At 71.3% G+C, this 55,524-nt stretch carries 56 protein-coding genes, 1 tRNA gene and 1 pseudogene (1 of these 58 only partly in view); 20 read left to right on the top strand and 38 right to left on the bottom strand.

Going from position 1 to position 55,524, the window contains the following annotated elements:
• Positions 1 to 50, bottom strand: partial view of a cation efflux transmembrane domain-containing protein gene (locus ABD161_RS08580; RefSeq protein ID WP_344001546.1) — the beginning only. 607 nt of this gene lie to the left of the window's left edge; only the first 50 of its 657 coding nucleotides appear in the window; its start codon is at positions 48 to 50; its stop codon lies off the left edge, out of view.
• Positions 47 to 409 (bottom strand): Cd(II)/Pb(II)-sensing metalloregulatory transcriptional regulator CmtR, encoded by a 363-nt coding sequence (gene cmtR / locus ABD161_RS08575; protein WP_344001544.1) that lies wholly within the window; start codon positions 407 to 409, stop codon positions 47 to 49. Before cmtR ends, ABD161_RS08580 begins: the two co-directional genes overlap by 4 nt.
• Positions 410 to 588: 179 nt before the next feature.
• Here cmtR and ABD161_RS08570 point away from each other — a divergent pair, with 179 nt between their 5' ends.
• The 13 genes from ABD161_RS08570 (at position 589) to ABD161_RS08510 (ending at position 11,787) form a co-directional block, all read left to right on the top strand.
• Positions 589 to 831: a flagellar FlbD family protein gene (locus ABD161_RS08570; protein ID WP_344001542.1), complete on the top strand. Its 243-nt coding sequence runs from the start codon at positions 589 to 591 to the stop codon at positions 829 to 831.
• Positions 831 to 1,637, top strand: a complete 807-nt coding sequence (locus ABD161_RS08565; RefSeq protein ID WP_344001541.1) for a motility protein A — start codon at positions 831 to 833, stop codon at positions 1,635 to 1,637. Before ABD161_RS08570 ends, ABD161_RS08565 begins: the two co-directional genes overlap by 1 nt.
• Entirely contained in the window at positions 1,634 to 2,452 is an 819-nt protein-coding gene (locus ABD161_RS08560) for an OmpA/MotB family protein (protein WP_344001539.1), read from the top strand. Before ABD161_RS08565 ends, ABD161_RS08560 begins: the two co-directional genes overlap by 4 nt.
• A 92-nt stretch (positions 2,453 to 2,544) precedes the next feature.
• Positions 2,545 to 3,528, top strand: a complete 984-nt coding sequence (locus ABD161_RS08555; RefSeq protein WP_344001538.1) for a flagellar motor switch protein FliM — start codon at positions 2,545 to 2,547, stop codon at positions 3,526 to 3,528.
• Positions 3,525 to 4,184: a flagellar motor switch protein FliN gene (gene fliN / locus ABD161_RS08550; RefSeq protein WP_344001537.1), complete on the top strand. Its 660-nt coding sequence runs from the start codon at positions 3,525 to 3,527 to the stop codon at positions 4,182 to 4,184. Before ABD161_RS08555 ends, fliN begins: the two co-directional genes overlap by 4 nt.
• Before the next feature lie 49 nt (positions 4,185 to 4,233).
• Positions 4,234 to 4,695: a FliO/MopB family protein gene (locus ABD161_RS08545; protein WP_344001535.1), complete on the top strand. Its 462-nt coding sequence runs from the start codon at positions 4,234 to 4,236 to the stop codon at positions 4,693 to 4,695.
• A 13-nt stretch (positions 4,696 to 4,708) separates the two neighbouring features.
• On the top strand, positions 4,709 to 5,554 hold the full coding sequence (fliP, locus tag ABD161_RS08540; RefSeq protein ID WP_344001533.1) for a flagellar type III secretion system pore protein FliP: 846 nt from the start codon (positions 4,709 to 4,711) through the stop codon (positions 5,552 to 5,554).
• Positions 5,551 to 5,826, top strand: a complete 276-nt coding sequence (fliQ, locus tag ABD161_RS08535) for a flagellar biosynthesis protein FliQ (protein WP_344001531.1) — start codon at positions 5,551 to 5,553, stop codon at positions 5,824 to 5,826. Before fliP ends, fliQ begins: the two co-directional genes overlap by 4 nt.
• Position 5,827: 1 nt before the next feature.
• Positions 5,828 to 6,586 carry a flagellar biosynthetic protein FliR gene (locus ABD161_RS08530; RefSeq protein WP_344001529.1) on the top strand — a complete coding sequence of 253 codons (759 nt, stop codon included), beginning with the start codon at positions 5,828 to 5,830 and terminating at the stop codon, positions 6,584 to 6,586.
• A gap of 1 nt (position 6,587) precedes the next feature.
• Entirely contained in the window at positions 6,588 to 7,685 is a 1,098-nt protein-coding gene (locus tag ABD161_RS08525; protein ID WP_344001527.1) for an EscU/YscU/HrcU family type III secretion system export apparatus switch protein, read from the top strand.
• Entirely contained in the window at positions 7,682 to 9,730 is a 2,049-nt protein-coding gene (locus ABD161_RS08520; RefSeq protein WP_344001526.1) for a flagellar biosynthesis protein FlhA, read from the top strand. Before ABD161_RS08525 ends, ABD161_RS08520 begins: the two co-directional genes overlap by 4 nt.
• A gap of 9 nt (positions 9,731 to 9,739) precedes the next feature.
• Positions 9,740 to 9,985 carry a carbon storage regulator CsrA gene (gene csrA, locus ABD161_RS08515; RefSeq protein ID WP_344001525.1) on the top strand — a complete coding sequence of 82 codons (246 nt, stop codon included), beginning with the start codon at positions 9,740 to 9,742 and terminating at the stop codon, positions 9,983 to 9,985.
• A 137-nt stretch (positions 9,986 to 10,122) separates the two neighbouring features.
• The gene (locus ABD161_RS08510; RefSeq protein WP_344001523.1) at positions 10,123 to 11,787 is read left to right on the top strand and encodes a catalase; all 1,665 of its coding nucleotides are present in this window, start codon (positions 10,123 to 10,125) and stop codon (positions 11,785 to 11,787) included.
• A 62-nt stretch (positions 11,788 to 11,849) separates the two neighbouring features.
• On the opposite strand, the gene ABD161_RS08505 is transcribed toward ABD161_RS08510, so the two are convergent.
• The gene (locus tag ABD161_RS08505) at positions 11,850 to 12,944 is read right to left on the bottom strand and encodes a hypothetical protein (protein ID WP_344001521.1); all 1,095 of its coding nucleotides are present in this window, start codon (positions 12,942 to 12,944) and stop codon (positions 11,850 to 11,852) included.
• 95 nt (positions 12,945 to 13,039) lie between these two features.
• Positions 13,040 to 15,379, bottom strand: coding sequence for a HelD family protein (locus tag ABD161_RS08500; protein WP_344001519.1), 2,340 nt, complete (start codon positions 15,377 to 15,379; stop codon positions 13,040 to 13,042).
• A gap of 187 nt (positions 15,380 to 15,566) precedes the next feature.
• Between ABD161_RS08500 and ABD161_RS08495 the strand changes: the two genes are divergently transcribed.
• Complete coding sequence (locus ABD161_RS08495; RefSeq protein WP_344001518.1) at positions 15,567 to 15,971, top strand: VOC family protein; 405 nt, start codon at positions 15,567 to 15,569, stop codon at positions 15,969 to 15,971.
• Positions 15,972 to 16,065: 94 nt separating this feature from the next.
• On the opposite strand, the gene ABD161_RS08490 is transcribed toward ABD161_RS08495, so the two are convergent.
• From ABD161_RS08490 to idi, 10 genes are all read right to left on the bottom strand, one after another.
• A complete protein-coding gene (locus ABD161_RS08490) occupies positions 16,066 to 16,701 on the bottom strand; it encodes a UdgX family uracil-DNA binding protein (protein WP_344001517.1) in 636 nt (211 codons plus the stop codon).
• A 59-nt stretch (positions 16,702 to 16,760) separates the two neighbouring features.
• Positions 16,761 to 18,236, bottom strand: a complete 1,476-nt coding sequence (locus ABD161_RS08485) for a threonine/serine exporter family protein (protein ID WP_344001516.1) — start codon at positions 18,234 to 18,236, stop codon at positions 16,761 to 16,763.
• An 85-nt stretch (positions 18,237 to 18,321) separates the two neighbouring features.
• On the bottom strand, positions 18,322 to 19,833 hold the full coding sequence (locus ABD161_RS08480; RefSeq protein ID WP_344001514.1) for an SDR family oxidoreductase: 1,512 nt from the start codon (positions 19,831 to 19,833) through the stop codon (positions 18,322 to 18,324).
• A 211-nt stretch (positions 19,834 to 20,044) separates the two neighbouring features.
• Positions 20,045 to 20,905 carry a prenyltransferase gene (locus tag ABD161_RS08475; protein ID WP_344001512.1) on the bottom strand — a complete coding sequence of 287 codons (861 nt, stop codon included), beginning with the start codon at positions 20,903 to 20,905 and terminating at the stop codon, positions 20,045 to 20,047.
• Positions 20,895 to 21,296 (bottom strand): lycopene cyclase domain-containing protein, encoded by a 402-nt coding sequence (locus ABD161_RS08470; RefSeq protein ID WP_135115321.1) that lies wholly within the window; start codon positions 21,294 to 21,296, stop codon positions 20,895 to 20,897. The genes ABD161_RS08475 and ABD161_RS08470 overlap by 11 nt, the downstream gene beginning before the upstream one ends.
• Positions 21,293 to 21,622, bottom strand: coding sequence for a lycopene cyclase domain-containing protein (locus ABD161_RS08465; protein WP_135115322.1), 330 nt, complete (start codon positions 21,620 to 21,622; stop codon positions 21,293 to 21,295). Before ABD161_RS08465 ends, ABD161_RS08470 begins: the two co-directional genes overlap by 4 nt.
• Positions 21,619 to 23,163 carry a phytoene desaturase family protein gene (crtI, locus tag ABD161_RS08460; RefSeq protein ID WP_344001508.1) on the bottom strand — a complete coding sequence of 515 codons (1,545 nt, stop codon included), beginning with the start codon at positions 23,161 to 23,163 and terminating at the stop codon, positions 21,619 to 21,621. The genes ABD161_RS08465 and crtI overlap by 4 nt, the downstream gene beginning before the upstream one ends.
• Positions 23,160 to 24,032, bottom strand: coding sequence for a phytoene/squalene synthase family protein (locus tag ABD161_RS08455; RefSeq protein ID WP_167760797.1), 873 nt, complete (start codon positions 24,030 to 24,032; stop codon positions 23,160 to 23,162). The genes crtI and ABD161_RS08455 overlap by 4 nt, the downstream gene beginning before the upstream one ends.
• On the bottom strand, positions 24,029 to 25,162 hold the full coding sequence (locus ABD161_RS08450; protein WP_344001505.1) for a polyprenyl synthetase family protein: 1,134 nt from the start codon (positions 25,160 to 25,162) through the stop codon (positions 24,029 to 24,031). The genes ABD161_RS08455 and ABD161_RS08450 overlap by 4 nt, the downstream gene beginning before the upstream one ends.
• The gene (gene idi / locus ABD161_RS08445; protein WP_167760800.1) at positions 25,159 to 25,722 is read right to left on the bottom strand and encodes an isopentenyl-diphosphate Delta-isomerase; all 564 of its coding nucleotides are present in this window, start codon (positions 25,720 to 25,722) and stop codon (positions 25,159 to 25,161) included. Before idi ends, ABD161_RS08450 begins: the two co-directional genes overlap by 4 nt.
• 80 nt (positions 25,723 to 25,802) lie before the next feature.
• On the opposite strand from idi, the gene ABD161_RS08440 reads away from it, so the two are divergent.
• Positions 25,803 to 26,375 (top strand): MarR family winged helix-turn-helix transcriptional regulator, encoded by a 573-nt coding sequence (locus tag ABD161_RS08440; protein ID WP_344001502.1) that lies wholly within the window; start codon positions 25,803 to 25,805, stop codon positions 26,373 to 26,375.
• A gap of 13 nt (positions 26,376 to 26,388) precedes the next feature.
• Here the strand turns inward: ABD161_RS08440 and ABD161_RS08435 are convergent, their stop codons facing one another.
• On the bottom strand, positions 26,389 to 27,180 hold the full coding sequence (locus ABD161_RS08435; protein ID WP_344001500.1) for an SDR family NAD(P)-dependent oxidoreductase: 792 nt from the start codon (positions 27,178 to 27,180) through the stop codon (positions 26,389 to 26,391).
• 88 nt (positions 27,181 to 27,268) lie between these two features.
• Here ABD161_RS08435 and ABD161_RS08430 point away from each other — a divergent pair, with 88 nt between their 5' ends.
• A complete protein-coding gene (locus ABD161_RS08430) occupies positions 27,269 to 27,763 on the top strand; it encodes a MarR family winged helix-turn-helix transcriptional regulator (protein ID WP_344001499.1) in 495 nt (164 codons plus the stop codon).
• 51 nt (positions 27,764 to 27,814) lie between these two features.
• Here the strand turns inward: ABD161_RS08430 and ABD161_RS08425 are convergent, their stop codons facing one another.
• Positions 27,815 to 29,572: a bifunctional metallophosphatase/5'-nucleotidase gene (locus ABD161_RS08425; protein WP_344001497.1), complete on the bottom strand. Its 1,758-nt coding sequence runs from the start codon at positions 29,570 to 29,572 to the stop codon at positions 27,815 to 27,817.
• Positions 29,573 to 29,823: 251 nt separating this feature from the next.
• Here ABD161_RS08425 and ABD161_RS15980 point away from each other — a divergent pair.
• A pseudogene (locus ABD161_RS15980) lies at positions 29,824 to 30,916 on the top strand (fatty acid desaturase family protein).
• A 202-nt stretch (positions 30,917 to 31,118) separates the two neighbouring features.
• On the opposite strand, the gene ABD161_RS08410 reads toward ABD161_RS15980, so the two are convergent.
• The 3 genes from ABD161_RS08410 to ABD161_RS08400 form a co-directional block, all read right to left on the bottom strand.
• Entirely contained in the window at positions 31,119 to 32,216 is a 1,098-nt protein-coding gene (locus ABD161_RS08410; protein ID WP_344001895.1) for a DNA alkylation repair protein, read from the bottom strand.
• Between the two features lie 13 nt (positions 32,217 to 32,229).
• Positions 32,230 to 32,619, bottom strand: a complete 390-nt coding sequence (locus ABD161_RS08405; RefSeq protein WP_135115330.1) for a PDDEXK-like family protein — start codon at positions 32,617 to 32,619, stop codon at positions 32,230 to 32,232.
• A 310-nt stretch (positions 32,620 to 32,929) separates the two neighbouring features.
• Positions 32,930 to 33,003, bottom strand: a tRNA-Pro gene (locus tag ABD161_RS08400).
• A 105-nt stretch (positions 33,004 to 33,108) separates the two neighbouring features.
• On the opposite strand from ABD161_RS08400, the gene ABD161_RS08395 reads away from it, so the two are divergent.
• Positions 33,109 to 33,687 carry a GNAT family N-acetyltransferase gene (locus ABD161_RS08395; RefSeq protein WP_135115272.1) on the top strand — a complete coding sequence of 193 codons (579 nt, stop codon included), beginning with the start codon at positions 33,109 to 33,111 and terminating at the stop codon, positions 33,685 to 33,687.
• Between the two features lie 6 nt (positions 33,688 to 33,693).
• Here ABD161_RS08395 and ABD161_RS08390 read toward each other — a convergent pair whose 3' ends face one another.
• Positions 33,694 to 34,095 carry a PPOX class F420-dependent oxidoreductase gene (locus ABD161_RS08390; RefSeq protein ID WP_135115273.1) on the bottom strand — a complete coding sequence of 134 codons (402 nt, stop codon included), beginning with the start codon at positions 34,093 to 34,095 and terminating at the stop codon, positions 33,694 to 33,696.
• A 52-nt stretch (positions 34,096 to 34,147) separates the two neighbouring features.
• On the opposite strand from ABD161_RS08390, the gene ABD161_RS08385 reads away from it, so the two are divergent.
• Positions 34,148 to 34,522: an RNA-binding S4 domain-containing protein gene (locus ABD161_RS08385; protein WP_344001493.1), complete on the top strand. Its 375-nt coding sequence runs from the start codon at positions 34,148 to 34,150 to the stop codon at positions 34,520 to 34,522.
• Between the two features lie 34 nt (positions 34,523 to 34,556).
• On the opposite strand, the gene ABD161_RS08380 is transcribed toward ABD161_RS08385, so the two are convergent.
• From ABD161_RS08380 to ABD161_RS08295, 18 genes are all read right to left on the bottom strand, one after another.
• Positions 34,557 to 35,456, bottom strand: coding sequence for an NUDIX domain-containing protein (locus tag ABD161_RS08380; protein WP_344001492.1), 900 nt, complete (start codon positions 35,454 to 35,456; stop codon positions 34,557 to 34,559).
• A gap of 259 nt (positions 35,457 to 35,715) precedes the next feature.
• Positions 35,716 to 37,239: a ribosome biogenesis GTPase Der gene (gene der, locus ABD161_RS08375; RefSeq protein ID WP_344001491.1), complete on the bottom strand. Its 1,524-nt coding sequence runs from the start codon at positions 37,237 to 37,239 to the stop codon at positions 35,716 to 35,718.
• Positions 37,229 to 37,951 (bottom strand): (d)CMP kinase, encoded by a 723-nt coding sequence (gene cmk / locus ABD161_RS08370; RefSeq protein WP_344001489.1) that lies wholly within the window; start codon positions 37,949 to 37,951, stop codon positions 37,229 to 37,231. The genes der and cmk overlap by 11 nt, the downstream gene beginning before the upstream one ends.
• On the bottom strand, positions 37,944 to 39,080 hold the full coding sequence (locus ABD161_RS08365; RefSeq protein WP_344001487.1) for a prephenate dehydrogenase: 1,137 nt from the start codon (positions 39,078 to 39,080) through the stop codon (positions 37,944 to 37,946). The genes cmk and ABD161_RS08365 overlap by 8 nt, the downstream gene beginning before the upstream one ends.
• The gene (locus tag ABD161_RS08360; protein ID WP_135115278.1) at positions 39,077 to 39,886 is read right to left on the bottom strand and encodes a pseudouridine synthase; all 810 of its coding nucleotides are present in this window, start codon (positions 39,884 to 39,886) and stop codon (positions 39,077 to 39,079) included. The genes ABD161_RS08365 and ABD161_RS08360 overlap by 4 nt, the downstream gene beginning before the upstream one ends.
• On the bottom strand, positions 39,883 to 40,527 hold the full coding sequence (gene scpB, locus ABD161_RS08355) for an SMC-Scp complex subunit ScpB (protein WP_135115279.1): 645 nt from the start codon (positions 40,525 to 40,527) through the stop codon (positions 39,883 to 39,885). Before scpB ends, ABD161_RS08360 begins: the two co-directional genes overlap by 4 nt.
• Positions 40,517 to 41,362: a segregation and condensation protein A gene (locus ABD161_RS08350; protein WP_344001483.1), complete on the bottom strand. Its 846-nt coding sequence runs from the start codon at positions 41,360 to 41,362 to the stop codon at positions 40,517 to 40,519. Before ABD161_RS08350 ends, scpB begins: the two co-directional genes overlap by 11 nt.
• Complete coding sequence (locus tag ABD161_RS08345) at positions 41,346 to 42,245, bottom strand: ParA family protein (RefSeq protein WP_167760795.1); 900 nt, start codon at positions 42,243 to 42,245, stop codon at positions 41,346 to 41,348. Before ABD161_RS08345 ends, ABD161_RS08350 begins: the two co-directional genes overlap by 17 nt.
• A gap of 83 nt (positions 42,246 to 42,328) precedes the next feature.
• Positions 42,329 to 43,231 (bottom strand): site-specific tyrosine recombinase XerD, encoded by a 903-nt coding sequence (gene xerD / locus ABD161_RS08340; protein ID WP_344001481.1) that lies wholly within the window; start codon positions 43,229 to 43,231, stop codon positions 42,329 to 42,331.
• Between the two features lie 24 nt (positions 43,232 to 43,255).
• Positions 43,256 to 43,861 carry an NUDIX domain-containing protein gene (locus ABD161_RS08335; protein WP_344001479.1) on the bottom strand — a complete coding sequence of 202 codons (606 nt, stop codon included), beginning with the start codon at positions 43,859 to 43,861 and terminating at the stop codon, positions 43,256 to 43,258.
• Between the two features lies 1 nt (position 43,862).
• Positions 43,863 to 45,551 (bottom strand): CTP synthase, encoded by a 1,689-nt coding sequence (gene pyrG, locus ABD161_RS08330; RefSeq protein WP_344001892.1) that lies wholly within the window; start codon positions 45,549 to 45,551, stop codon positions 43,863 to 43,865.
• A gap of 79 nt (positions 45,552 to 45,630) precedes the next feature.
• Entirely contained in the window at positions 45,631 to 48,534 is a 2,904-nt protein-coding gene (locus tag ABD161_RS08325) for a DUF2207 domain-containing protein (RefSeq protein WP_344001477.1), read from the bottom strand.
• Positions 48,531 to 50,222 (bottom strand): DNA repair protein RecN, encoded by a 1,692-nt coding sequence (recN, locus tag ABD161_RS08320; RefSeq protein ID WP_344001475.1) that lies wholly within the window; start codon positions 50,220 to 50,222, stop codon positions 48,531 to 48,533. The genes ABD161_RS08325 and recN overlap by 4 nt, the downstream gene beginning before the upstream one ends.
• 4 nt (positions 50,223 to 50,226) lie before the next feature.
• On the bottom strand, positions 50,227 to 51,204 hold the full coding sequence (locus ABD161_RS08315) for an NAD kinase (protein ID WP_344001473.1): 978 nt from the start codon (positions 51,202 to 51,204) through the stop codon (positions 50,227 to 50,229).
• Between the two features lie 31 nt (positions 51,205 to 51,235).
• On the bottom strand, positions 51,236 to 52,033 hold the full coding sequence (locus ABD161_RS08310) for a TlyA family RNA methyltransferase (protein WP_344001471.1): 798 nt from the start codon (positions 52,031 to 52,033) through the stop codon (positions 51,236 to 51,238).
• Complete coding sequence (locus ABD161_RS08305) at positions 52,030 to 52,188, bottom strand: hypothetical protein (protein ID WP_344001469.1); 159 nt, start codon at positions 52,186 to 52,188, stop codon at positions 52,030 to 52,032. The genes ABD161_RS08310 and ABD161_RS08305 overlap by 4 nt, the downstream gene beginning before the upstream one ends.
• Positions 52,189 to 52,217: 29 nt before the next feature.
• Complete coding sequence (locus ABD161_RS08300; RefSeq protein ID WP_344001890.1) at positions 52,218 to 53,261, bottom strand: HAD-IIA family hydrolase; 1,044 nt, start codon at positions 53,259 to 53,261, stop codon at positions 52,218 to 52,220.
• Entirely contained in the window at positions 53,245 to 54,300 is a 1,056-nt protein-coding gene (locus ABD161_RS08295) for a hypothetical protein (RefSeq protein WP_344001467.1), read from the bottom strand. The genes ABD161_RS08300 and ABD161_RS08295 overlap by 17 nt, the downstream gene beginning before the upstream one ends.
• Between ABD161_RS08295 and ABD161_RS08290 the strand changes: the two genes are divergently transcribed.
• Positions 54,301 to 55,524 (top strand): hypothetical protein (locus ABD161_RS08290; RefSeq protein WP_344001465.1); only part of this gene is annotated, 1,224 nt, incomplete at its 3' end.

Genomic DNA, 55,524 nt, shown 5'->3' with positions numbered 1-55,524 from the left:
ACCCTCCGGTGCAGCGCGGCGCGCCGCTGGTCGGTGAGCGCGGCGGTCATGCGGCGCTTCCCGCCGCGCCGCAGCAGCCGGGCACGGCGCACGCCGGATCCGCGCACGCGACGTCGTCGCGCACCGCGAGCGTCACGTCGATGACGGCCGTCAGCGCCGCCTTCAGGTGCGGGTCGGCGATCTCGTACCGGGTCCGCCGTCCCTCCGGCTCGGCGGCGATGATCCCGCAGCCGCGCAGACAGGACAGGTGGTTCGACACGTTCGTGCGCGACAGGTCGAGGTCGGCCGCGAGCTGCGCGGGGTATCCCGGCGCATCGAGCAGCGCGAGCAGGATGCGGGCACGGGTGGGGTCGGCCATCGCCCGTCCCAGCCGGTGCATGACGTCGACGCATGAGGCAATGGTCAGCATGCGCTGACTATACATCAAACGCTGACCAGACCACGACTCCGCGGTTCGCGCACGGCGCGAGCGCCGGGCCACGTCTAACGCGCTCCGCCGACCGGCCGACAGTGACCTCTGACGGACCAGGACGGGCCGTCCGCACCGCACCCCAGGACGGGGTGCGCGCACTCTCCAGGATGGAGCTCATGATCGTCGTCACGCGCCTGAACCGCACTCGGTTCGCAGTGAACCCTGACCTCATCGAGCGCATCCATGCGTCGCCCGACACGACGCTCGTCCTCGTCGACGGCGCGACGTTCATCGTCCTGGAGTCGATGGACGAGGTGATCGACCGCATCGGCGCCTACCGCGCGCGCATCCTCGCGACGGCGGCGGATGTCCGCGCGGCCGGCACCGCCGCGGCAGGACTCTCGGAGGTGAGCGGCTGATGGATCCCGCATTCCTGATCGGCATCGTCCTCGCGTTCGGCTCGCTGTACGCGATGATCACGCTCGAGCACGCGAGCCTCGGCGCGCTCTTCCTTCCCGCACCGATGATCCTCGTGTTCGGCGGCACCATCGCGGTGGGCATCGCGAGCGCCACGATGCGCGACGCCCTGAGCGCCGTGAAGGCGCTTCCCCGCGCGCTGCGCGGCGACCGCCGCACGGCCTCCGCCGTGATCGAGCAGATCGTCGGCTACGCCGAGAAGGCCCGCGCCGAGGGCCTGCTGTCGCTCGAGCAGCTCGCACCCGACGCCGACGACCCGTTCGTGCGCCAGGCGCTGCAGAGCATCGCGGACGGCACCGACGCCGAGGAGCTGCGGATGGTCCTGGAGGACGAGATCTCCTCCGCCGCCGCGCGCAACCGGACCGCCTCGAAGTTCTTCGCGACGCTGGGCGGCTACGCCCCCACGGTCGGCATCATCGGCACCGTCGTCTCGCTCACGCACGTGCTCGAGCAGCTCGACACCCCCGACACGCTCGGCCCGATGATCGCCAGTGCGTTCGTCGCCACCCTGTGGGGCCTGCTGTCGGCGAACTTCATGTGGCTGCCGATCGGCAACCGGCTGCAGCGCCTTGCCGAGCTCGAGCTCGAGCGGATGACGCTGGTCATGGAGGGGATGCTGGCGGTGCAGGCCGGAAGCCCGCCGCACCATGTGGGCGAGCGCCTGCAGGCCCTGGTCTCCGATCGGTCGGCCGGCAAGGGCGCCGCCAAGCGCGAGAGCGCCCCCGCCCCGGAGACGGTGGACGCATGAGCGTCCGCCGCGGCGGACGGCGTCACGCGGCGGAGCACTCCTCGGGTGGTCACGACGGGCCCGACGAGCGCTGGATGGCGTCGTACCTCGACATGGTGACGGTGCTGATGTGCCTGTTCATCGTGCTGTTCGCCATGTCGAGCGTCGACCAGCAGAAGTTCGACGCGCTGCGCGACTCGCTCGCGACGGGCTTCGGGCAGGAGCCGAGCGACGACGTCGACCTGTCGGGCCTCGTGCTGCCGCCCGAGCTGCGTGCGGAGGACGCCGGGCACGCCGCCGACGTGAATCTGACCGCGGCGCGCGCGGAACTCGACGACCTCGAGGCGCTGCGGGATCGCCTGAAGGCGGCACTCGAGGAGGGCGGCCTCGCCGGCACCGCCGAGTTCACGATCGACGACCGCGGCCTCACCATCGGCCTGATCGGCGCCGAGACGTTCTTCGCCACCAACAGCGTCGAGCTGAGCGGCAAGGCGGTCGCCGTGCTCGACGCGCTCACCCCGACCCTCGCCGATGCCCCGAACGAGATCTCGGTGGAGGGCCACGCCGATCGCCGCGACCCCGGGGCTCCGTTCCCCACCAACTGGGAGCTGTCCTCCGGGCGCGCCACCCAGGTGCTGCGTCACCTCGTCGAGGCCGGCGGCCTCGCGGGCGATCACGTGCAGGCCGTCGGCTTCGGCTCCATGCGGCCGATCGCCGAGGGCGACGACCCGGACGCCCTCGCCCGCAACCGGCGCGTCGACATCGTGGTCCTCTCCGACGCGGATGAGGAGGTGCGCGCCCTGCTCCCCGAGCTCGTCGCCGACGAGCACTCCTGACCGGTTCGTCACCCCCTCCCGCGCGAGCGCGCGCGAACCGGATCTGCCACGGCCGCCTTACGCGTGCCCTCCGTCGCCCGATAGTCGGGTTCGTGACGATCGAGGAGCACGCGATGGCCGCCGTGGCGACGAGTGGCTCCGCCGTGCCCTCGCGCGCGATCGACGCGTCCGAGGTCGAGGTCTACGACTTCGGCCGGCCCGCGACCCTCGCTCGCGAGCACGCGCGCTCGCTCGAGGTCGCGTTCGAGGCGTTCGCACGGCAGTGGGCGACGCAGCTGACGGACAAGATCCGGATCCGCGCGCAGGTCGGTCTCGAGAGCGTGAGCATGCACACGTACGGCGAGTACGCGGGCTCCCTGCCGTCGATGACGGCCATCGTGGTGTGTGCCGTGCCCGCCACGGAGCAGCGCGCGATCGTGCAGTTCCCGCTGTCCGCCGCCCTGTCGTGGATCATCCAGCTCGTCGGCGGACGTCCGGTCGATGCGACGGACGAGCGACCGCTCACGCCGATCGAGCAGGCGCTCATCCGGCACGTCATGTCGGACGTGCTCGACAACCTCTCGCACGCGCTCGGCGGCATGTTCCCGCGCGGGCTGACCGTTGCCGGCATCCAGTACAGCCCCCAGTTCGCCCAGCTCGCCTCCGCCGGCGACCTCGTGATCGCCGCCCGCTTCTCGCTGCGCACCGGAGACCGCGTGTCCGCCGCGAGCGTTATGCTTCCCGCCGGCCCCGTGCTCGAGCGCCTCGAGAGCACCCGCCCCGTCGAATCCGCGGACACCGCGCCGGCGCGCATCCGCCGCCAGGTCGAGGACACCCCGATCGAGCTCGCCCTGCGCCTCGTGGCCCGGCCCGTCCACCCCGCCGAGGTGCTGGGGCTCGCCGTCGGCGACCTCATCAGGCTGCCGCACGCCCACGACCGGCCCCTCGAGCTCGTGGCGGGCAACGTGCCCGTCGCCGCGGCGGCCGTCGGCACCAGCGGCGCGCGCCTCGCGTGCGTCATCACCTCCCTCCCCGCGCCTGCCGAGCCGTCGATGCGGCCCGGCGCAGCCCACCCCGTCTCAGAGGAGCCCCGGTGACCATCACCGCCCACGAGTCCGCCGTCGCCGCGGCCTTCGCGTCCCGGATGCCGACGACCGCCGAGATCAGCGCCCGCGCGTCGCACGCCTCGGGTGACACCGGCGACGCCGTCATCGCCCGCTACGTGGGCGAGACGAGCGCCGAGCTGGCGGCGCTCATCCTCGATCCCGGCGCTCTGTCGGACGGCGTCCCCACCGCGTCGCTGAGCGACCGCCTGCACGACGCGATCGACGCCGCGGCGGCGACGCTCGGGCCCGGCGTGCTCAGCGAGGCGACCGTCGGCGACGCGTCGGCGCTGTTCTCGCACCCGCAGGCGCAGATCTTCGACCTGCAGGATGAGACGGGGCGCGCGATCGGGCGCCTCGCGGTGCGCGTCACGCGCAGCGCCCCCGACACGGGCTCGCTATCGTCGCGCCGTCTGCAGCGGATCGCCGGCATCGAGATGGACCTCACCGTCGAGATCGGACGCACGCGGATGGCCGTTCGCGACGTGCTCGACCTCACGCCGGGCCGGGTCGTCGAGCTCGACCGCTCGGCCGGTGCGCCGGCGGACATCAAGCTCAACGGCCGCCTCATCGCGCACGGTGAGATCGTCGTCGTCGACCAGGACTACGCGGTGCGCATCACGCGGATCCTCGAGAACACCGGGGTCTGAGCTGGACGATCTGCTGCTTGCCCTGCGCGTCGCGGTCTCGCTCGCGGCGGTGCTCGGCGCGCTCTGGTTCCTGCAGCGCCGCCTCACGCGCGGCGGGATCGGCAGGCCGCGCCGCGACAAGGCCATCACTGTGCTCTCGCGCCAGGGGCTCGGCGGCAAGGCGCAGCTCGTTGTGGTCGAGGTCGAGCAGACCCGCTACGTGCTCGGAGTGACCGAGCAGGGCGTCTCTGTCATCGACCGAACCCGCTCCCCGGAGCCCCTCGCCGATCCCTCACCGGAGGAGGCGACGGACGTCGTCAGCGAGTTCGAGCGCCTGCTCGCCGAGACCGCCTCCCGCGCGCCGGAGGCCGAGCGCGTGCCGCAGCCCGAGCGGGCCGCGGATCCCGAGACCGCACCGCTGCGCCGCGACCGGCGTCCCCGCGCGGAGGCCGCGGCAGACCCGCTGCAGGGCTCCATCCTGTCTCCCGCGACGTGGCGTCAGACGGCGCAGGCACTGCGCCGCGGCCGATGAGAGATCCCGCAGGATGACCGGGCGCACCCGCCTCGCGCACTGGTTCGCGCGCGTCGCCGCCGTCCTCGCCGTCGCCGCGCTGGTGGGCGTGACCCTGATGATCCTGTCGCCGGCGATCGCCCATGCGGCGCCCGTGCCGCCCGTGGAACCGACGCCGCCCGTCCCGCCGGCCGAGGCGCCCGCCGAGGGCGTCACGGTCGAGATCAACGGCGTCAACGGCACGCCCTCGGCCTCGATCCTCACTCTGCTCGGCATCACCCTGCTGTCGGTCGCCCCGGCGCTGCTGCTGATGATGTCGTCGTTCACGAAGATCTTCGTGGTGCTGGCGATGGCGAGGAACGCCCTGTCACTGCCGTCGATCCCGCCGAACCAGGTGCTCGCCGGCCTCGCGCTGTTCCTGTCGCTGTTCATCATGTGGCCCGTGCTGACCGACGTGAATCAGGTCGCCGTACAGCCCTACGTCGAGGGCGCGATCACCTTCCAGCAGGCGTTCGACCTCGCCCAGACACCCCTGCGCGAGTGGATGCTCACCTACACGCGCGAGGAGGACCTCGCGCTGATGACAAGGGCGTCGTCCCAGCCGAACCCCGAGGACGCGGCGAGCGCGCCGATGTACACGGTGATCCCGGCGTTCATGATCTCGGAGCTGCGCGCAGCGTTCATCATCGGCTTCGTCATCTTCGTCCCGTTCCTGATCATCGACCTCGTCGTCGCCTCCGCGCTGATGGCGATGGGAATGATGATGCTGCCGCCGGTGATGATCTCGCTCCCCTTCAAGATCCTGCTGTTCATCCTGGTCGACGGGTGGGGACTGATCATCCGCTCGCTGCTGGAGTCGTACGCGGGAGGCGGCGGATGACGCCCGAGGCGGTGCTCGACATCGGCATGCAGGGCCTGATCGTCGCCGCCAAGCTCGCCGCACCGCTGCTGATCACGGCGCTCGTCGTCGGATTCGCGATCTCGCTCCTGCAGTCGATCACGCAGGTGCAGGAGGTCACCCTCTCGTTCGTCCCCAAGGCCGTCGCGGTCGGCATCGCGCTGCTCGTGTGCGGCAACTGGATGATCGCCGAGATCATCGCCTTCACGAACGACATGTTCGCCCGCATCCCGTCGCTGCTGTCGGGAGGATGATGTGCACCTCGCCATCGACTTCGCGTGGCTGGAGGCGACCATGATGGCCGCCGTGCGGATCACCGCGTTCCTGATGATCGCGCCGCCGTTCTCACACGGCGCGATCCCCGCCCGGGTGAAGGCGATGCTCGGCATCGGCCTGTCCCTCGCGATCGGCACCGCGGTCGCCCCCGGCTACGAGAGCCTCGACACGGCGCCGTTCCTCGGTGCTCTCGTGCTGCAGGTGATCACGGGCGCACTGCTCGGCTTCCTCGTGCTCGCCGTCTTCTCGGCGGTGCAGGCGGCGGGCAACCTGATCGACGTGTTCGGCGGCTTCCAGCTCGCGCAGGCCTTCGATCCGCAGTCCATGGTCAACGGCGCGCAGTTCACGCGACTGTTCCAGCTGACCGCCATCGTGCTGCTGTTCGCCTCCGACGGCTACCAGCTGATCATCGCGGGGCTCGCGCGCAGCTTCACGGCCGTGCCGGTCGACGGCGTGCTCGACATCGCCGGCCCCGCCGAGCTGCTGACCGATGTGGTCGGCCAGCTGCTGCTGGCGTCTGTGCAGATCGCCGGTCCGCTCGTGATCGTGCTGTTCCTCGCCGACGTGGGGCTCGGTCTCGTCACCCGCGTCGCCCCCGCGCTGAACGCGTTCGCGCTGGGCTTCCCGCTCAAGATCGCGCTGACGCTCGTCCTCGCGGGAGTTGTGTTCGTCACCCTGCCGGGCATCGTCGCCGCCCTCTCCGGCGAGGCGCTCGGCCTCATGCGGGGGGTGAGGTGACGTGGCGGAGACCGACAGCGGCGAGCGCACAGAGAAGGCCACCGACCGGAAGCTCCGCGAGGCGCGCCGCAAGGGGCGCCTCTCCCGCAGCCAGGACCTCACCGCGTGGGTGGGGATCGCCGCGGCCGGCGCCATGGCGACGAGCGCCGTCTCGGCCGGAGCTTCCGCCGGCACCGCCCAGATGATCGCCGTCACGGCCATCGCGAACGACCCCGACCCGACGCGGGCCGTCGCCATCCTGGCCGACGGGCTGGGGTCGATGGGAACCACGCTCGGCCCGCTCCTCGCCGCGGTCGCGCTCGCGACGCTGCTCGCCGCCGCGGCGCAGGGCGGCATCCACCTTCGCCCGCTCACCGCCCGCGTCGAGCAGCTCGACATCGTCGCCGGTCTGCGCCGCGTCTTCGGGATGCAGTCGCTCTGGGAGGGCGCGAAGGCGCTGCTGAAGACCCTCGCGATCGGAGGGGCGCTGTGGGTCGTGATCGCGAGCCTTCTTCCCGCCCTCGCCGCGAGCGGCGGACAGTCGGTCGCCCACCTGATCTCGGAGGCGGCGGGCGCGACGGCGGCCGTGCTGCAGGTCGCGGTCGCCGTCGGCGTCGCCCTCGCGATCGCGGACGTGTTCGTGGTGATGCGCCGCAACTCCAAGCACACCCGCATGACGAAGCGCGAGGTGAAGGACGAGAGCAAGAGCAGCGAGGGCGACCCGCTCATCCGCTCGCAGCGCCGCGCCCGGCAGCTCGCGATGAGCCGCAACCGCATGATCGCCGCCGTGGCGAGCGCCGACGTCGTCATGGTCAACCCGACGCACGTCGCCGTCGCCCTGTCATACGAACCCGGCCGCTCGGCGCCGCGCGTCGTCGCCAAGGGCGCGGGGATCATCGCCGACCGGATCCGTGAGAAGGCCACCGAGGCCGGCGTCCCCATGGTGAGGGACATCCCCCTCGCCCGCGCCCTGCACGCCGCCTGCGAGCTGGGCCAGGAGATCCCCGCCGAGCTCTACACCGCCGTCGCGCGCGTGCTCGTGTTCGTCGGCGCCCTCAAGCGCCGCGGATCGGCACGCGGCGTGCACACCGTTCCGCCCCCGACCCAGAGGCCCGCATGAAAACGCTCCTGAAGAACCTCGCCGTCCCGGTCGGCGTCGTCGGCATCATCCTGCTTCTCGTGGTGCCCGTCCCGCCCGCGCTGCTCGACGTGCTGATCATCCTGAACATCATGTTCGCGCTTGTCATCCTGCTGACGACGATGTTCGCCAAGAGGCCGCTCGACTTCTCGGTGTTCCCGTCGCTGCTGCTGGTGGCGACGCTGTTCCGGCTCGGCCTCAACGTCGCCTCGACGCGTCTCATCCTGGGCGAGGCGCACGCAGGTCAGGTCATCGAGGCGTTCGGCACGATCGCCGTGGGCGGATCGATCATCATCGGCGCGGTGGTGTTCCTGATCCTCGTCGTGATCCAGTTCGTGGTGGTCACGAAGGGTGCGGAGCGCGTGGCCGAGGTCGGGGCGCGCTTCACGCTCGACGCGATGCCGGGCAAGCAGATGGCGATCGACGCCGACCTCAACGCGGGGCTGATCACCGATGCGGAGGCCCGCACCCGCCGCGCCGAGGTGGCGGCGGAGGCCGACTTCTACGGCGCCATGGACGGCGCCTCGAAGTTCGTCAAGGGTGACGCGATCGCGGGCCTCGTGATCATCATCATCAACATCGTCGGCGGCATCTGCATCGGCATGATCACCCACGGCATGCCGATCGAGGAGGCGCTGAACACCTACGCCATCCTCACGATGGGCGACGGCCTTGTGACGCAGATCCCCGCGCTGCTCATGGCCGTGTCGACCGGCATGATCGTGACCCGCTCGGCCGCCGAGCACGACATGGGCACGGCCGCGTCGTCGCAGCTCATGCAGTCGCGCGGCGCGCTCACGATCGCCGGATGCGCGGCGATCGCGATGGCGCTGATCCCCGGAATGCCGATGCTCCCGTTCATCGCGATCGGCGCGGCCCTCCTTCTCGCGGCCCAGCGCCTCCGGGCGGCCGAACAGCGCCGCGACGTCGAGCAGCGCCAGGCGCCCCTGGCACCGGCATCCGACCAGCCCGAGGACCTGATGGAGCGGATGCGGGTGCACGCCCTCGAGATCCTGCTCGCGCCGAACCTCGTCGATCTCGTCACCGGCGGCCCCGACGACCTGCTCGCGCGGGTCAAGGCCCTGCGCCGGAAGATCGCGCTCGACCTCGGGTTCCTGGTGCCGCCCGTCCGCACCCGCGACAACATCGAGCTGCCGCCCTCCACGTACGCCATCCGGATCGCCGGGGTCGAGGCCGGACGCGGCATGGCGCCTCCCGGCACCGTCCTGGCACTCGGCGGCGGGCTCGACTCGCTGCCCGGCCCGTCCGTCCTCGACCCGGTGTTCGGGCTGGAGGGCAAGTGGATCGCCCACGAGCTGCGGCACAGCGCCGAGCTCGCCGGCGCCACGGTCATCGACCGCGCGAGCGTCATCGTCACGCACCTGTCCAACGTGGTCCAGACGGGGGCGTCGCGGCTGCTCAGCCGCGAGGACGTCCGCCAGCTCACCGACGGGCTCAAGCAGGTCAGCCCCGCCGCGGTCGAGGAGCTCACCCCCGCGCTGCTGTCGCTCGCCGAGATCCAGCGCGTGCTCACCGGCCTCCTCGCCGAGCGCATCCCGATCAACGACCTCGCCCGCATCTACGAGGCGCTGGCGTTGCGGGCCAAGGTCTCCGCCGAGCCCGAGGGCCTGATCGAGGCGGCTCGCGCCGCGCTCGGCCCGGCCATCGCCGCGCGCTTCGCCCACCAGGGCACGCTGCGGGTGATCATGATCAACCCGCTGCTCGAGCAGGCGATGCTCGAGGGTCAGCGACACGGCGAGGACGGCACCCACATCGTGCTGGATCCCGCCCGTCTCGACGCGGTGATCCGCTCCCTGAAGCAGACGGTCGAGGAGCTCGACCCCGGGCTCGGGGAGGCGGTGCTGGTGTGCGCGCCGACGCTGCGTCCCGCGGTGCGCCGGCTGGTCTCCGCGCAGACCGACGGCATCCCGGTCCTGTCGTACAACGAGGCGACCGCCGGCGGCTTCGCCATCGAGACGGTCGGCGTGGTGCGCGACAGCGAAGCGGCCGGTTCCCTTGCCGGATAGGCTTGCCTGATGCTGGTGTTGACGAGGCGGATCGGCGAGACCGTGCTGATCGGCGACGACATCGAGGTGACCGTCCTCGACGTCAAGGGCGACAGCATCCGCATCGGCATCCAGGCGCCGCGCACCACGCGCATCCAGCGCGCCGAGATCGTCGAGGTCGTCGGCGCCGAGAACGCGCAGGCCGCCCGTGCCGGCGCCGATGCCGAGGCGGCGCTGAGAGCCGCGCTCGCCCCGCGCGCCACACCCGACGCCTGACACGCTCGCGCACCCGCGTCCCCCGGAGGGGCGCAATCTATCGGCGCGCCCCGGGTTCCGCCAACCCGCTCGACGGCGGCACATCGGGCGCCTAGTGTCGCCAGCGACAGCGAACCCACGTCACGAAGGGACGTTCGATGACCGATGTCGCATCCACGGGACCCGAGCCGAGCGAAGAGGGTCGTCCGATCCTCACCGACCGGCAGGGCCATCCCATCTCCGACAACCAGAACCAGCGCACCGTCGGGGCCCGCGGCCCCGCCACGCTGGAGAACTACCACTTCCTCGAGAAGATCAGCCACTTCGATCGCGAACGCATCCCCGAGCGCGTGGTGCACGCCCGCGGAGCCGTCGCGTTCGGACACTTCGAGGCCACCGGGAAGTGGGGCGACGAGCCCATCGAGAAGTACACGCGCGCGAAGGTGTTCGCCGAGGCCGGGAAGAAGATCGACCTCGCGATCCGCTTCTCGACCGTGATCGGCGGCCGGGACTCGTCCGAGGCGGCGCGCGACCCGCGCGGCTTCGCGGTGAAGTTCTACACGGAGGACGGCAACTGGGACCTGGTCGGCAACAACCTCGCGGTGTTCTTCATCCGCGACGCGATCAAGTTCCCCGACGTGATCCACTCGCTCAAGCCCGACCCCGTCACGTTCCGCCAGGAGCCCGCGCGCATCTTCGACTTCATGTCGCAGACGCCCGAGTCGATGCACATGCTCGTGAACCTGTTCAGCCCGCGGGGCATCCCCGCGAACTACCGCCGCATGCAGGGCTTCGGCGTGAACACGTACAAGTGGGTCAACGCGCAGGGTGAGACGCACCTCGTGAAGTACCACTGGATCCCCCGCGCGGGCGTGGCGAGCCTCACCGAGGCCGACGCCGCGAACATCCAGGCGGGCGACCTCGGGCACGCGTCGAAGGACCTGTACGAGCACATCGAGCGCGGCGAGTACCCGCAGTGGGACCTGTACGTGCAGCTGATGAGCGACGACGAGCACCCCGAGCTCGACTGGGATCCGCTCGATGACACCAAGGTGTGGCCCGAGAACGACTTCGAGCCGAAGCTCGTGGGCACGATGACGCTCACGAGCAACGTCTCGGATCACCACAACGAGAACGAGCAGATCGCGTTCGGCACGGGCGTGCTCGTCGACGGCCTCGATTTCTCGGACGACAAGATGCTCGTCGGCCGGACGTTCTCGTACTCCGACACGCAGCGCTACCGCGTGGGCCCGAACTACCTGCAGCTGCCGGTGAACGCGCCCAAGCACGCCCGCGCCGCGACCAACCAGCGCGGCGGGCAGATGTCGTACGGCGTGGACCTCGGCGAGGGGCAGAACCCCCACGTGAACTACGAGCCGTCGATCACGGGCGGCCTGCGCGAGGCGCAGCACCCGACCCACGACGAGCAGGGGCCGGAGATCACGGGGCGGCTCACCCGCAAGCGGATCCCGCGCACGAACGACTACCTGCAGGCGGGCCAGCGCTACCAGCTGATGGAGCAGTGGGAGAAGGACGACCTCGTCGCCAACTTCGTCGAGCTCATCGGCCAGGCCGCACGCCCCGTGCAGGAGCGTATGGTGTGGCACTTCCTGCTGTGCGACGACGAGCTCGGACTGCGCGTCGGCGAGGGCCTGGGCATCGGGGTGGACGACGTCAAGGACCTGCCGCCGCTGCAGAGCCAGACGCTCAGCGAGGCCGAGCTCGAGCGCCTGCGGAACCTGGGTGCGAACGGCCCGCGCGACGTGACGGGGCTGAAGATGACGCACGTGGTGCCGAACGAGCACGTGGTCGTCGAACGCTGACCCGGCGCATGGATCGGCCCCCTCCCTCGACCGAGGGAGGGGGCCGATCGGTGTCCTGCGGCTCAGCGACCGAAGCCGGCCCGGTCGACCTTGCGGTGGTAGCGCATGCCGGCGACCCCGCCGAGGACCGCGCCGAGGAGGCTGACGAGCAGCGCGCCCACGGCGGTGATGATGCCCGCCGTCGTCAGCTCGCCCTCGCTGAACGGAAGTCGCGGGAACGTGTTGACGTTCGCCAGGATGTTCCACTGCGCTCCGGCGATGGCGGTGATGATCGCGACGATGATCGCGACGATGATCGCCCACAGCCACACCGCGATCCCCTGCTTGGCGCCGCTGAAGCGCGCCATCCGGCCCGCGACGTACCCGCCGCAGTAGTAGGCGACGAGGAGGATCACGAGGACGGCGATCGCTCCCGCGATGCCGATGGTGCCCGCGTTCTCCTGCGCGGCCTGCTCCGGATCGACCTGGCCGCCGAGGCCCAGTGCCGCACCCGCGCCCGCGACGAGCGCGGTCAGCAGCACGGTCATTCCCATCGCGCACAGCCAGCCGAAGAAGGCCGAGCCGAACTTCATGCCGCCGAACTCCTCCTTCTCGCGGGCGACGACCTCGTGGCGCGCGGCACGGGCCGCCTCGGGCGACGTAGCCCCCGCGACCGGCGCGGCGACGGTGGCGTCGCGGTCCGCGTCGCGGTCCCGATCGCGGCGGAGCTCGCCGTCGCGATCCCGGTCGGCGGCGTCCGCGTCGCCGTCCCGGTCCCGGTCGCGTCCGAAGAGGCCGCCGCGGTCAGCGTCGCGGTCGCGATCCCGCTCATCCCGGTCATCGCGTCCATCCCGGTCCTGATCGTGGTCGCCGACGATGGCTCCCCGCCCGCCGCGCTCGGTGGCGACGTACTCGCGGTCGACGAAGTCGCGCTGCACGACCTCGCGATCCTGCCCTGCGGCGCCGTCACCCTGACGGGCGCCGGTGGTGGTGCGGTCGTCGACGCGCGGCGCGTCGTAGGCGCGGGTCGGCTCGTCGCTTCCCCGGCCCGCGTCGAGGTCGGGCGCGGAGCGCCCCGTCGTCACCGACTCGTCGTGCACGTGCTGGGATGCCTGCTGGTCAGCCGCGCCCGGTCGCTCGCTGCGGTTGACGCCGTCTCGATCCATGGGAGTGCTCATGGCGGTGCTCCTTTCGGGTTTCACCCTGCGGTGTCACAAGTGAACTCGCGCGGAACCGCTCCCCCACAGGGCATTGCGCTGAGGCGGAGAGCGCGCTATACGCCCGAGAGGACGACGAGTTCCCGCGTCGAGCGGGTCATCGCCACGTAGCGGTCGACGGTCGCCTCGATCCCCTCACCCCAGCCCTCGAGATCCACCAGCACGACGAGGTCGTACTCGAGCCCCTTCGCCTCCGCCGGCGAGAGCGAGCGGATCCGGTCCCATCCGACGAACGACGGATCGCCGATCACGCACGCGACGCCCTCGTCGTTCTCCGCCGTCCATGCGGCGAGCAGTGCGTCGCGCTCGGCGATCGTGCCGCGGCGCACCGGGATGCCGCTGCGGCGGATGGACGTGGGCACGTTCGCATCCGGGATCGCGCGCCGGATGACCGGTTCGGCCTCGGCCATCACCTCCTCGGGCGTGCGGTAGTTGACCGTCAGCGCGGCGATGCTCACGTCGCGGAGCCCGGCATCCGCGAGACGCTGCTTCCACGAGCGCGTGAATCCGTGGCGGGCCTGCGCGCGGTCGCCGACGATCGTGAAGCTGCGCGAGGGATTGCGGCGCAGCAGCATCCCCCATTCGGCGTCGGTGAGCTCCTGCGCCTCGTCCACGACGATGTGCGCGAACGGGCCGTCGAGCGGCTGAGCGGCCGCTGCGGTGACGGCCGGCACGGCGAGGGTGCCCCGCAGATCCTGCCCGCGCAGCATCGACATCACGCGCAGGTCCGAGTCATCGGTCCCGATGAGATCGGCGACGACGTCGTCCATCCGCGCCCGCTCCGCCGCGGCCTCTGCCTCGGCGCGTCGCCGCCGGACCTCGGCCTCGGGGTCGCCGACACGCAGCCGCGCCGCGTCGAGCAGCGGAAGATCGGCGCGGGTCCACGGCGCATCCGCCGGGCGCTGCAGCGCGGCGACGTCGGCCGCGGTGAGCCCCGGCGCGCAACGGCGCAGCAGCACCGGGTCGGTCCAGAGCGCCCGAACGAGCGCGACGGGATCGAGCAGGGGCCACGCGGCGTCGAACGCCGCGCGCAGCCGCTCGCTCTCGGCGAGCGCGCCGCGCACCGCCTCGTCGCCGTCCTCGCCCACCAGCCCGTAAGCGTCGAACGCCTCCTCGTCCGCGGGCGCGTCCTCCGCGAGGCGCTCTTCGTCCCATGCCGTCGTGCCCGCGTCCCCCCAGCCCTCGTCGGCCCAGCGGTCGTCGGGTCCGCTGTCCTCCGCCTCCGCGCTCTCGCGCGGCGCCGCGCCCACACGATCGACCAGGATGCGCACAAGCGCGTCCCACGCCTGCGTGCGCGCTTCGTTGTGCGTCGCGCCAGGTTCGATCGCCCCGAACGCCTCCTCCCAGTCGCTCGCGCCGATCCTGAGATCGCCCCACGCCGTGTCCACCAGCACGTCGCGAGCAGGCGGGCGCTCGCGCAGCCGCACCGCCGCGTCGACGGCGTCGACCACGAGCGCCGACGCCTTCAGGCGCGCGACGTCACGGTCCGTCTCCTCGACCGCCTGCGATCCCTCCGGCACGAGGTCCGCCAGGGTCGTGATCCTCACCCCCTCCTCGCCGAGGCCGGGCAGGATGTCGGCGACGTACGCCGTGTACGCGTGCGAGGGGCCGACGAAGAGCACGCCGCCGCGGCCGTCCTGCAGGCGCGGGTCGGCGTACAGCAGGTACGCGGCGCGATGCAGGGCGACGACCGTCTTGCCCGTGCCGGGGCCGCCGTCGACAACGAGCGCACCGCGCGATCCGGCCCGGATGATCGCGTCCTGGTCCGCCTGGATCGTGCCCAGCACGTCGCGCATGCGGGGCGAGCGGCTGGCGGCGAGGCTCGCGATGAACGCCGACTGGTCGTCGAGGGCGCGCCCCGCGGCGAGCGCCTCCGGCGTGAAGGCCTCGTCCCAGTAGTCGGTTATCCGGCCGTCGTTCCAGCGGTAGCGCCGCCGGCTCGTCAGCCCCATCGGCTGCGCGTGGGTCGCACCGAAGAAGGGCTCGGCCGCGGGAGCACGCCAATCGACCAGCAGCGGCTCGCCCGCATCGTCGGTCAGGGCGAGGCGGCCGATGTACAGGGTGCCGTGCGCGCCGACGATGCGGCCGAGGCACAGGTCGAGTCCGAAGCGACGCAGCATCCGCAGCCTGGCGGTGAGGCGGTGGATCTCGAGGTCGCGGTCGAGCGCCGCCTGACCGTGGCCCGCCGGCGCGCGACGCTGCTCGTCGAGGCGCGACTCGAAGGCGGAGATCTGGCGCGCGAGGCTGTCGGCGATGCGGGCGAACTGGGCGACGTCGTCGCGGATGAGGGCCGGATCGGCCTTGGCGGGGTGGGCGGCGAGGAGGAACGGATGGGTGCTGTCTGCGTGCACGGCGGCGGCTCCAAGGGCGAGGGCGAACGCGTCATTCTGCCCCATGACCTGGGCCTTGCGGCAAGGCCCCACCCCTCCCGTATCCTGGAGATGCGGGCGGATTCCCGGACTGCTCCCCGATCGTCGAGTCCCGCGGATTCCGATCCTCCTCCCTCACCGTCGCGTCGATGTGGGCCGTGACCGGTGCGTCCTCGCCGAATGCGCTCGACGGGCTCGTCCTAGAATGTCCGGCATGCCGGTCTTCGATCACCTCGGAACCACCGTCGACGACGTCCCGCGCGGTATCGCGCAGTTCGATCCGATCCTGCAGGCGCTCGGCTTCGATCGCACGGACGCCGACACCTCCGTGTCGTGGTGGAAGGACGGCGAGACCGAGCTCATCCTGATGCCGCCGCGAGAGCAGGGCACCGGCCCGCACGTACACGGGCGGGTCGGATGGCAGCACCTGGCATTCGCGGTCGACTCGCGCGCCGAGGTCGACCGCCTGCACGACATCGCCCTCGCTGCCGGCTGGACCGCGGTGCGCGACCCGAAGATCTACCCGCGCTTCAGCGAGCGCTACTACGCCTCGTTCGTCGAGGACGACAACGGCATCCGCATCGAGTTCATGCACAACCCGCCCCGCGACGCCGAGTGACTCGAGCGCGCGGGCCCCGCCCGGCGCCTCGAGATCACGCTGGCGTCCTCCGCCCGCGATCGCACGGTGGACGTTGCCCGAGGGCTGATCGTCCTCAGGCGATGAGTTCGGCCGCGCGACGCAGATCGGCGGCGAGGCCGTCACGGGCGCGACGTCGGTCGCCCTCGTCGCGGATCCGCAGGATTCCCGACGGGTGGGTCGTGACGATGGTCGGCGTGCCATCCGGCGACTCGAGCACCATGCCGCGCACCTCGGCGATCTTCACGGGCGATCCCAGCACGGCGCGCGCGGCCGTCGCGCCGAGCGCGACGATCACGCCGGGCCGGACGAGCGCGATCTCCTGCTCGAGCCATGGGTGGCACGCGGCGATGTGTGCGACCCCGGGCTTCTCGTGGATGCGGCGCTTGCCGCGCCGCTCGAAGCGGAAGTGCTTGACCGCGTTCGTGCGGTAGATCTGGTCCTCAGCCAGTCCCGCGGCGTCCATCGCCTCGTCCAGCACTCGCCCCGCCGGACCCACGAACGGCTCGCCCTCCTGGTCCTCGCGGTCGCCGGGCTGCTCGCCGACGAGCATCATCCGGGCATCCACCGCGCCGCGCGAGAACACGACCTGGGTCGCGTCCCGCCACAGCTCGCAGCCCCGACAGTCCTCAGCCGCGTGCCTCAGTGCGTCCAGGTCCGCCCCGCGCGGCACCCAGTGCTCGGCGCCGGGGCGCTCCGCATCCTCGGTCATGCCCTCCATGCTGGTTGCGAGCCCGCGAAGGCTGTAGGCGGTTGACTTCGGCGGGCTGCCTAACGCGCGCGCCGCTCCCTCTCGCGCGCGGCGGAGAACGGCAGCCGGACGACCACGTTCGCTCCCCCAGCGGTCGGTCGCGCGAGCGTGCGGCGCCCGACGCGCAGCCCGCCGAATGTGCGGCCGAGCGGCGACCCGAGGAAGAGCCCGAGAGTCGCGCCCGCCGCGAGCGCGATGCCCACCATCCCCGCGGTGATCAGCGACGACGTCGCGAACAGCAGATGCTCGGTCTCGCCGCCCGACTCCACGAGACCCAGCAGGCCGCGGAACACCGCGGCACCGGGGACGAGCGGCAGGATCGCCGCAGTCGTGACCGCGACGGATAGCACGTGCAGGCGGTGCGCGATCGAGGCGCCGATCACGCTGGCGACAAGGGCACCCACGAAGCTGGCGGGCGCCTGGTCGAGGCCCGCGGCGCCCACGACCGCGAAGCCTGCCCAGGCGATCATCCCGAGCACGGCGCTGACGATGATGATCCCGGCACCCGCGCCGTTGAAGACCGCCACCGCGATGGCCACCAGCACGGCCCCCGCGAACTGCGCGGGCACCGGGCCCAGCGGCAACGCCTCGCTCGGCGGCTGCATGCCGACGTTCAGCGCCCGCGCGAGCTCGAGGCCGACGAGGATGCCCAGCACCACGCCCAGCGTCTGGACCGTCAGCTCCAGGATGCGCCCGCCCGCGGTGAGCGAGAACCCGTCGATCGCGTCCTGTGCCGCGCCGACGACCGCGAGCCCCGCGAGCATGAGCACGATGCCCGACGACACGACGATCGTGGCGCGGACGTCGACGAACGGCTCCACGCCCGCTCGCGCGAGCATCGCCGTCAACACCGTCACGGCCGTGAGCACAAACGCCCCGGCGATCTGGCTGAAGAAGAGCGGCACCTGCAGCCTGGCGAGCCCCGCCTGCGTGAGCGCCACGGCGAGCGCGGCGACGAACGTGACGGCGAGGATCGACCACGACGCCCCGAACATCATGCCGACGCCCACCGCGAGCAGAGCCTGCGACAGAACGACCACCAGCGGCCGATAGCGGAACGGCGTGCGCCGGATCTCGTGGAAGCGCGCGCGGGCCTCGCCGAGGTCCAGCCCTCCCTCGACGTCCCGCACAAGGGCCTGGAGCGCCTGCAGCTTTGCGTGGTCGGGCACCGCCGAGCGGACCACACGCATCAGCGTGATCGGCCAGTCATCGCCGTGCCGGTGATCCGAGACGGTCACCGAGTTGAAGGTGACATCGACGTGCACGCTGACGAGCCCGTAGGCCTGCGTGATGCGCAGCGCAGCCAGCACGACCTCCTTGGCCGAGGCTCCGACCGAAAGCATCACCTCGGCGACGCGCATCGCCAGGTCGATCACGCGCACCGCCATCGCGTCGTCGATCACGGGCAGTGCTTCCGTCGCCGTGCGCTGCGAGGCATCCACATGGATCGCCCGCCGCACCGTCTCGAACATCCTCCAGCCACGCTCGCGAACCATGCCTCCATCCTCCCCGACGACCTCCGGGGGTGCACATCGGCGGAGCTCGGCGGCCGAGCTCAGAGCGCCGGACGCAGGGAAGCGCTCATCCTGCGCCGGTCGCGCCCTTCGGCTCGTTCGCGCCCTTCTCAGCGGTCGACACGATGCGGCTGACCATGCCACTGAAGATGAGGCCGTGGAACGGCAGCATCGCGAGCCAATAGAGCCGGCCGGTGAGCCCGCGAGGGAAGAACACCGCACGCTGCCGATATTCGCTCCCGGTCGCCGCGTCGTCCACCGCGAGCTCGAGCCAGGCGCTTCCGGGAGTCCACATCTCGGCGCGCAGCCGCAGCAGCCGACCCGGCTCGAGCGCCTCGACGCGCCAGAGGTCGATCGCGTCCCCCACCGACAGCCGCGCGCGGGTGCGGCGGCCGCGCTGCAGCCCCACACCTCCGCTGACGCGGTCGAGCCAGCCGCGCACGGCCCACAGCGCGGGCGCCGAGTACCAGCCGTTCGTCCCGCCGATCTGCGTGATCACGGCCCACACGGCGTCGCGGTCGGCGGTCGTCCGGCGAGAGCGGCCGTCGGTGAACACGGTTCGGCCGGCCCAGGACGGGTCGCTCGGCAGCGGGTCGCTCGGCGCCCGTACCACGGTCGCGTCCACCCAGCTCGTCTCCACCTGATCGATCTCGATGCGCGCGAGCGCCAGCCGCACCGATTCGAGGTACCCCGTCAGGCCCGCGGGCGGCGGCGGGATGATCGCGTCGATCTCGTGGTCCCGCATGATGCACGGGTGCTGCAACGACTCGACAAGCGGCCGTGCGATCTGCCGCGGAACCGGCGTGACCAGGCCGACCCACAGCGAGGCGAGCCGCGGAGTCAGCACCGGCAGGGCCGCGATGCCCCGCTGGGGCAGTCCCGCCTCGAGCGCGTAGCCGTTCATCATCTGGCCGTACCGCAGAACGTCAGGGCCGCCGATGTCCAGGGCACGCGTGACGGCCGGGTCCACGCGTGCCGTCGCCAGCAGGTAGTGCAGCACGTCTCGCACGGCGATCGGCTGGATCTCGTTGCGTACCCACTTGGGCGCCGGCATGTAGGGCAGCACATCCGTGAGGTGGCGCACCATCTCGAACGACGCTGAGCCGGATCCGATCACCACACCCGCGCGCAGCACGAGGGTGGGCACGCCTGACGCGAGCAGGATCTCGCCGACCTCCTTGCGCGATGCGAGATGCGCGGACAGAGGCGCTCCCTCGGGATGCAGCCCACCCAAGTACACGATCCGCCCGACGCCGTGCACGTCCGCGTGACGGGCGACGTTCTGCGCGATCGCGCGGTCCGTGGCGGCGAAGCCGGAGCCGCTCGTCATGGAGTGCACGAGGTGATAGACCACGTCGACATCTGCCATCGCCCGATCCATCGCCCGGGGATCCCCTGCGTCGCCCATCACGACCTCGACGTCGCTCGCCCACGGCAGCGCCGTCACTCGCCGATTCGAGCGGACGAGGACGCGCACCCGGTATCCGCCGCGCAGCAGCCGCGGCACGAGCCGTCCGCCGATGTAGCCCGTGGCGCCCAGCACCAGCACGCGCGGCGCCTGCCCGTCGGGGCGTGGCATCGCCCGCAGATTCTCCTCAGCTCCCGTCGGAGCGCTGAGCTCGCTCCGAGCGGGCGCGTCGCTCACGGCCCGACGCCCGCGACGACGGGCGCGACGCCGGGGCGCTCGTTCTCACAGCACGCTGATGCGCAGTTCGTCCATCGGGCTGAGACGACGGGGACGAATCTGGTGGCGGTCGATTCCATTTCTCGCTCCATGATCGAGGGCCGGTTCAGGCGGTCCGGAGGGCGTGGACGATCAGCAACACCGTCACCACGAAGCCGCATGCGTAGTTGATCCACAGGAAATGTCGCCACCCACGATTGGCGCGCGCTGAGTCTGCATCGGAGACGCGGGCGTATGGTGCGGCTGCGAGGAGGTACGGGATGGCGAGCAGCGCGGCCCACGCACCCGGCTGACCGGTGGACAGCATGAGAAGTCCCGCCGCTGTCCACGCGGCGAGCGCGAGTGCCACGGTGCGGGCAGCGCCGAGCGCCGTGGCGATCGAGACGATTCCCGCCTGGCGATCGGGAACGACATCCTGGACGGCGCCAAAGGCATGGCTCGCGAGCCCCCACAGGAAGAACGCCAAGAGCACCGCGACCAGCGGCGCGTCGAACACGCCGCCGCCGATCACCACGCCGTACGCCGCGGGGCTCACGAAGTGCACGCTCGAAGTGACCGAGTCGAGCACGGGCAGCTCCTTGAAGCGAAAGGGCGGCGCCGAGTACGCCACGACGGCGAACAGGCTCACCGCGAGCACGAGCCACGAAAGAGGCGTCCCCCAGACGACCAGGAGCACGACGAAGGGGAGGCACGCGAGGGCCGACGCGATCAGCACGCCGCGGTGACGCGCGGGCGGCAGCAGCGCCCCTTCCACACCGCCCTTGCGGGGGTTGGCCAGATCGGACGCGTAGTCGAACACGTCGTTCACGCCGTACATCGCGAGGTTGTACGGGACCAGGAAGAACAGCGTTCCCACGATCAGGACGACGTCGACCTCCCGTGATGCGAGCAGGTACGCGGCCGCGAACGGATAGGCGGTGTTGATCCAGCTCAGGGGACGCGATGCGGCAAACAGGTCACCGATCACGGCGGCTCCTCCGCTGCCACGGGGTGAGCAGGCGCGCCCAGATCGCCGGCAGCAGAATCACCGCGGCCAGCGGATACGCGAAGTCCTCGATGGGTGCAGCGCCGATCCGGATCCCGGAGATGTGCGTGTCGTCGTACGCGAACAGTCCCGCGGCGATCATGACGTTGTCGAACAGCGCGGTCAGCACCATGAGGGCGGCGGCGGCGATCGCCAGGGCGGCGAGCGACGTGCGCGGGCGGGCGCCGAGCGACGTGCGCGGGCGGGCGCCGAGCGACGTGCGCGGGGAGGCGCCGCCCGTCTCCGTGGCGGCGCAGCGGCGGTCGCGGCGCAGCAACGCCGCGGAGAGCGCCGCGATCACCATGAAGACCGCGCACAGCACGAGGTAGGTCATGCTGCCCCCGTCCTTCTCCGCTGCAGCCACTCGTCCGCCCCGCGCACGAGCACCATCGTCAGCTCGCACAGGAAGAGCAGGAACACGGGCTCCTCGATCGGCAGCTCCGGCGCGAGCAGGATGCCCGTCATGAAGGCGGTCTCGGCGCGGAAGAAGATGCCGAGACCGATGCCGAGAAGGTCCCAGGTCAGGAAGAAGGCGAGCCCGATCCCGAGCACGAGCAGCGCAGGTCCAGGCGCGCGTCCCAGGAACAGCCGGTGCCGCAGGTCCAGCGTCACGACGCCCGCCAGCGACAGCAGCAGGCACCCGAGGTAGACGATGCTCACGGTTCCTCCAGGGGGCCCGCCGAGCGGTCGCCACGCAGGCGCTTGAGCACGAGCTCTGCGCTGATCAGGCACATCGGAAGGCCGATCCCGGGGATCGTCGTCGCGCCGGCATAGAGCAGTCCGTCCACGCGCGAGGAGGCGTTCGTCCCACGCAGCACGGCGCTCTGGCGCAGTGTGTGGGCGGGCCCGAGCGCTCCCCCGCGCCAGGCGCCGAAGTCGCGCTCGAAATCGGCAGGGCCGATGCTTCGCCGCACCACGATGCGCTGGGCGAGGTCGGGGATGCCCGCCCAGGACGAGATCTGGTCGATCGCGGCGTCCACCGCGCGCTCGACGGCGGGGCTGCCCGTGCCGTCGCGCCCCCCATGGCCGATGGTCGGGTCGGCCGGCACCGGGATGAGGACGAACAGGTTCTCGTGGCCCTCCGGCGCCACGTCGTCCGTGGCGCTCGGACGGCACACGTAGATCGACGCCGGATCCGGGATGCGCGGGCTCTTGCCGTAGATGGCGTCGAACCCCTCCTCCCACTCGCGCGTGAAGAACAGCGTGTGGTGCGCGAGTTCGGGCAGCGCCCCGCGCACCCCGAGCAGCGCGAGCACGGCGCCCGGCCCGGGGTCGCGCGATTCCCACCAGGCTTCGGAGCGCGTCCGGTGCGCGGGTGCGAGCAGCCGGCGCTCGGTCTCGTGCAGGTCAGCGCTTGACACGACGATGTCCGCCGGAAGGTGCTCCACGCGGCCGTCGCCGCAGTGCACCTCGACCCCGATGACGGTGCGCCCCTCGACCGTGATCCGCCGCGCCCTCGTGCCGGTGCGCAGTCGCGCCCCCTCCTGCTCGGCGAGGCGCGCGATCGCGTCGATCACGGCTCCGAAGCCGCCCCGCGGGTAGAGCACTCCCTGCCCGATGTCGAGATGGCTCATCAGGTGGTACATGCTGGGGGCCGCAGCGGGCGATGTGCCGAGGAACACGGCCGGGTAGCCGAGCACCTGCTGCACGCGCAGGTCCTCGGAGTGACGGCGGATGAACCTGTCCAGCGGCTCAGCGAGCAGGCGCGACAGCAGGGGCAGCCGCGTCAGGGTGTCGCGCCCGAGCAACGGGCGCAGCGACGCGAACGTGCTGTACAGGAACTTCGAGGTGGCGAGTTCGTAGGTCTCGGCCGCGGACGCGAGGTACGCGTCGATCCGGTCCGCCGCGGCGGGATCCAGCGAGACGAGCGCGTCGCGCGCTCCCGTTGCCGGCAGGTCGAACGCGTCTTGCTGGCCCTCGAAGTACACGCGATACGCGGGGTCGAGCGGGACGAGGTCCAACTGCTCGTCGGACGAGGTGCCGAGCAGGCGGAAGAAGTGGTCGAACACCTCGGGCATCAGGTACCACGACGGGCCGGTGTCGAACACGAAGCCGTCCGCCGACCATCGGCCGGCGCGCCCTCCCAGCTCGTCGCGTGCCTCGACGAGCGTCACGTCCGCGCCCTCCCGGGCGACGAGCGCCGCAGTGGCGAGACCCGAGATGCCCCCGCCGATCACGACCACGCGCTGCCGCGCGGTCACGCCGGAACCCGCCCGAGAGCCGCGCGGGTCAACAGGCTCACCTTCGTGGGCGTCGGCACCGAGATGCGACGACGACGCAGCTCGTCGGCCGGCGTCTGGCGCACCCTGTCGTTCAGCTCGCCGAACAGCGCCGCCGCCGCCGAGGTGGCGCGCCGTGACCCCGGGGGCAGCCGCACGATCGCGCGGCGGGCGACCGCCAGGTCGTCATCGATCTCCTGCACGAATCGATTCTTGTCCTCCTCCGTGAAGTGCACGGGATCCACGCCCGGCAGGTAGACGCGTCCCAGACGCTCGACGTCGTCGCGCAGGTCGCGCAGGAAGTTCACCTTCTGGAACGCCGCCCCCAGGCGCCGTGCGCCCTCCTCGAGCTCCTCGTCGATCCGCACGCCCGCGCCCTCGGTCGCGAAGACCCGCAGGCACATCGAGCCGACGACCTCGGCGGAGCCGTGGATGTAGGTGCGGTATGCGTCGGGATCGAACGCGGATGTTCCCTCCGCATCCGTCCGCATGGACGCGAAGAACGGTCGCAGCAGCTCCTCGCCGATGCCCGTCTCCCGAGCGGTGACGGCGAACGCATGCACGACCAGGTTCGCGCTGAAGCCCCGGGCGAGCGCGCGAAGCGTCTCCTCCTCGAGCTCGTCGAGCAGCGCGCAGCAGTCGGCGGCCGGCAGCCCCGCCTCCGTCGCGGGGCCGTCGACGACCTCGTCCGCCACCCGCACGAGGGCGTAGACATCGGCGACGCGGCCGCGCACGTCGCGAGGCAGCAGTCGGCTCGCCAGGCCGAAGGACGTCGAGTAGGCGCCGATGACGCGCGCCGACGACATGCGCGCCGTGCGCGTATACAGGTCAAGTCCCGACGGCCGGGTCATGCGTCGCGCTCCGCGCACATCCCTGCGATGCTCCGCAGCCCGCTGCGGAGCATATCCGGCAGCCCCGCGTCATCGATGTCCTGTCCCACCTGTGCGAGCTGCTCCGCAATCAGGGCCTCCACCGCGGCAACCGCTCCGCTGTCGATGATCGCGGCACGCAGCCTCTCGGCGTCATCGGCGGCGAGCGAGCGCAGCCCGAACAGGTGGGCCACGTCGCGCCACGCGTCCTCGCGCTCAGCGAAAGCGATCAGCAGGGTGCGCTTGCCCTCCCGCAGGTCGCCCATCGCGCTCTTGCCCGTGAGTTCTTCGATGCCGAAGACGCCCAGCATGTCGTCGCGCAGCTGATAGAGCAGGCCGAGGCCCGTGCCGATACGCCACAGCGCATCCGCCGTCGCGGGTGGCGCCTTCGCGAGCACGGCGCCCGCACGAAGCGGCGCCGCGAAGGAGTAGGTCGCCGTCTTGTGTTCCATCATTCGCCGGATGTCGCCGCTCTCGGCGCGCATCACGCCAAGAGCGAAGCCGACGTCGGCGTGCTCACCCGCCGCCGTGAGAAAGACCGCGTCGTCGACGATCTCGGTGAGCCGCGCGCGCGCGGGGTCGTCGATGCGAGAGATCAGGGCGTGAACGCCGCTCAGCAGCAGATCGCCCGCGAGGAGCCCGGAGGCGGCGCCCCACGCTGTGGCGGTCACGGGTTCCGTGCCGGACTCGACCGCAGACGCCGCGAATGCGCCCGCGAGATTGGGCCTTCCGCGTCGCACGAGATCGCCGTCCAGCACGTCGTCGTGCAGCAACAGCGCGCTGTGGAGCACCTCGAATGCGGCTGCCACGACCGCGGCCGCCGCGCGATCGTGACCGCCCAGTGCCTCGTACGCCAGCAGCACCAGGCGCGGCCGAAGGCGCTTGCCGCCGCGGGCCGAGTCGGCGGCGCGCCGCCACAGCAGGCCCGCCTGGTCGCCGATCGCATCCGCGCGAGCGATGCGGTTCGCGAAGTAGTCCTCGATCACGGCGTCCACCAAGCGCTCGGCGGGCGTCTGAGGCGCCGCCGCAGCCAGTGCGGGAGCGACCCGGCCCGCGGCTGCACCCGCGGCGAGCCCCGGCTCGAGCGTCCTCGCCGGCGCATGAGCGTTCACGGACGCGCCGTCCAGGCTGCAGCCGTGATCGTGCCTCCGGCCCCCGACATGTTGCGCGCCTGCATGACCAGCCAGGGGCTGAAAGCCCAGGGAGCTGCATCGAGCGCCGCGGCGAGCCGCGCGGGCTCGATCCATTTCGCCTCCATCGCCTCGGCCGGATCCAGCGAAAGGTCTCCCACCGCCTCGGCCGTGTACACGGGGCAGATCTCGTTCTCGACAACACCCGAGGCGTCGACCGCGCGATAGCGGAAGTCGGGCAGCGCGAGGCGCAGATCACGCAGCTCGAGCCCGAGTTCCTGACGCGCTCTGCGCTCGACGGCCTCGGGGATCGGCTCGAACGGCTGCGGGTGCCCGCAGAATGCGTTCGTCCAGGTTCCGGCCCAGGTGCGCTTGGTGAGTGCGCGCCGCGTCAGCAGAATCCTGCCCCGCGGATCGCGGACGTGGCAGGAGAAGGCGAGATGCAGCGCCGTATGCGCGTTGTGCACCGTGTCCTTCGGGGCGACGCCGCACGGATCTCCGCGCTCGTCGAGCAGGACGACGCGTTCGATGAGGTCGCTCACGCATTTCTCCAGGTGTATTACTAGCTCGGCTAGCGACATGTTACCCATACATCCGACCGCCCGTCGACTAGCCTCATCGCATGGGTGAAGAGAACCCGCTGCCGAGGCGCCAGGTGGTCCTGCACGACCCGCGTCTCTCCGATCCGGACGAGGAACTCGTCCGCCGCTCCCACCTGTCGGATGCCGAGCTGAATCAGGTGATGCGCGTGCTCGATGCGATGCGGCGCTGGCGCGAGACGGAGCGCGTGGCGAGTGAGGCGTCTCAGCGATACATGAAGCTCGGGGAAACCGACATGCGGGCGCTGCGATTCCTGATCGCGGCACAGCGGCAGGGCGTGGTCGCCACGCCGAGTCAGATCGCCGCGCACCTTCGGGTGTCGACCGCGTCGACGACAAAACTGCTGGATCGCCTCGCCGAAGGAGGTCATATCCGCAGAATGCCTCATCCGATCGATCGCCGCAGCTTCGCGATCGAGGTCACGGATGAGACCCGCATCGCCGCACGAGCGAGCGTCGGGCGCAGTCACGCGCGTCGCTTCGACGCCATTGCATCGCTCACGGCAGGCGAGCGCGAGGCCGTAGCGCGATTCTTCGACTCCCTGATTGCGGCGGAGGACGCCCCCGAGGGGCAAGAGAGGGCAGCGCCGAGCTGATCCTTCGCAGAGTTCAGAGCAGGGTCGTGAGGACTCCCCCGTCTGCCCGCAAGGCGGCGCCGTTCGTGGCGGAGGACAGGGGGCTCGCCAGATACCGGGCGAGGTGGGCGATCTCGTCGGGCTCTATGAAGCGCTGCAGCAGCGTGGTGGCGTTCGCCGAGATGATGCTCTCCTTGACCTGCTCCGGCGGCAGCCCCTGAGCACGCGCGATACCCTCCACGGCCTCGGCGACGCCGTCGGAGTATGTGGGACCACCGAGGATGGTGTTCACGGTGACGGCCGTGCCGCGCGTGAGCTTCGCGAGGCCGTTGGCAAGCGCGATCATGGCGGCTTTCGAGACGCCGTAGTGCACCATGTCGGCCGGAACGTTCACGCCCGATTCGCTCGAGACGAACAGGATCCGCCCCCATCCCCGATCGAGCATTCCCGGCAGCAGCAGCCGCGACAGGCGCACGCCGCTCATCACGTTGACCTCGAAGTACCGTCGCCACTCCTCGTCGGAGACGTCCGCGAAGCGCGCGACGCCGAACAGGCCGACGTTGTTGACGAGGACGTCGACCTCGCCCAGTTCGCTCAGCAGCCGATCGATCTGCTCGGGTACGGCGAAGTCGGCGGCGATCCCGTCGATGTCCGCCCCGGGAACGAGCGTCCGCAGCCGCTCGCACGCCGCGCGGACGCGCTCGGCGCTCCGCCCGTTCACGACGACGGATGCGCCGGCCTCCGCGACCTGCTTCGCGATCGCGAATCCGATCCCCTGCGTCGCGCCGCTCACGAACGCCCGCTTGCCGCCCAGATCCTGTTCCATGCCGCTCCTATCACTTGCTCAGTCAAGTGAAACCGTAGCATGTTGACTTGAGCGGGAAAGTCATCCGGTTCTCGCGTATCCTTCAGGAATGCCGGATCGCGAACCCCCTCACGCTCTCGCCGGAGAGGATCTCGAGACATGGTCGTCGTTCGCGACCGTCCTCGAATGGCTGCCGGCGGCGCTCGACGCCCAGCTGCTGCGCGACGCCGGGCTGACGCACTTCGAGTACGGCGTGCTGTACGCCCTGGCCTCGGCGTCCGACGAGACGCTGCGGATGAGCGTGCTCGCCGAGTACGCGAACAGCTCGCTGTCGCGCCTGTCGCGCGCCGCGACCCGCTTGGAGAAGCGCGGCCTGCTGCGCCGGGAGCCCGATCCCGCGGACGGCCGGTACACGCTCGCGATCCTGTCGGCCGACGGACGGCGGACCGTGCGCGAGGTGTCTCCCGGCCATGCCGAGACCGTGCAGCGCCTGGTGCTCGCCCCGTTGACGGCGGCGCAGCGCCGTCAGCTGAGGGACATCGCGCGCCGCATCCAGCACGCGATCCGCGGCGACGAGGGCTGGCGACCGCCCGCGGGCACCTGACGCACGAGGGCCCCGCCGCGTGGCGGGGCCCTCGGTGTGGGTGGCGCGGGATCAGCCGATCGGCGTGCCCGCGACCGTCAGCTCCCAGGAGGGCTGCCAGAAGTCGGCCGGGTCGATCGTGCCCTTCGCCTGGGCCCAGTCGATCAGCAGCTGGCGGATCTCCTTCTGCTCGTCGTACACGAGCGGCGCGGCGGCGATGTGCGGGAAGCCGCCGCCGCCCGAGCGACGGTAGTTGTTCACCGCCACCACGACCTCGGCGTCATCCGCGAGGGGCGTTCCGTCGGCGAGCGTCAGCTCGCCGATCCGCGACCCGACGGGCTGGGCGACATCCACCGTGTAGTTCACGCCGGCGATGATGTCGAGGTTGTAGTCGGGCGTGCCATTCGCGCCCGTGTGGACCGCGGGGTCGAACGCCGTGCCGGCGGGCACCGTCGCGAAGTAGCGGTTCGAGAACTCGAGGTAGTCCTTGACCTGCGCTCCCGTCATCGTGACGGCGTGCAGCGTGTTGTCGTACACGTACAGCCCGGCGATGTCCTTCACCGAGACGTCGCCCGCCGGGAACACCGCCGTGCGCGAGAACGGCGCCGCGATCGACAGCACCGGCAGATCCGCGTACTCGGTCCCCTCCAGCGCCGCGTCGACCGTGTCGGTCTGCACCTTCTGGATGAAGTCGATGATCGGGGTGTCCTCGTAGCGGGACGTGACGGCAGACAGCTCCTCGGTCGACTGCGCGACGACCTGGTTGACGTAGTCGACGGTCGTGGCGTGCTGGTCGGCGACGAGATCCAGGATCTCCTGCGACTGCGGGTAGTCCTTGGTGCGGATGGCCGTCGCCTCCGTGGCGGTGACGTCCCACTTGCCCTTGACCTTCGTCAGGTCGATGTCGACGCGCGAGACGGCCGATCCCCAGCGGTACGGCTGCGTCAGCAGCACCTCCTCGCCGGTGACTTCGTTGGTCACGATCTGCGACGGGCGGTCCTGGTGCGTGTGCCCGACGACCATGACGTCGATGCCGGGGACTGTGCGCGCGATGACGTCCGACGGGTTCTCGGCCGGCGCGATCGACTCGTCGTACGACGACGTGCCCACACCCGCGTGCGAGAGCACGACCACGACATCGGCGCCGGCGGCCTTCACGCGCGGCACCCACGTCTTGGCCGACTCGACCATGTCCTCGAACTCGAGGCGGCCCTCGACGTTGCCCTTGTCCCAGATCGCCGAGCCCGGCGTGGTGAGGCCGAGGATGCCGACCCTGACGGGCTTGTTGCCCTTCACGTGCTTGGTGACGATCGTGTACGGCGTCAGCGCCGGCTCGTCGGTCGTGACGTCAAGGACGTTCGCGCCGAGCAGCGGGAAGTCGAGCGCACCCTCGTAGGCGTCGAGCGTGTCGAGCCCGTAGTTGAACTCGTGGTTGCCCACGACCTGCGCGTCGTAGCCGATCGCGTCGTAGGCCGCCGCCATCGGGTGCACCGCGCCCGTCTGCTCGACCGGCTCCTGCACCGCGTAGTAGTAGCTCAGGGGCGTGCCCTGGATCGCGTCGCCGTTGTCGACGACGATGACGCTGTCGTCTCCCTCCTGGGCGCGCACGTCATCGACGACGGATGCGACCGAGGCGAGACCGATGGAGTCGCCGGCGCGGTCGGAATACGGCCGGTCGTTGAAGTAGTCCCAGCTGGCGACGTTCCCGTGCAGGTCCGTCGTCGCGAGGAGCGTCAGGTCGAGCTCGTGATCCTGCGGGGCCGCGGCTGCCGGGACGGCGGCCGAGGCGACCAGCACGACCACGAGGGCGGAAGCGAGGCGAAGCTTCAAGGGGTCTCCTTCGAGCGTGAATGCGGCTCGGAGATCACCGAGCCAAGCGAACCTTAATCCGGCGGTGGGACGGCCACGTGAACTCACGGGCCCGGTGGGGAGAGCTCCCCATGCAGGGTCGCTGAGCAACGTCAGCGGGGCGAGGACTGCGCTCTCTACTCCGTCGTCGACGGATGCGGAAGCCCCTGCCCGCATCCGGATCCGTGCACGGACGCTGAGAGCAGCAAGATGCAGGAGGCTCTCTGATGACAATGACCCCCGTTCGGAACACGACGCCGAGGAGGCCGGGGGCCGCCGGCACCACCGGCCGCGGCAACAGCGACTTCACCGCCCTGGCCCAGCGCATCCAGAGCCTCGGGCTGATGCGGCGCCGGTACGGCTACTACTGGACCAAGCTGATCGGCCTGCCGCTCGCGGTGGTGGCGACGATCGTGGCATTCATCCTGATCGGCGACACCTGGTGGCAGCTCATCACCGCGGTGGTCTTCGGCATCCTGTTCGCACAGGTGGCCTTCCTCGGCCACGACGCCGCACACCGCCAGATCTTCGCCTCCGGCAAGGCCAACGACTGGGCGAGCCTGGTGATCGGCAACCTCTTCGTCGGGATGAGCTACGGCTGGTGGCGCCACAAGCACACGCGCCACCACGCCAATCCGAACAAGCAGGGCGCCGACCCCGACATCGAGCTGCCCGTGATCGCCGTGACCCCCGACCGGGTCGAGCGGGTCCGCAATCCGCTGCTCAAATGGGTGATGTCGCACCAGGGCTGGTTCTTCTTCCCGATCCTGCCCCTTGAAGGGCTCTCCCTCCACGCCTCCAGCGTGCGGCGGGTGCTCGCACGCGACCGCGTGGAACGCCGGTGGGCCGAGATCGTGTTCCTCGGCGTCCGCCTCATCGGGTTCGTCGTCTTGGCGTTCCTCATGCTGTCGCCGGGGCTCGCCTTCGCCTTCCTCGGCGTTCAGCTGGGGTCTTCGGGTTCTACATGGGCATCATGTTCGCCCCGAACCACAAGGGCATGGCGGTGGTGCCGCACGAGACGAAGCTCGACTTCCTGCATCGCCAGGTGCTCACGAGCCGGAACGTGCGCGGCAGCCGGCTGCTGGACATCGCCATGGGCGGGCTCAACTTCCAGATCGAGCACCACCTGTTCCCTCGATGCCGCGCCCGCACCTGCGACAGGCGTCGCGGATCGTGGCCGCGTACTGCCGAGAGCGCGGCGTGCCGTACACGTCGGTCAGCCTGTGGCGCTCCTACGCGGCGGTCGTCCGCTACATCAATCGCGTGGGGCTCGGCGAGCGCGACCCGTTCGAGGGCCCGCTCGTCGCGCAGCGCCGCACGCAGTGAGCCGCAAGGACTAAGCGCGAGCGGCCGACCCCGCGGGGCCGTGCGGGCGCGGGCAGAGCAGCCAGGTGTCGACGGCCGGTTTGTCACGGACGGTGCCGAGCGCGAACGCGCAACCGTGCTGCCCCAGCTCGGCGCCGGCGAGCAGGATCGTCAGCTCGTCGGCCCCACGCAGGGCAGACGCCCCGGTGAACTCCGGCCTGCCTCACGCCTCGAAGACCACCTCGAATGCTGCCCAGCCGTGCCGCTCGCCGTTGACCTGCGCCTGGACGGCGTGCTCGCCGGGGTGATGCACGCGAGTGGTCATCGGCCGCAGCGCGTGACGCTTGGTGAACACGGCGGTCTCGCCGGATGCCAGGCGGCGGGTGCCCAGCTTGAACACCTTCGGCGCCGTGCTTCCGTTGGCCCTCATGTAGTGGATCACGTAGTCGACGGCCGCGTCGGCGGCTTCCGGCCCATCGTTGGTGACCGCGATGCTCAGGCCAACGGCCCCGGGAAAGGGCACGGTCGTCTCGCGGAGGCTGATCGCGCCGACCGTGAAGGTCGACGCCGCGTATCCCAGCAGGGCGAGCGCCCCGGGGTTCCCCTTCTTGACCAGCGTCCGCAGCCCGCGCTTCACCACCGCCGGCGTCGTCGCGTCGGGGGCCGCCAGCCATCGAGCCGCCGTGGCGACGACGACATCCGGAGCGTGCCGGCTGAGATCGTTGAGGTGGTTGCCGACCGACCGCCGCACGTAGTCGCTCGGGTCGCGGTACAGCGCATCCAGGATCGGCAGGGTCGCGTCCGGGGCCTCGATCAGCGACCTCACCCGGATCGCCCACGGGAGGTAGGCGCGGGTGCCCTCGCTCGCGAGGCGGCGCACGTGCTCGTCTTGGCTCGTCGTCCACGACTGCACGATCGGCAGCGCCCGCGCGAGGTCGTGCGCGAGCAGCCGCCGGATCGGGAACTCGGCCGTCAGCCTCCCCGTCAGTTCAGCCATCAGCGCCATGGCGCCGTCGAACGCGTGGGGCGTGCCCTCCGCGAGCGCACGCGTGGTGACGGACTCACCCACGGGCCAGACGATCCACCCGCCGAACGCCGGATCGGCGAGCATCGCGCGCACCACGCTCGCCAGTCGTGAAAAGCCCTGCGGAATCGCTTCGTCGAGAGACGCGGCCACGAGGTCGGTGCGTTCGCGAAGACTCAGCGGCCGCAGCCGTTCGTCCGGGATGCCGCTCAGCACCGCCACATCCGCGTTGAGATCCACCGCCGCGATCCGCTCAGCCAGATCGTCGATCACGCTCGTGTTGATCAGCTCGTTCATCGCGCCCACGGGATCAGTCCTTCCGAAGCCGGAACCGCTCGTACCCGCCCAGGTGGATGGCTTGTACGCCTTCGACAGCTTGGATCGGGATGCGGTAGTAATTCAGGTCGCCGTCGATCACGAAGAACTCATCGATCTCGTCTGGGGTGTAGATCGTGCGTCCGCCGCTCGTCGTCGACAGGTACACCTTCCATGTCGATCCGACGCGCACTGTCGTCGTCTTCACCTGTACCCGTCGGATCCCGCCCAGCCCTCCAACGAGAAGGTCGTACCGACATGGTTCCAACGGCCACGACACCTGGTTCCCCTCAAGGGCGAACCAGCCTGCCGCAAGCATCGACCCTGCGCGTCTCAGGTTCGCACTGTCGAACCGTGATTCGGTGGTGAGCCCCGCCATCTGCATGACCCCACGCTAAACGGGGCCACCGACATCGCCGCGCGGGTAATGGAATCGGGCCGATGCTCCCCAGGTCGAGACCCAGCGCCTGCGTAGAACGATGCCGACCGTCGGATGTCCGTCACCTCGATCGAAGCCCTCACCGGGTGATCAGCTAGCGTCATGAAGCCACCATGCTCCCGAAGTCCGTGACAGCCATCCGCGGTTCCGAGCATGCTCGGCACGGTGACTGACCTTTCGCACGCCGCAGACCGGGGCTGCGGCCGACGGATACGACAAAGCCCTGGTGAGAATTTCTCTCACCAGGGCTCCTCTGTCGGGATGACAGGATTTGAACCTGCGACCCCCTGACCCCCAGTCAGGTGCGCTACCAAGCTGCGCCACATCCCGATGCCCGCACTCGCGCGCGGACAACTCGACAAGTCTACCCGGTCGCGGATGCTGCCGCGAACCGGTCCCGTCGCGCGTGTCCGAGGCCCGTCCTAGGGTGGCCGCATGGCTCAGATCACGACCCGGACGGCAACGATCGCCGAGTGGGATGCGGTGCAGGCCGCGCTGACCGGCGGCGGCGACGGACGCTCGTGCCAGTGTGTATGGCCGCTCGTGCCGAACAAGGACTGGAACGCGCTGTCGGTCGACGACCGCCGCGAGATGTTGCGGGGCGAGATCGCCGCCGGCCCGCCACCGGGGCTCGTCGCCTACGTCGATGACGACGCCGCGGGATGGATCCGGATCGGACCGCGCGCGGCTCAGCACCGGGTGCTACGCAGCCGGGTGGTGCGGAGCGGATCGACCGAGCCGCTCGACGATGATTCCGTCTGGGCCGTCACCTGCTTCTCGGTGCGGAGGGAACACCGTGGTCAGGGCCTCAACGGCGCGCTGCTGGAGGCCGCCGTCGACTACGCGCGCGGCAGCGGGGCGCGGATCATCGAGGGCTACCCCATCGCCACCGACCTGACAAAGGCCTCCACCAACGCGCTCTACGTCGGCGCCTTGTCGACGTTCCTGGACGCCGGGTTCCGGGAGGTCTCCCGACCCACCGATACCCGGGTGGTCGTCGCACTCGAACTGTGACCGGGGCTACTGCTTGGTCGCGCGCTCGATGGACATGACCAGGATCACGCGATCGGCACGATCCGGCGGCGGCGTCTGGCTCGGGTTGCCGTAGCGGTTCTGCAGCCGCACGTAGAACGCGCCCTCGGGGTCGGGCACGACCTCCACGAGGCCGCCGGCGACCTCGAGGTAGCGGAACACGTTCTCGGGGTCGGTCACCGAAAGCGCCATCGACGGGTTGTGCTGCAGGTTGCGGTACTTCTGGCGCTTCGTGGTGTGTGTGAAGCGGATGTGCTCGCCGTCGAACTCGAACCACATCGGCGTGACCTGCACCGTGTCGTCGGGGCGGATCGTGCCGAGGTGACCGTACAGCGGCTGCTCAAGGAGATGGCGATAACCGGCCGGGATGATGTCGTCAACGCTGGTCATGCCTCCAGTCTGGCGTGCCTTCCCGCCTTCCGGGCTCGCCTACGATGATTCGATGAGCGAAGGGGCATCCGTCCGCGTCGATGCGTGGCTGTGGGCGATCCGCGTCTACAAGACGCGCTCGGCCGCCACGACCGCCTGCCGCGCCGGGCACGTCCGCGTCAACGGCTCCCACGCGAAGGCGGCCCAGACCGTGCGCCCCGGCGATGAGCTGCGGGTGCGGATCAACGGGTTCGACCGGATCCTCGTGGTGCGTCAGACGATCGCCAAGCGCGTGGGCGCCGCGGTCGCGGCGACCGCGTTCGAGGACCGCACCCCTCCCCCGCCGTCACGGGAGTTCGCGGGTCTCGTCGCCGTGCGCGAGCGTGGCGCGGGCCGCCCGACCAAGCGGGAGCGCCGCGAGATCGACCGACTGCACGGCCGAGGCTGACCGCCCGCGCGCCGGGTATCTCTCTCGAAGCGGATCAGCCGAGCAACTCGAGCAGCCATCGCGCTCCGTGCACGGTCGCCCCGGCCTCCTCGGCACGCGCCCGCAACCCGCGATCACTCGTGACCACGGTGACGGTGCGCCCATCCTCGACCAGCGCCGCGGTCTCGGTGGCGATCGTGTCATCACCCTCGCCGGCGGCGCGCACCGTGCGGACGCCGTCGACATCCATCACGTCGCGCGCCTTCCCCTCGACGACCACGACGAATTCCGGGAACCAATGCGTCGCGCCCAGGCCCAGCGCCTCGGCGGGCACCCCGGCGGGAGCGATGCCCGCCACGCGGGTCAGCAGCCGCTCGGTCGCGCCCGAGCGGTCCTTCCACCAGCCATCGGGTACGGATCCGACGACGTTCGCCGCGTCGACGACGACCACCGGATGCACGTGAACCAGGTCGCGCAGCGACGTCCATGCTGCGGCGAACCCGGGATGCAGCGGGTGCTGATCGACCTGCTCGATGGAGGTCCACTCGACGGCGAGACTCTCGGGATCCGTCACCGCCCCCGCGAAGTGCTCGACGACGTCCGCGACGACCGTTGTGTACGACCACACGCCGAGATCCAGCACGTGGGTGAAGCGTGGGCGCACCGCGGTGCTCGGCACGCCGGCCTCCTCGGAGGCTTCGCGCAGCGCGCCGTCGATCGCCGGCTCACCCTGGTGCAGGGCCCCGCCGGGCAGCGCCCACGTCCCCCCGTGGTGGCTCCAGCCGACGCGGTGCTGCAGCAGCACCCCACGCTCGGCGTCGAAGGCCATCAGTCCTGCCGCGCCGAAGCGCCCCCAGTACCGCTCGCCGGTGTCCGCGACGACCCAGGCATCACCCGGGTCGCGCGGGCCGTCGAACCGCGGAGGTTCGCCGGGGCGGGCAGGTTCGATGGTCACCCGTCCAGACTCTCACAGCCAGCGTAATGAGGTCGGGGCGTGACAGCGCGGACTGCCGAAGCCCCTGTGCGAGCGCGCCCCGCGCGCGAGCGTGCGCGCCCATGGCGTGCCACCTCACGCCCCCCGATGGAGCGAAGCGACAGCGTCCACAGCCACGAGCGGCATCCGCGAAGCGGGTGCCCGAGCGGATGCGGGAGGCGTGAGAAAAAGAACGCGCGAGCGAAGCGAGCTAAGGCTCGCGCTCAGCGGGTACTAAGGATTACCGCTGGCGGCGCTCCCGCACCCGCATGTTGATCACGATCGGCGTTCCCTCGAAGCCGTACAGCTCGCGCAGGCGGCGCTGAACGAAGCGGCGGTAGCCGGGGTCGAGGAAGCCGGTCGTGAACAGCACGAACGTCGGCGGGCGCGTGCCGGCCTGCGTGCCGAACAGGATGCGCGGCTGCTTGCCACCGCGCAGCGGGTGGGGGTGCTCGGCGATGAGCTCCGAGAGGAACGCGTTGAACTTGCCGGTCGGGATGCGCTGATCCCACGACTCGAGGGCGGTCTCGAGCGCGGGCACGAGCTTCTCGAGGTGGCGTCCGGTCTTCGCCGAGATGTTCACGCGCGGCGCCCAGGCGACGTGCGCGAGGTCGGTCTCGATCTCGCGCTCGAGCATGCGGCGGCGGTCGCCGCCGCGACGGTCGTCCTCGAGCAGCTCGTCCCACTTGTTGAACGCGAGCACGAGCGCCCGGCCCGATTCGAGCACGAGGTCGATGATGCGCACGTCCTGCTCGCTGATCGGCTGGCTCACGTCGAGCACAACGACCGCGACCTCGGCCTTCTCGAGCGCGGCGGAGGTGCGCAGCGACGCATAGAAGTCGGCGCCCTGCTGCAGGTGAACGCGGCGGCGGATGCCTGCCGTGTCGACAAGGGTCCACAGCTTGCCGCCGAGCTCGACGATCTCGTCGACCGGGTCGCGCGTGGTGCCGGCGAGCTCGTTGACGACGACGCGCTCCTCGCCCGCCGCCTTGTTCAGCAGCGACGACTTGCCCACGTTCGGGCGGCCCAGGATGGCCACGCGGCGCGGGCCGCCGATCTCGTGCTTCGCGACGGCGGAGACCTCGGGCAGAACCTTCATGATGGCGTCGAGCAGGTCGGCCACGCCGCGGCCGTGGATGGCAGAGACCGGGTGCGGCTCGCCGAGACCGAGGTTCCACAGGGCGTAGGCCTCGGGCTCGTGGCGGGCGTCGTCGATCTTGTTGGCGACGAGGAACACGGGCTTGTCGGTCTTGCGCAGCAGTCGCACGACGTGCTCGTCGGTCGCGGTGGCGCCGGTCATGGCGTCGACGACGAACAGCACGACGTCGGCCAGGTCGATCGCGACCTCGGCCTGCAGCGCGACAGAGCGGTCGATGCCCTTGGCGTCGGGTTCCCACCCGCCGGTGTCCACCAGCGAGAAACGGCGGTCGAGCCACTCGGCCTTGTAGGTGACGCGGTCGCGCGTCACGCCCGGCGTGTCCTCGACGACGGCCTCGCGGCGTCCGAGGATCCGGTTCACGAGCGCGGACTTGCCCACGTTCGGGCGTCCCACGATCGCCACCACCGGCAGGGCCGGGAGGTACTCGATGCCGTCCTCGCCGCGCTCGACGCCGGCGAGCAGCTGGGCGTCCTCGGCGTCGAGGTCGTAGTCCGCGAGGCCCTGGCGCAGCGTGGCGGCGCGGCGCTCGGCGAGCTCCTCGTCCACCTCCGCGAGGCGCTCGGCAAGGCGGTCCGGCTTGCCTTCGTATTCTTCGTCAACGGCCATGCTGGCCTCCCTCGTTCCCCGAGCGGGAGCCGTCGGCGGTCCCGCTGAGCTTTCGGTCGATCACCGCGAGAACGGCGTCGATGGTCTGTTCGAAATCCAAGTCGGTGGAGTCGACGACGTCGACCCCCGGATCGGCCTGCGCCAGATCCAGCACGTGGCTGTCCGACTCGTCGCGCGCGTTGATCGCCGCCGCGACCGTCGCGGTGTCGGCGCCGAGCTCGAGCCCGCGCCGCGTCGCGCGCACCTCGGGCGATGCGGTCATCAGGATGCGCACGGGTGCGTCGGGCGCGACGACCGACGTGATGTCGCGACCCTCGATGACAACGCCGTCGAGTCCCGACTCCCCCGCCAGCCGACGGTAGATGGCGTTCAGGTAGGCGCGCACCTCGGGTACGCGCACAAAGCCCGCGATCGCCGCGGTCACCTCGGGCGTGCGGATCTCGCCGGTCACATCGACTCCGCCGACCGTGACCGTGCGGTCGTCCGGGTGCAGGCCGAGCCGCAGCTCGAAGCCGCCGAGCGCGTCGATCACGGCGTCGGCGTCGGTGGTGTCGATGCCCGACTCGCGCAGGTGCCACGACAGCCCGCGGTAGCCGGCGCCGGTGTCGAGGTAGCCGTATCCGCGGCGACGGGCGACCTCCTTCGAGACGCTCGACTTGCCGGATCCGGCAGGTCCGTCGATCGCGATGATGGGGCTCTGATGCTCAGTCATGTGTCGTGCTCGCAATCCGCCATCCACGCTGCTCGAGGCCTTCGACCGCGGCCCGCAGCACGCCCGGCACCACGCTGATCTCCGCGAGGCCGAACTGCGCGCCCGGTGAGTGCTCGAGGCGCAGGTCCTCGATGTTGATGCCCAGCTCGCCGAGGTCGCCGAACAGGCGCCCCAGCTGGCCGGGGGTGTCGTCGACCATCACCACGAGAGGCTCGAAGCGACGGCGCTGGCCGTGCTTCCCCGGCAGGCGCTCGACGCCCTCGTTGCCGCGCCGGATCGTGTCGGCAAGGGTCCGGCGGGACCCTGCCGCGTCCGGGTGGCGTAGGGCCTCCGCGAACGACGACAGATCGGCGGCGAGCGCATCGAGCACATCCACCACGGGGGCGGCGTTGGCGCCGAGGATCTGCACCCACAACTCGGGAGCCGAATGGGCGATGCGCGTGGTGTCGCGCACCCCCTGACCGGCGAGGCGCAGCGACTCGTCGGGGGCCTCTGTGAACCGGCTCGCCAGGAGGCTCGCCACGACCTGAGGCACGTGCGACACGAGGGCCACGGAGCGGTCGTGCTCCTCGGGCGTCATCTCGATCGGCATCGCGCCGAGATCGAGCGCCAGGTCCTCGACGAGGGCGAGGTCGGCGGCGGGGGTCTCGCCGTCGCGGCAGACCACCCAGGGCCGCCCCGTGAAGATGTCGGCGCGTGCCGAGATGGCGCCGCCGCGCTCGCGGCCGGCCATCGGATGCGAGCCGATGTAGTGCGTGAGGTCGACGCCGCGGGAGCGCAGCTCCTCGAGCGGTCCGAGCTTGACCGATGCGACATCCGTGACCACGGCGCCGGGGAACCGCTCGAGCTCGCGCTGGACCACGTCGGCGGTCACATCCGGCGGCACCGCCACGACGATCAGGCGGGGCGCGTCGCCCTCGGCCTCCGCGCGTCCGGCGCCGTAGTCGATCGCGAGGCGCAGCTGCGTGGGAGACGTGTCGGTCAGGATGACATCGACGCCGTGGGCACGCAGGGCGTGGCCGATCGAGGCGCCGAGCAGGCCGGCGCCGACGATCCGCACCGGGCCGGTGGTGCGGCGGACGCGGCCGGGAACCAGCGGATCGCGCGCAGGCACGACAGTGTCGCTCACGAGTTCTCCGGCTTCTCTCTCGAAGGGGGCGCCTCCCCCGACGGATCGGCGGACGCTTCGGCGTCGGATCCGCGGCGCGAGAGAGTCAGCAACGCGCCGCGCTCCACTTTAGTCAACTCGCGCGCCCGGCCCACTGGGAGGGTTCCCAGGTGCAGCGGGCCGAACTGGCGCCGCACGAGCTCGACGACGGGGTGCCCGACGGCGGCCATCATCCGGCGCACGATCCGGTTGCGTCCCGAGTGCAGCGTGAGCTCCACGAGGCTCGATCCGCCCGAGGTGTCGAGCAGCCGCGCCTTGTCGGCCGCGATGGGCCCGTCCTCGAGCTCGATCCCGCGCGTCAGAGTGGCGATCGTCTGCGGGGTGACCGTGCCCTCGACCTTCGCGATGTACACCTTCGTCACGCCGAACGACGGGTGGGCGAGCACCTGGGCGAGCTCGCCGTCGTTGGTCAGCACGAGCAGGCCCGACGTGTCGTAGTCGAGGCGCCCGACGTTGAACAGGCGCTCCTCCCAGTCGGTCGTGAAGGCGCGCAGGTCGGTCCGGCCGCGGTCGTCCTTCATCGAGCTGATGACGCCTGTGGGCTTGTTGAGCATCACGTAGCGCTTGCCCGCATCGAGCTGCACGGCGGTGCCGTCGACGTCGACGAGGTCGTTCTCCGGGTCGATGCGCGAACCGAGCTCGGTCACGACCTGACCGTTGACGCGCACGCGCCCCTCGACGATCAGCTGCTCGGACACCCGCCGCGAGGCCACGCCCGCGTTCGCGAGCACCTTCTGCAGGCGCACTCCTTCGGCCTCTTCACTCATGCGATCACGTCCTCAAATCCGTCGGATCCGTCATCCAGCAGCGGGGAGATCGGCGGCAGCTCGTCGAGCGAGTTGATCCCCAGCTGCTGCAGCAGCAGGTCGGTGGTGCCGTACAGGATGGCGCCGGTCTCCGGATGCGTCGCCACCTCGGTGATGAGACCGCGCGCGAGCAGGGTGCGCACCACGGAGTCGACGTTCACCGCGCGGATGGAGGCGACCTGCGAGCGCGTCACCGGCTGCTTGTAGGCGATCACCGCGAGAGTCTCGAGCGCCGCCTGCGACAGCCGCGCCGGCGCCTGCCCCCCGACGAAGCCGGCCACCATGTCGTCGTACTCGGCGCGCACGTAGAACCGCCAGCCGCCGCCGACCTCGCGCAGCTCGAAGCCGCGCTCGGGGGTGCCGGCCCGCCCGTCGTAGTCGTCGACGAGCGCGGCGAGGGCCTTGCGCACAGCAGGGACCGGGGCGCCCACGGCGGTCGCCAGCGAGACGACGCTGAGGGGCTCGTCGGCGATCATCAGGATCGCCTCGAGCCGCTGCGCGATGCCGCCGGGGAACTCCGCCGGCTCCTCCGCGGCCTGCTCGACGGGCTCGAGCACGGGCTCGGCCGGCTCGGTCGTCTCGGTCGTCGTCTCATCGGTCATAGTCGGCCCCCAGGGTCGCCAGCGTCTCGTCGGACCAGTGATCCGCCGTCCAGGTCAGGGTGAGCTCGCCGAGCGGCTCGAGCTGCTCGAAGCTGATCGCGGCGTGCCGGTACAGCTCCAGCACCGAGATGAAGCGTGCCACCACGATGCCGGCCTCGGACACGCCCGACACCAGCTCCCGGAACGTCAGCCGCTCCGAGCTGCGCAGCAGCGTCACGACCACCGCCGCCTGCTCGCGGATGCTGACGAGCGGGGCGTGAAGGTGGTCGAGACCCACGCGCGGGATCTCCCGCGGCGCGAACGCGAGCATCGCGATCGCGGCGAAGTCATCCGGCGTCAGCGTCCACACCAGCTCCGGCGTCTTCGCGCGGTACTTCGGATCGAGCGGGACGCTGCGCGTGTGCCGGCGGTCCTCGCCCTGCAGCCCCGCGGCGAACCAGGCCGAGACCTCCTTGAACGCGCGGTACTGCAGCAGCCGGGCGAACAGCAGATCGCGCGCCTCGAGCAGCGCGACGGATTCGGCGTCGACGAGCTCGCCCTGCGGCAGGAGCCCCGCCACCTTCATGTCGAGCAGGGTCGCCGCGACCACCAGGAACTCGGACGCCTGATCCAGCTCCTCGTCGGGCCCGAGATCGCGGAGGTAGGCGATGAACTCGTCGGTGACCTTCGACAGCGCGACCTCGGTGATGTCCATCTCGCGCTGCGAGATGAGGTTCAGCAGCAGGTCGAACGGGCCGTCGAAATTCGTCAGCGAGACACGGAACCCCGTCTCCGGGGCGTCCGCGGCGGGATCCGGCGCGGCGGTCTGGGGCTCCGAGTCAGGCGACGGCGCCACGGGACACAAGCTCCCGCGCCAGGCGCAGGTAGGCCTGGGCGGCCGGGTGCTGAGGCGCGAACTCGGTGATCGGCATCCCCGACACGGAGGCGTCCGGGAACTTCACGGTGCGGCCGATGACGGTCTCGAGCACGTCGTCGCCGAAGGCCTCGACGATCCGCTCGAGCACCTCGCGCGAGTGGAGGGTGCGCGGGTCGTACATCGTGGCGAGCAGGCCGTCCAGCTGGATGGACGGGTTCAGCCGGTCGCGGACCTTTCCGATAGTCTCGATCAGGAGGGCCACGCCGCGCAGGGCGAAGAACTCGCACTCCATCGGGATCAGGACGCCGTGGGCGGCGGTGAGCGCGTTGATCGTGAGCAGACCCAGCGACGGCTGGCAGTCAACGAGGATGACGTCGTACTCGGGCGCGACCTTGCGCAGCACGAGCGAGAGGATCTGCTCGCGCGCGACCTCGTTGACGAGGTGCACCTCGGCCGCCGAGAGGTCGATGTTGGCGGGGATGACATCGAGGCCCTCGGTCGCCGTGGGCACGATCGCCTCGTGCGGGTCGCGCTTGGTGTCGAGCAGCAGGTCGTAGATCGTGGGCACGTCGTGGGCCTGCACGCCGAGGCCGACCGTCAGGGCGCCCTGCGGGTCGAAGTCGACCGCGAGCACCTTGCGGCCGTACGACGCCAGCGCCGCAGCAAGGCTGATGGTGGTCGTCGTCTTGCCGACGCCGCCCTTCTGGTTGCACAGCGCGATGATGCGCGCCGGGCCGTGCCGGTCGAGCTTCTCCGGCGTCGGGAACCCGTGATACGGCCGCCCGGTCTCTCCCAGGATGACGTCATCCTGCTTCTTCGCCCGGGTCTTGTTGTCCGCCACCGATACTCCCGCCTTAGACATGCTTGGTCGATTGTAGCGATGCCCGCCCGTCCGGCCCGTGACCGGCCCCGGCGATCCGGCATCCGGGCGCTCGCCGGGAGGGCTCAGCGGGCCCGCGGGTGGCTGGTGACGTACACGTCGCGCAGCGTGTCGACCGTGACGTGCGTGTAGATCTGCGTCGTGGCCACCGACGAGTGACCGAGCAGCTCCTGCACGACGCGCACGTCGGCGCCGCCCTGCAGCAGGTGCGTGGCGAACGAGTGCCGCAGCGTGTGGGGCGACACGTGCGCGGTGAGCTGCGCCTTCTCGGCCGCGGCCTGGATCACCAGCCACGCGCTCTGCCGCGACAGCGGAGCGCCACGCGCGCCGAGGAACAGCTTGGGGCTCGCTTTCCCCCGCGTCGCAAGATCCGGGCGCACACGGGTGAGGTACGCGTCGACCGCGGCGCGGGCGAACGAGCCGACGGGAACGATCCGCTCCTTGTCGCCCTTGCCGCGAAGGCGCAGGATCTCGCCCGTGGCGAGGTCGTCGACGTCCAGCTGCACCGCCTCCGAGACGCGAGCCCCCGTCGCGTAGAGCAGCTCGAGCAGCGCACGGTCCCGGATTCCGATCGGATCCTCCGCCGACGGCGCGGCCAGCAGCCGCTCGACCTGCTCCACCGTCAGCGCCTTCGGCAGGCGCCGCGCCTGCTTCGGCGGCCGCAGTCGCTGCGAGGGGTCGGCATCCGCGATCCCCTCGCGCGCGAGGAACCGGTGGAGCCCGCGCACCGACGATTGCAACCTCGCGAGCGACGACGCCGCGGGAGGTGGAACGGTGGACGCCCGCTCGGCCGCGAACTCCGCGACGATCGCGGGGGTGACGTCGCCGGTGTCCGCGACGCCGCGCTCCCCCAGCCACTCGAGGTAGCCGGCGAGGTCGCGGCGGTACGCGGCGACGGTGTGGTCGGACAGACCGCGCTCGATCGTGACGTGACGCAGGTAGGCGTCGACCGCGCGATCCAGCTTCATGAGCAGGCGAGCCGCATCAGCGCCTCACTCCGAGGCGCTCGCCTGCCGACGCAGCTTCTCGGCGGCGAGCAGCACGCCGAGCATCATGGCGCCGTTGGCGACCCGCCCGCCGAGCACGGCCGTCACCGCGTCCTCGATCGGCACCCACGCGATCCTGATGTCCGCCTCCTCGCCGTCGCGCGCGAACACCTCCGGGGCGGCCGACAGGCCGGTGGCGAGATAGATGTGGATGATCTCGTCGCTGCCCCCGGGGGTCGGCGCCATGCGCGCGAGCTTCTCCCAGTGCTCCGCGGCGAGGTCGACCTCCTCGGCGAGCTCGCGCTTGGCCGTGTCGAGCGGATCCTCGCCCTCGATGTCGAGCAGGCCGGCCGGGATCTCCCAGTCGCGCATCCGGATCGGATGGCGGTACTGCTGGATCAGCAGGACGCGCTCCTGGTCGTCGATCGCGACGACCGCGACCGCGCCCGTGTGGTCGACGTAGTGCCGGATCAGCTCGTGGTCGTTGTAGAGGAAGCGGTCCTCGCGGACGTCCCACACGCGCCCGTCGAAGACGGTGCGCGAGTCGCGCACGTCGACCTCGAAGGGCTCGTCGTGGAGATCCAGGGCGGTCTCGATCGCGGAGTCGGCCACGTCAGGCGGTCTCCACCTCGAACAGCTCGCTCGCGCGGTGGCGGTCCACCGCCGCGCCGACGAGGCCGCGGAACAGCGGGTGCGGCTCGGTGGGACGCGAGCGCAGCTCGGGGTGCGCCTGCGTGGCGACGTAGTACGGGTGCACGTCGCGCGGCAGCTCGATGAACTCGACGAGGTTCAGGTCGGGGTTGATCCCCGAGAACACGAGGCCCGCGTCGGCGATCTGCTGGCGGTAGGCGTTGTTGACCTCGTAGCGGTGGCGGTGCCGCTCGTGCACCTCGGTCGCCCCGTACACCTCGGCGATGATCGAGCCCTCGTCGAGCTTCGCGGGGTAGAGACCGAGGCGCATCGTGCCGCCGAGGTCGCCGCCGGCAAGGATGTCGACCTGCTCCGCCATGGTGGCGATGACCGGGGCCGACGTCTCGGGGTCGAACTCGCTCGACGACGCGTCCTCGATGCCCGCGACGTGGCGCGCGTACTCGATGACCATGCACTGAAGGCCGAGGCACAGGCCGAGCGCGGGAATGCCCTGCTCGCGGGCGAAGCGCAGCGCGCCGAGCTTGCCCTCGATACCCCGGATGCCGAAGCCGCCGGGAACGCAGATCGCGTCGACGTCGGACAGCTGCTTGGCGGCGCCCTCGGGCGTCTCGCACGTGTCGGACGGGATCCAGCGGATGTTGACCTTGACCTCGTGCGCGAAGCCGCCGGCCTTGAGCGCCTCGGTGACCGACAGGTAGGCATCCGGCAGGTCGATGTACTTGCCGACGAGCCCGACCGTGACCTCGAGCTTCGGGTTGTGCACCGCCTGCAGCACGGTGTTCCAGCGGGTCCAGTCGACCTCGCCGGACTTCTCGCCCAGGCCGAGGCGGCGGACGATGTACGAATCGAGGCCCTGCTCGTTGAGGGTCGACGGGATGTCGTAGATGCTCGGCAGGTCGACGGTGTTGATCACGCCCTCGATGTCGACGTCGCACATCAGGGCGATCTTGTTGCGGTTCGACTCGCTCACGGGGCGGTCGCTGCGCAGGACGAGGGCGTCGGGCTGGATGCCGACCTGGCGGAGCGCGGCGACGGAGTGCTGGGTGGGCTTCGTCTTCTGCTCGCCCGAGGCCCCCATGAACGGCACGAGCGAGACGTGCACGAAGAACACGTTGTCGCGGCCGAGCTCGTGACGCAGCTGGCGCGCCGCCTCGAGGAACGGCTGCGACTCGATGTCGCCGACGGTGCCGCCGACCTCGGTGATGATGACGTCGGGCTGGGGGTCGGCCTGCGACTGCAGACGCATGCGGCGCTTGATCTCGTCGGTGATGTGCGGGATGACCTGCACGGTGTCGCCGAGGTACTCGCCGCGGCGCTCCTTGGCGATGACCTCCGAGTAGATCTGGCCCGTGGTGACGTTCGCGGCCTGGCTCAGGTTCACCCCGAGGAACCGCTCGTAGTGGCCGATGTCGAGGTCGGTCTCGGCGCCGTCGTCGGTGACGAACACCTCGCCGTGCTGGAACGGGTTCATGGTGCCCGGATCGACGTTCAGATACGGGTCGAGCTTCTGCATCACGACGTGCAGACCGCGGGCCGTCAGCAGATTGCCGAGGCTCGCCGCGGTGAGTCCCTTGCCGAGCGAGGAGACCACACCACCCGTCACGAAGATCTGCTTGGTGGTGGTCTCGGATCCCGCGCCAGGTGTCTGCATCACGGGCTTCGATCCTAACAGTCGTTGCTCCGAACGGGCCGAGCGGCGCGTCGTCCGGTCCCGCACCGCGGGATGCGGATCATCCTGCCACGCGCCCTGCGCGCGTCGCGACAAGCGACCACGCGGCGGCCGCCACGGCGGCGAGCACGCACACGACAAGCACCGCAAATGCGGGTTCGTCTCCCGACCAGTCTCCGGTCGTCCAGACGAAGACCGGAAGCGTCGCCGCGGCGGCCGCAGGCGCCACCCAGCGGGCAACGTCGCGGAGCACTCCCGGCCGCAGCCGCGAGCCGCGGATGATGCCGACCGCGCCGGCGGCGAGCGCGAGCAGGCTCAGCGCGACCGTCGCCGCGGGCGGGACGTCGCGCCACGCGTTCCACAGCCACGCGCCCGCCCGGTCCGGCTCCTCGAGCGCTCCCTCGTCGAACGTGAGGCGCAGGCCGAGGTCGTCCCCGTCGTCATCCGGTTCGGGCGTGAGGACATACGAGACCGTGTCGCCGTCGCGGACGACGCGATCCGGCTCCCTCAGTTCGAAGTCCCATCCCTGTCGGTACGCGAGCGCGTCGACCGCGGTCGCGGCGTCGGCGAGCTCGGCGGGAACCGTGAGGGTCACGCCCACCCGCTCCACCTGGACGCGGGTGTCCATATCGAACTCGAGCAGTCCCTCCCACCCGAAGGTCCATCGTGCGTTCAGCGCGGTCCAGCGGATCTCGTCGTGCCATTCGCCTCCGGAGGCCGACGTGATGACCGGATCCTCGAGGCGGTAGGAGATCACGACGTCGTGCTCGCCCTCCAGGGCATCGGGCATCGTCGTCTGCAGCAGCGCCTTGCCCTCGAGCCGGCTGGTGACGAACTCCACCGGCTCGCCGTCGACGGTCACGGAGGTCACCACCAAGCCGGTGTTGACCCCCTCGGCGCGGTCGGTCCACTGCCGCATCACCTGCGGCACGCGGCTTGTGCTGCCGGAGATGCTCACGGCGAGACGCTCCTCGACCGCCAGCGTGAAGCCGCCGTCCGCGTCCCGCTCGAGCACGCCGTCCGCGTCGAACTCCCGCACGAACATCCCGTAGCTGCCTGGCACGTCGCCGCGGAAGACGGCGTCCTCCTCGGGACGCACGGTCGGCGACGGCACGAGGTTGGCGAGCGCGAACGCCGCGACGATCAGCAGCACCGCTCCCGCGCGCAGGGCGATCCGGCCTCCGCCGAGCAGCGCCGGGTCGCGGGCTACCGTGCGGTCGACGCCCGCGTCGTCCATCGCGCGCCGCACGATCGCCGCCGCGCGGCGCGGCGGCGCGAACATCACCGCGTACGGAAGCAGCGGGTCGCGAAGCGTCGCGCGTTCGGCGACGAGGGTCTTCTCGGCGAAGAGCCGGATGCCGAGCAGGTGCTCACGGGCGAACGTCCCGCGCCGCGTCAGGGGGCGGGCGGTGTAGGCGATGGCGAGCACCGCGAGCCCGAGCGCCGTCGTGAGGGCGACGACCGCGACGGGCCACCAGTAGACGCTGAGCGGGAACTGGTGCGACAGCTGCCGCGCGAGCCCGAGCTGCAGCACGGGCAGCGCCAGCGATGTGCCGGCGAAGTTGTCGCGCACGAACCCGGCCGGCACCCGGCGCAGTCCGCGCCGGAACGTGTCACGCCAGGCGGGCGCCCCGAGGTACTCGCGCCACGCATGCGGCCAGTTTCCGACCCGCCCCGTGCGGTGAAGCTCGCGGACGAGGGCCCGCCGAGCGGCGCCGCGGCGCGCGCCGGTGTCCCCCTCCGGGCGTTCGCGCCTCCTGCGCCGCCACAGCCGCGAGAGCCCCTTCGCCTTTGGCTGGGCGGGGCCGGTGGTGAGTGTCTCCTGGTAGTCGGCGAGCGCGCGCACGAGCGGCGCGGTGCCGACCGCGCGCCACAGCCGTGCGGCCACGGTGGCCGGGAGATCGGGATCCGGCTGCGACTGCGGCACGAACCACGCCCGCCCACGCGCGTCGCCCCACGCGACCGCGCGCGCCGCGAGCGCGAGCAGCAGCACGAGCGCCGCGGCCAGCAGCGGAACGAACGGCCCCACGACCATGACCCAGTACAGGATGGGCGGCGCGGGCATCGCGAACGTGCCGGGATCGAAGTGCATCCGGAACCAGTACGCGCTGTGCGGCGGCAGGTTCTGGTCGGTGACCACCTCGTACGTGATCGTCTCGGGGGTCTCGCTGTCGGCGGTGAGCTCGACGCTGCTGCTCACGAGCAGCCACGAGAGCCCGGCGCGAGGATCGCGGGCGAACGCGTCGACGAGGTCGCGCGGCACCGTGACGGAGACGGTCGTCGACCCCGATCCGTGGCTCCAGTCGGGGCCGAAGGCGTCCCACTCGAGCTCGTCCGTCCATTTGCGCGTCGACTCGTCGAACGCGGCGTGCGCGACGTCCTGCAGCGTGTAGCGCAGGACGAGGTCGTGATCGCCCTCGAGCCGCTCCCCCGCGTCGACGAAGAACTCCGTGCGCGTGCCGCGTTCGCGGACCTCTGGCTCGATGCTGACCCCGTCGAACTCGGCCGACACGAGCGTGGGACGCACGTCGTGCCCCTCGTACTGCCCGGCGATCACCCGCTCGATGCCCGACTCGTCCGCACCGTCGGGGAAGACGGCGGTGATGCGCTCCTCGACCTCCATCCGCAGCCGTCCGTCGGCATCGCGGACAAGCGTGTAGTCGGCCTCGAAGGAGCGCGCGATCCAGGTCTCGTCGCTCGTCCCGGCCGCCTCGATGTAGTCGTCGAAACCCATCGGCTCGTTGATGACGGGGCCGACCAGCAGCAGGATCCCCACCGCCGCGACCACGGACCAGACCGCACGCGCGGCGAGCCGCGTCCCCCGCGATCCACGCGCCCGGGATCGCGCCTCGATCCGCAGCAGAGCCGCCGACAGCCACCGGTACAGCGGCGTCTGCCTCCGCGGTGGGACGGGGACGGCGTCGTCCGGTCGCACGTCGTCAGCGGCCGGATGGTGCTCGGTCATGCCCGAACGGAGCCGAGCTCAAGCAGCTCGCGCGCGTGGGTGAGGGCCGCGTCCGAGTCGGTGAGCCCCGACAGCAGCCGGGCCATCTCGGCCTCCCGCTCGGCACCATCAAGCCGCGTGACGCTCGACGACGTGACGGATCCGTCGTTCGCCTTGACCACGCTGAGATGGTTGCCCGCGAATGCCGCGACCTGGGCGAGGTGCGTCACGGCGATCACCTGCGAGGTCTCGGCGAGCCGCGCCAGGCGCCGACCCACCTCGATGGCGGCGGCACCGCCGATGCCCGCGTCGACCTCGTCGAAGACGAACGTCGGCACCGGATCGGTCTGCGAGATCACGACCTCGATCGCGAGCATCACGCGGCTGAGCTCACCGCCCGACGCGCCCTTCGACACGGGGCGTGGCTCCGCGCCGGGGTGCGGGGCGAGCAGCAGCGCCACCTCGTCGCGGCCATGCGTCGACTCGGCGCCGGGCGAGACCTCGACCTGAAGGCGGGCGTCGGGCATGGCGAGCGCGTGGAGCTCCTCGGTCACCGCCTCCGACAGCCGCGCCGCCGCCTGGGTGCGCGCGGCGGTCAGCGCGTCGGCACGGGCATCCAGGATCTCCCGCGCCTCGGCGAGCTGGCCGCGCAGGCGCTCGACCCTGTCGCCGTCGTCATCCAGCTCGGCAAGCCGCGCCGATCCGTTCTCGAGCAGGGCGATCGCCGCGTCGAGCGATCCGTGTGCGCGAACGAGACCGTTCAGGATGGAGCGGCGCTCCTCCACTGCCGCGAGCTCGGCCGGACCCGTCTCGTCGAGGTCGGCGAGGAATCCCGAGAGCTCCACGGCGATGTCGGCGGCGCGGTAGCCGAGGTCGGCGAGCTGCTCGCCGAGGCCTGCGAGGGCCGGATCCGCCACCCGCTCGAGGGCGCGGCGCGCGTCGGCGAGAAGGGTGGAGACATCCACTCCGCCCTCCTCGCTCGAGAGCGACTCTCGGGCGAGGGCCGCGGCGGCCCGCAGCTCCTCGGAGTTCGCGAGGCGCTCGGCGCGCTCGGCGAGCGCGACATCCTCCCCGGGTTCGGGCGCTGCCTGCTCGATCTCGGCGAGCGTGGTGCGCAGGGCCTCCGCCTCGACGGCCCGGGCATCGCGATCCGTGACGAGCCCGGTGAGCTCGCGATCGAGGGCGCGCCAGGTGTCGTATGCCTCGCGGTACGCGGCGAGCGCATCGCGCACCGCATCGCCGGCGAACCGGTCGAGGGCATCCCGCTGAGCCGCGGCCGTCTTCAGCCGCAGCTGATCCGACTGTCCGTGCACGACCACCAGGGCGTCGGCGAGATCGGCGAGCACTCCCGCGGGGGCCGCGCGTCCGCCGACGCTCGCGCGACTGCGTCCCTCCGCGGCGAGCGTGCGGGAGAGGTAGAGCTCGGCGCGGCCCCCGCCGATGGGCTCGAGGTCGCCGCCGGCCTCGCGGACGCGCTCGGCGACCGGCCCGTCCTCGGGCACGATCCAGACGCCCTCGACCGACGCCTGCGGCGCCCCGGCGCGCACCGCGCCGGAGTCGGCGCGCTGGCCGAGCAGCAGCCCGAGCCCCGTGACGACCATCGTCTTGCCGGCGCCGGTCTCGCCCGTGATCGCGGTGAACCCCGGCCCCATGGGCAGGCTCGCCTCACTGATCACGCCCAGGTCCTTCAGGCGCATCTCCTCGATCATGCGCTCACTCCGTCGCCTCCGGCAGGGCCATGAGCACGTCCGGGATCGTGTCGATCGCGCCGGTTCCGGCGGGCTCGCTCGGGCCGCGCCATCCGGCCACAGGCAGCTTGAACTTGCGCACGAGCCGGTCGGTGAAGGCCGCGGGATGCAGGCGCGCGAGCCGCACGGGGTTCGGCGAGCGGCGCACGGACACGCGCGCGCCGGGAGGGAGCGGATGCGAGCGGCGCCCGTCGCACCACAGGACAGCGGATGCGCCGGCCCCGCCCTCGAGCACCTCGACCGCGATCGCATGCTCCGGCCCGACGACGAGCGGCCGCGCGAACAGCGCGTGGGCCGACAGCGGCACGACGGCGATCGCCTGCACGGTCGGCCAGATCACGGGGCCGCCGGCCGAGAAGTTGTACGCGGTCGAGCCGGTCGGCGTCGCGATCACGACGCCGTCGGCGCCGAAGGTCGACAGCGGACGCTTGTCGATCTCCATGACGACCTCGATCATCTTCTCGCGACTGTCCTTCTCGACCGTCGCCTCGTTCAGCGCCCAGGTCTCGTACACGACGCGCCCCGAGCGGTCCTTCACCCTCACATCGAGCGCGAGACGCTCCTCCACGCCGTAGTCGCCGGCGATCGCGCGATGCACCGCGGAATCCATCGCGTCGCGCTCGATCTCGGCGAGGAAGCCGACGTGCCCCATGTTGATGCCCAGCACGGGCGCGGTGCTCTCGCGCACCAGCTCGGCGGCACGCAGGATGGTGCCGTCGCCGCCGAGGACGATCGCGAGATCGATGTCGGCGAGCGGCACGTCCCTCCCCAGCACCGCCACGTCGGCGAGCACGGGAGCCAGGGCCGACAGCTCGACGCGGTCCTCGTGCGCGAGCACCGGCACGGCGCCCGAGGCCCGCAGCAGCCCGGTCACGCGCACCGCCGCCTCGACGGTGTCCTCGCGATGGGCGTGCGCGACGACCAGGATCTTCCGCTCGCTCATCGGCCTCCGTCGCTGTCCGTCGGGTTGCGCGTCATCCCGCGCAGCACCGCTCGATCGTGGTCTTCCATTCTGTCGGATCCGTCCCTCGCCCCGGGGCGATGTGGATGAGCGTCTCCACATTCCCGTGCGTCCCGTGGATCGGTGAAGGAAGGACGCCCAGCGTGCCGAGTCCGAGATCCCTCGCCGTGAACAGCACCTCGAGGACGGCGTCGGCCCGCAGGCCGGCGTCCGTCACCACTCCCCCGCCGATCTTCGACCGGCCCACCTCGAACTGCGGCTTCACCAGCAGGATGACGTCGGCATCGCGCGATGCGACCTGCGCGACGGCGGGCAGCACCTGGGTGAGGGAGATGAAGGAGAGATCGCCGGTGATCACGGATGGCGCCGCGTCGACGCCGCTCGCGGCGGCAAGCGACTCCGCGGTCATGTAGCGGACGTTGTATCCCTCGACCGACCGCACGCCGCCGTCGATCGCGACCGATGGCGCGAGCTGGCCGTGGCCGACGTCCACGGCGATCACCGGGTCGGCGCCGCGCTCGCGAAGCACCTGCGTGAAGCCGCCGGTGGATGCTCCCATGTCGAGCGCGACCCTGCCCGCGACGTCGATGCCGAAGCCGTCGAGCGCGCCGATCAGCTTGTGCGCGCCGCGGCTGACGTAGTGGTCCGACTCGGTGACCGCGATGTCGGTCGCGTCATCCACCTTGATGGACGCCTTCGCGGCGACGCGGCCGGCGACCTGCACCCGCCCTTCCTCGATGAGGGTCGCGGCGTGCGTCCGCGAGCGCGCGAGGCCGCGCGCCGCGAGCGCAGCATCCAGCCGCTGCGTCATGTGCCGGGAGCCGGCTCCGGCGGCGCCTGGTCGAGTCGGCGCGCGAGTTCGTCGTGCAGGCTCGCGTATGCGGCCGCCCGGGCGGCGAGCGGCTGCCCCTCGATGACCCGCACGCGGCTCACGAGGCCTTCGGCGCCGTCGTTGTCTTCGCTCACGCGATCCAGGTTACGTGTCGCGGTCGCGCTCAGGAGCGTGCCGCGCGGAACGGGTCGGCGTACAGCCGCTCCGGCACGCGGAACCCGAAGATCTGACGCCCCGTGTCCCAGATCGCCTTGGCGGCGGCGCGCAGCAGGTCGATGGGCTCGCCCTCCGCGACGATCTGGACGTCGGCGCCGTCGATGCGGACCGCCGCGTCGCGCACCCACACGGTGTCGCCCTTCACCCTCGCGACGGGGTACGGCTCGAAGAGCTGGCGCAGGTCGCTCACGATGTACGTCGGCCGGCTGTCGACCGGGGCCGCCAGCACGTGCTTCGGCCGGTCGATGCCGGTCAGCACCAGCACCGACGGCACGCCCGCGCGATTCGCGCCGAGGATGTCGGTGTCCAGTCGGTCGCCGATGAACAGGGGCGATGTCGCGCCGAAGCGCGCGACCGCCTCATGGAAGATCGGCGCCTCTGGCTTGCCCGCGACGGTCGCCAGGCGTCCGACGGCCGTGTGGACGGCCGAGACGAGCGTGCCGTTTCCCGGCGCGATGCCTCGGGCCTGCGGGATCGTCCAGTCGGTGTTGGTGGCGATCCACGGGATGCCGCCCTCGTCCTCGGGAAGCTGCAGGGCGAATGCCGCCTCGGCGAGCTGGGTCCAGGAGACGTCGGGCGCGAAGCCCTGCACCACGGCCGCCGGGTCGTCCTCCGCGCTGCGCGTGACGACGAAGCCGGCCTTCTCGACCTCGATGACGAGCCCCTCGCCGCCGACGACGAGCACCGTCGATCCGGGCGCGACCTTCTGCGCCAGCAGTCGCATCGCCGCCTGCGGGCTGGTCACGACCTCGTCGGGCCGCGTGTGAAGCCCGAGCTCGACGAGGTGAGCCGCGACGGTCGCATCTGTGCGCGACGCGTTGTTGGTGATGTAGCCGAGGCGCCGTCCTTCGGCCGCCGCGCGGTTCAGGCTCTCGACCGCGTGCGGAAGCGCGCCGGGGCCCGCATAGACGACGCCATCGAGATCTGCCAGCACCACGTCCACGCCGTCGAGCGGCGTGCGCTGCGGCGCGCGCTTAGAAAAGAGCGCCATCGGGCCGTGCCTGTCCGTCGTCACCGCGCTTCTTCTCGCCGGAGGTGTCATCCTCAGCATCAGCCTCCGGGTCGGGCTCGGGCTCGGGCTCGACCGCAGCTTCGGCCTCGAGCTCCGGCTCGGCCTCGAGCTCCGGTTCAGCCTCGGGAGCCTCGTCGATCTCGGCGAGGATCTCCGCGACCTCGTCCTCGACGGTGAACTCCTCGTCGGAGGGCTCGTCCTCGGACGGCTCGTCCTCGGAGGGATCCTCGGCAGGGGCGTCGTCCTCCCCCGCGTCCTCGAGAGACGACTCGGCCGCAGCCTGCTCGTCCACGTCCACGTCCTCGTCGAGGGGCTCGTCCGGCAGCTCCTCCGTGTCGGCGTCGTCGATCTCGATGACGTCGAACTCGTCCTCGTCGACCGTGTGGCCGAGCGCATCGGCGGCGATCTCCGCGCGGCGGTGCCATTCGGCAGCCTCGTCGGTCAGTCCGAGGTCCTCGAGAACGGTGGCGCGCGCGGCGAACAGCCCCGGGCTCCACTCGAATGCGCGGTCGGGGTCGAGCTCCGGGATGTCGAGCTCGACGAGCGCAAGCTGGGTCTCGCCGAGGTCGAGGCGCGCTCCCGACATCGCGATGGCGAGTTCCACGCGCACGGCGGTGGGCAGCGCGGCCCGGTCGACCGCACGGCCCTCCTCGAGGGCGCGCTCGGGACGGCCGAGACCGCGCTCGCTGTCGACGATGAGCGCGATCAGGTCGTCTCGGCCGGTGATCCGGCGGTGGGTGCGCAGCTCGCGCAAGGCGAGCGCGAAGTCACCGACCGTGTAGGCCGTGATCGCGAGCGTCTCGCGCGCGACCGCGACGCGGCCGGCATGGCGCACCGCTGCCTGGGCGTGCTCATGCGCGAGCGCGGGATCCTCATCCAGCGTCCGCGCCGCCATCGCAAGGTGACGGGCGACACGCTCCGCGTTCTCCTTGCTCAGCGTCTTCAGCTCATTGCGGGCCGTGCTCGGCAGATCGCGCGGGGTGAGCTCCTCCGGCAGCTCCGGATCCGGGATCCGCACGTGCTCGGGCGGACGCGAGTTCGAACGCTCACGCCCATCGTCGCGGCGATCGAATCGACGGTCGCCGTCTCGCTGCGGACGGTCACCGTAGGAACGGCGCTCACCATCACGCTGGGGCCGGTCGCCGTAGGAACGCCGCTCACCATCCCGCTGCGGCCGGTCGCCGTAGGAACGCCGCTCACCATCCCGCTGCGGGCGGTCGCCGTAGGAACGACGCTCACCATCCCGCTGAGGGCGGTCACCATACGAACGACGCTCACCATCCCGCTGCGGACGGTCACCGTACGAACGGGGACGATCACCGTCACGCTGCGGACGGTCGCCATAGGAACGCGGACGATCACCATCGCGTTGCGGGCGGTCACCGTAGGAACGGCGCTCACCATCGCGTTGCGGGCGGTCACCATAGGAACGGGGACGGTCACCATCGCGTTGCGGGCGGTCACCATAGGAACGGGGACGGTCACCATCCCGCTGCGGCCGGTCACCATAGGAACGGGGACGGTCACCATCCCGCTGCGGCCGGTCACCATAGGAACGGGGACGGTCACCATCGCGCTGCGGACGGTCACCATAGGAACGCGGCTTATCGCCGTCGCGCGAGTAACGAGCACGGTCGCCATCGCGCTGCGGGCGATCACCGTACGAACGAGGGCGGTCGCCATCCCGCTGAGGGCGATCGCCGAACGAACGACGCTCACCATCGCGCTGCGGACGGTCACCGTACGAGCGGGGACGATCACCGTCACGCTGCGGACGGTCACCGTACGAGCGGGGACGATCGCCATCGCGCTGCGGGCGATCTCCGTACGAACGGGGACGATCGCCATCGCGCTGGGGCCGGTCGCCGTACGAGCGGGGCTTGTCGCCATCCAGCGAGTAACGGGGGCGGTCGCGATCACGCTGCGGGCGATCTCCATACGAACGACGCTCGCCGTCGCGCTGCGGGCGGTCGCCATACGAGCGCGGCTTGTCGCCGTCGCGCGAGTAACGCGGACGATCGCCGTCACGCTGCGGACGGTCGCCGTTACCGCGAGGGCGGTCGCCGTCGCGACGCGGGCCCTGCCCGCCCTGTCCAGAGGAGCCACGGTTGTCGCGGCGCTCGTCCCGTCCTCGGTCCGGTCGGTCGTCGTCAGCCATGTTCACTCCTCTAGAGATACCCGTATAAATGCAGAAGGGCCACCCGTCGTTGGGTGGCCCTTCTGTTCACGTGAAGTCCGGCGG

This window comes from Microbacterium paludicola (assembly GCF_039529675.1).
Lineage (GTDB): Bacteria > Actinomycetota > Actinomycetes > Actinomycetales > Microbacteriaceae > Microbacterium > Microbacterium paludicola.
The sequence above is the reverse complement of the archived record's forward strand: the minus strand, read 5'-3'. Positions and strand labels throughout refer to the sequence as shown.

Excerpts from the sequence above, each read along its gene's own strand:
- cmtR (WP_344001544.1), bottom strand. The coding sequence starts at position 409 with ATGCTGACCATTGCCTCATGCGTCGACGTCATGCACCGGCTGGGACGG.
- ABD161_RS08570 (WP_344001542.1), top strand. The coding sequence starts at position 589 with ATGATCGTCGTCACGCGCCTGAACCGCACTCGGTTCGCAGTGAACCCT.
- ABD161_RS08565 (WP_344001541.1), top strand. The coding sequence starts at position 831 with ATGGATCCCGCATTCCTGATCGGCATCGTCCTCGCGTTCGGCTCGCTG.
- ABD161_RS08560 (WP_344001539.1), top strand. The coding sequence starts at position 1,634 with ATGAGCGTCCGCCGCGGCGGACGGCGTCACGCGGCGGAGCACTCCTCG.
- fliP (WP_344001533.1), top strand. The coding sequence starts at position 4,709 with ATGACCGGGCGCACCCGCCTCGCGCACTGGTTCGCGCGCGTCGCCGCC.
- fliQ (WP_344001531.1), top strand. The coding sequence starts at position 5,551 with ATGACGCCCGAGGCGGTGCTCGACATCGGCATGCAGGGCCTGATCGTC.
- ABD161_RS08520 (WP_344001526.1), top strand. The coding sequence starts at position 7,682 with ATGAAAACGCTCCTGAAGAACCTCGCCGTCCCGGTCGGCGTCGTCGGC.
- csrA (WP_344001525.1), top strand. The coding sequence starts at position 9,740 with ATGCTGGTGTTGACGAGGCGGATCGGCGAGACCGTGCTGATCGGCGAC.
- ABD161_RS08510 (WP_344001523.1), top strand. The coding sequence starts at position 10,123 with ATGACCGATGTCGCATCCACGGGACCCGAGCCGAGCGAAGAGGGTCGT.
- ABD161_RS08505 (WP_344001521.1), bottom strand. The coding sequence starts at position 12,944 with ATGAGCACTCCCATGGATCGAGACGGCGTCAACCGCAGCGAGCGACCG.
- ABD161_RS08500 (WP_344001519.1), bottom strand. The coding sequence starts at position 15,379 with ATGGGGCAGAATGACGCGTTCGCCCTCGCCCTTGGAGCCGCCGCCGTG.
- ABD161_RS08495 (WP_344001518.1), top strand. The coding sequence starts at position 15,567 with ATGCCGGTCTTCGATCACCTCGGAACCACCGTCGACGACGTCCCGCGC.
- ABD161_RS08490 (WP_344001517.1), bottom strand. The coding sequence starts at position 16,701 with ATGACCGAGGATGCGGAGCGCCCCGGCGCCGAGCACTGGGTGCCGCGC.
- ABD161_RS08485 (WP_344001516.1), bottom strand. The coding sequence starts at position 18,236 with ATGGTTCGCGAGCGTGGCTGGAGGATGTTCGAGACGGTGCGGCGGGCG.
- ABD161_RS08480 (WP_344001514.1), bottom strand. The coding sequence starts at position 19,833 with ATGCCACGCCCCGACGGGCAGGCGCCGCGCGTGCTGGTGCTGGGCGCC.
- ABD161_RS08470 (WP_135115321.1), bottom strand. The coding sequence starts at position 21,296 with ATGACCTACCTCGTGCTGTGCGCGGTCTTCATGGTGATCGCGGCGCTC.
- ABD161_RS08455 (WP_167760797.1), bottom strand. The coding sequence starts at position 24,032 with ATGACCCGGCCGTCGGGACTTGACCTGTATACGCGCACGGCGCGCATG.
- ABD161_RS08440 (WP_344001502.1), top strand. The coding sequence starts at position 25,803 with ATGGGTGAAGAGAACCCGCTGCCGAGGCGCCAGGTGGTCCTGCACGAC.
- ABD161_RS08435 (WP_344001500.1), bottom strand. The coding sequence starts at position 27,180 with ATGGAACAGGATCTGGGCGGCAAGCGGGCGTTCGTGAGCGGCGCGACG.
- ABD161_RS08430 (WP_344001499.1), top strand. The coding sequence starts at position 27,269 with ATGCCGGATCGCGAACCCCCTCACGCTCTCGCCGGAGAGGATCTCGAG.
- ABD161_RS08410 (WP_344001895.1), bottom strand. The coding sequence starts at position 32,216 with ATGAACGAGCTGATCAACACGAGCGTGATCGACGATCTGGCTGAGCGG.
- ABD161_RS08405 (WP_135115330.1), bottom strand. The coding sequence starts at position 32,619 with ATGCAGATGGCGGGGCTCACCACCGAATCACGGTTCGACAGTGCGAAC.
- ABD161_RS08395 (WP_135115272.1), top strand. The coding sequence starts at position 33,109 with ATGGCTCAGATCACGACCCGGACGGCAACGATCGCCGAGTGGGATGCG.
- ABD161_RS08390 (WP_135115273.1), bottom strand. The coding sequence starts at position 34,095 with ATGACCAGCGTTGACGACATCATCCCGGCCGGTTATCGCCATCTCCTT.
- ABD161_RS08385 (WP_344001493.1), top strand. The coding sequence starts at position 34,148 with ATGAGCGAAGGGGCATCCGTCCGCGTCGATGCGTGGCTGTGGGCGATC.
- der (WP_344001491.1), bottom strand. The coding sequence starts at position 37,239 with ATGGCCGTTGACGAAGAATACGAAGGCAAGCCGGACCGCCTTGCCGAG.
- cmk (WP_344001489.1), bottom strand. The coding sequence starts at position 37,951 with ATGACTGAGCATCAGAGCCCCATCATCGCGATCGACGGACCTGCCGGA.
- ABD161_RS08360 (WP_135115278.1), bottom strand. The coding sequence starts at position 39,886 with ATGAGTGAAGAGGCCGAAGGAGTGCGCCTGCAGAAGGTGCTCGCGAAC.
- scpB (WP_135115279.1), bottom strand. The coding sequence starts at position 40,527 with ATGACCGATGAGACGACGACCGAGACGACCGAGCCGGCCGAGCCCGTG.
- ABD161_RS08345 (WP_167760795.1), bottom strand. The coding sequence starts at position 42,245 with ATGTCTAAGGCGGGAGTATCGGTGGCGGACAACAAGACCCGGGCGAAG.
- xerD (WP_344001481.1), bottom strand. The coding sequence starts at position 43,231 with ATGAAGCTGGATCGCGCGGTCGACGCCTACCTGCGTCACGTCACGATC.
- pyrG (WP_344001892.1), bottom strand. The coding sequence starts at position 45,551 with ATGCAGACACCTGGCGCGGGATCCGAGACCACCACCAAGCAGATCTTC.
- ABD161_RS08325 (WP_344001477.1), bottom strand. The coding sequence starts at position 48,534 with ATGACCGAGCACCATCCGGCCGCTGACGACGTGCGACCGGACGACGCC.
- recN (WP_344001475.1), bottom strand. The coding sequence starts at position 50,222 with ATGATCGAGGAGATGCGCCTGAAGGACCTGGGCGTGATCAGTGAGGCG.
- ABD161_RS08315 (WP_344001473.1), bottom strand. The coding sequence starts at position 51,204 with ATGAGCGAGCGGAAGATCCTGGTCGTCGCGCACGCCCATCGCGAGGAC.
- ABD161_RS08310 (WP_344001471.1), bottom strand. The coding sequence starts at position 52,033 with ATGACGCAGCGGCTGGATGCTGCGCTCGCGGCGCGCGGCCTCGCGCGC.
- ABD161_RS08300 (WP_344001890.1), bottom strand. The coding sequence starts at position 53,261 with ATGGCGCTCTTTTCTAAGCGCGCGCCGCAGCGCACGCCGCTCGACGGC.